Source organism: Pseudomonas taeanensis MS-3 (assembly GCF_000498575.2).
Classification (GTDB): Bacteria; Pseudomonadota; Gammaproteobacteria; order Pseudomonadales; family Pseudomonadaceae; genus Aquipseudomonas; species Aquipseudomonas taeanensis.
The window spans coordinates 283,466-341,136 of the sequence record NZ_AWSQ01000006.1; the positions used below are offsets into that span (position 1 = coordinate 283,466).

A 57,671-nucleotide genomic window follows, 5' to 3' on the forward strand; every position below is an offset into this window, starting at 1 on the left:
GCTGGCCACCGGACGCGGATTGGCACGGGACCAGGCAAGCGCATTCACCCTCTATCAGCGCGCCGCCGACCTGGGGCATGCCAAGTCGATGAACCTGGTTGGGCGTTTTTTCGAGGAGGGTCGCCTTGTACCACGCAACCTGCCACTCGCCCATGACTGGTACCGCCGCTCCGCCGAAGCCGGCGACTTTCGCGGTCAGTTCAGCCATGCCGCCGTGCTCGCCGAACGTAATCACATCGAGCAGGCCCTGGTCTGGCTGCACCGCGCACTAGAGGCCGGCAATCTGAATTTCCTCCGGTTCGCCCGCCACGCGCTGCTGCAATCCAGCCACGAGGCCATACGCATACTGGCCCGCAACTATTTTTCCCGTGCCGCCTTGCTCGGTGATGACGACGATCGTCAAGCGCAACGCGACTTTATCCAAAGCCGCGGCTGACCGGCAGGGACACGAATCACTGACGCTGATGCACGTGGTTGACGAAAAGCTGTGAGTTTCGCGGTCGAGATCGCCCTCATAGAGCCATGCCTGAAATCTGATGATTCCCCCTGAGTCGGGCGCCCGCTGCGCACAGACCTCCACTTCCAAATAAAGTTGCAACGTATTTGCATGCGCTAATGCAAAGCAATATCATTCGCACTCTTTTCATGGGGAGTCGCGCGGTGACCGTCTTACGCTTAAATCCACTCTATCTATCGCTGCTGGGCGCCTTCGCCGTGCAGGCCGTACATGCCGAATCGAACACCGCGCTGGAGATTCCTGCCGCCGTGGTGACCGGGCAACAGCAACAGAGCAGCTACAAGCCCAGCATTAGCAAGAGCGCGCTGAAGATCGATGCGCCTCTGCGCGATATTCCGCAGACAGTCAACGTCATCCCGCAGAGCGTGATCAAGGATCAGGGCGCCCAGTCGATGGAAGACGTGCTGAAGAACGTGCCCGGCGTCGGCCTGTCCAACGGCGATGGCCAGCGCGACCAGGTCACCATCCGCGGCTTCAGCGCTATCGGCGACCAGTACATCGACGGCATTCGCGACGACGCCCTGTACTACCGCGACCTGTCGAATATCGAGCGAGTGGAAGTGATCAAGGGCCCTGCCGCAGTGCTCTACGGCCGCGGCTCATCCGGCGGACTGATCAACAGCGTGAGCAAGCGCCCGACCTTCGCCCCGGTGCAGGAAGTCGGCGTCAGCTTCGACAGCGAAGGCAAGAAACGCACCCAGTTCGATGCCGGCTGGGCCGATCAGGAGCACGGCGACAAGGCTTTTCGGGTCACCGGTGCGCTGGAGGACAGCGACGGCTTCCGCGACGACGCCTTCCTCGAGCGCAAGGCGCTGGCGCCTTCGGCCTATTTCAAGCTGTCCGATGACCTGGAGCTCAACCTGGGCGCCAGCTACCTGTACGACAAGCGCCTGATCGACTTCGGCATTCCTGCGCTGAACGGTCGCCCGGTGGATGTCGACCCAGGCACTCGTTTCGGCTCCGCCGACCCGGATCAGGACTACACCCGCAGCGAGGTGTTCTCCCTCACCGCCGGCCTCGACTACCAGATCAACGACGACTTCAGCCTGTCCAACACCAGCCGTTACTACCACTACGATCTGGATCGCAACAACACCCTGGCGCACACCGATGCCAACCGCTTCGTTACCGCCGCCAATGGCGAACTGCTGGTCAAGCTGCGCCGCGGCAACGTGCAGCGCAAGGAAGATGGCTGGTTCAACCAGACCGAGCTGAAGCAGCAAGTCCAGCTCGCCGGCAAGCAGCACAGCCTGTTGTATGGCGTGGAGCTGGGCCGGCAGTACAAGCACCAGTCGGTATTCAGCCAGAGCGATGTGGCGCGGGTACCGGTGTTCCGCGACGGTCTGGTCGAGGTGCCGTTCACGGCGGCGCAACAGACCTCCAAGGGACTCAACACCCAGGACACCGCCGGCTTCTATGTACAGGACCTGATCGAACTGGCGCCGCAATGGAAGGCCTTGCTTGGGGTGCGCTACGACGTGTTCGACCAAGCCTTCGATGACGACCTGAGCGGCAGCGACATCTCGCGCACCGACCGGACCTGGAGCCCGCGTGTCGGCCTGGTCTATCAGCCGGACCAGATCCAGTCCTACTACGTCTCGGTGAGCCGCTCCTATCAGCCGTCAGGCGAGACCTTCCCGCTAAACAATTCGATCAAAGACCTGGAGCCGGAGCAGACCACCAACTACGAGCTGGGCGGCAAATGGGACCTGCTCGATCAGCGCCTGTCGCTCACCGCCTCGCTGTTTCGCCTGGAACGCACCAACATGAAGACCAGCGACCCGGCCAATCCCGGCCAGCTGATCCTCGCCGGCGAGCAGCGTACCGATGGCTTCGAGACTACCCTGACCGGCCAGCTCAGCGACAAATGGCAGGTGTATGCCGGCTACGCCTACCTGGATGCGCAGATCACCAAGTCCACCAGTTTCACCAACGGCGTGGCCAATGAGGGCCAGACTCCGACCCTGACCCCGGAGCACAGCGCCAACCTGTGGCTGGTGCGTTCGCTGACCCAGCAATGGCGAGTCGGCATGGGCGCCAACTACGTCGGCGAGCGCTTCACCGCCCTGGACAACGCCACGGTCATGCCCGGCTACACCACCTTCGATGCCGCGCTGCTGTACAACCAGCCGCAATGGGACGCGGCCCTGCGCCTGCGCAACGTGTTCGACAAGGAGTACTTCGCCTCGGCCCACGGCTCGGTGGACCTGATCACCCCCGGCGCGCCGCGCAGCCTGGAGCTGAGCGCCAACTATCGGTTCTAGACAGTCCGCCTTCGAGCGCCCGAGTCGGTCCGCACAGACCGGGTCGGGTCACCTCGGCGCATTGACCAACCTGCTCAGCACTGCCGCCTGAGCAGCCGCGCCATCATGTCCCAATCCCTCTCCCTGCACATGAAGGTCACGCGCCGCAGTGTTGACTGCGCCAGGCAGGCTCAGGCCTGCGGTAACGGATACAGCCGCTCGTCGAACTGCTGCAGACGTGGAAATGCCAAGGGTTGATCCCCCTCGAGCCCGCTCAAGCGCTGCTGGTAGGCGACGAGGAACTCCTCACGCGCCGCATGGCTGATGTAGGGCACATGCCAGGCGACGAAGGGCGGCAGCACGTCCATGCCGACATAGGCCAGGGTGCCGCGCAACAGCGGCCGCAGCATGTCCTCCAGCGGACCATGGATGGCGCCCTCACCGAACATATGCTCGCGGCCGCCCAGGGTCAGGCTGACCAGCACCCGCTTGCCGGCCAGGCCGCCCTGGTCGTAGAAGCGCTTGCCGCCGTAGCAGACCCCGCTGACCAGTACCCGGTCGATCCAGCCCTTGAGAATGGCCGGCACCGAGAACCAATACAGCGGGAAGTTGAGGATCAGCGTGTCGGCCCACAGCAGCTTGTCCAGTTCGCTCTGGATATCCGCGGCCAGGCCGCCGTTCTTCGCCCCCAGACGCTGCTCCAGGGCATACACCAGATAATCCGGGTCCTGCCGTTCCGTGAAGTCGGCGGCGCTGGCCACCGGGTTCCAGTTCATCGCATACAGATCGGAGACCTGCACCTGATGGCCCTGGCCCTGCAGGGTCTCCACCGCCAGATCGCGCAGGGCCGTGGTAAAGGATTGCGGCTCGGGGTGGGCGTGGACTATCAGTACCTTCATAAGGCTTCCTTGGGAGTCTAAAGCTGGGATTCCAGGCGCCTGGTCTCGCCGCGCTGGATGAGGAGGCGGTCCAGCCAGTCGGGGTCCATTTCCGGTTCGGATGAAAAGAGCAGCCCGGTGTAATCCTGGTGCGGCGGAGTGAAAATGGCGTCACGCAAGCCTGCATCGACTACCCTCCCTCGCTGCATCACCAGCACCTCGTCGGCGATGGCCCTTACTGTGGCGACATCGTGGGTAATAAACAGGTACGAGACCCCTAGCTGCCTCTGAACTCGATCCAGCAGTTTAAGGATCCCCTCAGCCACCAATTGGTCCAGGGCCGAAGTCACCTCGTCGCAGATAATCAGTTGCGGTTCAGCAGCCAAGGCACGGGCGATGCAGATACGTTGTTTCTGCCCGCCGGACAGTTCGGTAGGCCGGCGCTGCATGTACACATCAGGATCAAGCTCGATCATCTCCAGCAACTCGGCCACCCGTTGCCGCAGTGCCTTGCCCTTGAGACCAAGGTAGAACGCTAGCGGCCGACCAATGATGTCGACGATGCGCTGTTTCGGGTTCAGCGCCGTATCGGGGATCTGGTAGATCATTTGGATGCTGCGCAGTTGCTCCTTGCTGCGCTGGCGGAAGCTTCGAGGTAGCTCCTCACCGCTAAGCAACACTTTGCCCGAGGTGGGAGACAACAGTCCGGTGATCAACCGCGCTGTCGTGCTCTTGCCACTCCCCGACTCGCCAATCACTGCTAGCGTCTGACCGCGATACAGGCTGAGTGAAACATCCTCCAGCACCGGTTGGCTGCCATAACTGGCAGAAGCACTGCGCACTTCCAGCAACGGCGTCTGGTCCTGCGGCTGCGGCTTTGGCTCGGTGCGGAAACAACGTACGGCCCACAGCGACCTTGTGTAATCTTGCTGGGGCTCGGCAAGCATATGCCGTGTCGCGCCCTCCTCCACCAGTTTGCCGTGGCGCAACACCATGATGCGGTCGGCCATTTGCGCGACTACCGCCAGGTCGTGAGTGATATAGATAGCCGCGGTGCCAAAACGCGCCACAGCATCGCGGATCGCCGCCAGTACCTCGATTTGCGTGGTGACATCGAGCGCCGTGGTCGGCTCATCGAAAATGATCAAGTCCGGACGGCACGCCATCGCCATGGCGGTCATCGCCCGCTGCAGCTGCCCCCCGGAGACTTGGTGCGGATAACTGCGGGCAATCCGCTGCGGGTCTGGCAGACCCAGCACACGGTACAACTCCAGCGCCTCGACTTCGGCTTGAGCAGGTTTGATCCCGCCGTTTTTCACCGCCGTTTCAATATGTTGATCAATCAGCCGCTGCGCTGGATTAAACGAGGCCGCAGCACTCTGCGCGACGTAGGCGATGCGCAAACCGCGCAACTTGCGCAACTGCTCAGCCGAGCAATGCACCAGATCCTGGCCGTCGAAACGGATCGAGCCACGACTGATCCGGCAACCATCACGGGTGTAACCCATCGCCGCCAGCCCAAGAGTCGACTTACCAGCACCCGACTCACCAATAAGCCCCAGCACCTCGCCCCTGCGCAGGCTTAGGTCGATACCCTGCACCAAGGGCAGCCAGCCTTCATCGCACTGCGCTTCGATGTGCAGGTCATGTATTTCCAGCAACAATTCGCCGTCATGTTTATTAGCGCTCATGTCTATCACTCCTTGAGCCCGCTGGACTTGTGCAGCATCCAGTCGACAACGAAATTGACTCCGACTGTCAGCACTGCGACCGCCAGGGCCGGCAGCAGTGGGGTGACATTGCCAAAGGTGATGAGCACCGCGTTATCGCGGACCATGCTGCCCCAGTCGGCCGTCGGCGGTTGAATGCCCAGGCCGAGGAAGGACAAGGCGCTGATAAACAGGAAGACGAAGCAAAAGCGCAAACCGAACTCGGCAATCAGCGGCGCCGCGGTATTGGGCAAGACCTCCCGGGTCGCCAACCACCACAGCCCCTCGCCACGCAGCCGCGCGGCTTCGACGAAATCCTGAACCACCACGTTCATCGCCACCGCCCGGGTCAAGCGGAACACCCGGGTTGAATCCAGCAAGGCAATGACCAGGATCAACGAGGTCGCAGTGGTGCCCACCACACTGAGAATCAGCAGGGCGAAGATTAGCTGTGGAATGGCCATGAGAATGTCCACCAGGCGCGACAGGCCCTGGTCCACCCAACCGCTCTTGAGCGCCGCCACCAGCCCCGCCAGACCGCCAATCAAGAAGGCCAGCAGTGTGGCCGTGAAGGCGATGCCCACGGTGTTGCGCGCACCGTAGATCAGGCGGCTAAACATATCCCGACCGAGGTTATCGGTACCCAGGAGAAACTGTCCGTCCCAGGGAGCGAAGCCATCGCCGACTATCTCGGTTTCACCGAACGGCGCCAGCACCGGCGCCAGAACAGCCAGCAGCACGTAGAGGGCTATTACAATAAATCCGAATTGCGCACTCAGTGGCGCGCGGAGCAACTCTTTGAACAAACGCGTCATGTCCTACCCCTTTGGATGCATCAGGCGAGGGTTGCTCGCGATGGCAAGCACATCGGCCAGCGTATTGAGCACTACGTAGGTCGCCGCAAAAATCAGACTGCAGGCCTGCACCACGGGGATATCGCGCTTGGCGACCGAGTCCACCAGCAACTGGCCGAGCCCTGGGTAGACGAAGACCACCTCCACCACCACCACGCCCACCACCAGATACGCCAGGTTCAGAGCTACCACGTTGACTATCGGCGCAAGGGCGTTGGGCAAGGCGTGGCGAAAGATGATCCGCGCCTGGCTGATACCCTTGAGCCGAGCCATCTCGATGTAAGGACTGGCCAGCAAATTGATCAGCGCCGCACGGGTCATGCGCATCATCTGTGCGATCACCACCAGACTCAGGGTCGCCACCGGCAGCACCGAACGCTCAAACACCTCGCCGAAGGACGCATCGGGTGCCAGGTTGGAGATACTCGGGAACCAGTTGAGCTTCACCGAAAAAAGCATAATCAGGATGTAAGCGACGAAGAACTCGGGGAAGGAGACCGCACTCAAAGCTGAGGTATTCAGCGCACGATCGAACCAGGAGTTGCGGTACAACGCCGCGAGCATGCCCAGCAGCAGCGCCAGCGGCACCGAAACGAGCGCGGCCATAGCGGCGAGAGTCAGGGTATTACCCAGTCGTGCACCGACCAGTTCGGAGATCTGCCGCTGGTTGGCCAGGGATACACCCAAGTCCCCTTGCAGGAAGTTTCCGATCCAATGCATAAAACGCATCAATGGCGGCTGATCCAACCCCAGTTGCGCCCGGAAGGCCGCTACAGTTTCATCCGTGGCCGCCTGGCCGAGCATGGCCTGGGCAATATCACCAGGGAGCAACCCGACCGCCAGAAAGATAATCACCGACACTGCAAACAGCGACAGCAAACCCAAAGCCAGGCGCTGCACTAGCAGCAATAAAATACTTTTCACCACATCAACCCTCTGCAAACGTTGTGGCTGCAAGCGGCCTGCGTAGCGAGTGTGATGAATCATTTTCGAGGGCACTGATAGCGCACTACCGCTTCTCGGCATCCCAAAACGAGTGAATCACCAACCCCACAGGCCACTAGATGCAGCAGGCGTACGGCATTTAGGCCTGCCACCAACGCTCGATCAGCCGCAGCCCGTCCAGCTCACCGTAGGGTGCGGTTTCAGGACCGTGAGCAACTCGCTTGGAACGCGCCGCCACCGAGTTGGCGAACAATGGGATCAAGGCGCCGCCCTCATCCCTGCACAGCTGCTGCATCTCGTTGTACATCTCACTGCGCAGCGGCTCGTTGAGCTCGCCCCGGGCGCTATTCAACAATTCATTGAAGCGCTGGTGTTCCCAGTGGGTTTCATTCCAGCTGGCGCCCTTGGCATAGCCGATGCTGAACATACGGTCGGCAGTCAGGCTGCTGTACCAAAAGGACGTGGTGAAGGGTTGCTTGTTCCACACGTTGGAGAAGAAGCCGTCGGCCGGTTCGCGCACCACATCGATGTTGATGCCGGCTACCCTGGCCTGTTCCTTGAATAGCACGGAAGCGTCCACTGCACCGGAATAGGCCGCATCAGAAGCCTGCAAGCGCACGTTGAGAGACTCCAGGCCGGCCTTGCGCAGATAGAAGCGCGCTTTTTCTGGATCGTAGATGCGCTGCTCCAACGCAGTATTCAGGAACCGATGGCCGGGCTGGAGCGGATGGTCATTACCGACCGTGCCGTAGCCACGCAGCACCGAGCCCAGCATGGCTTCCCTGTCGATAGCGTGCTTCATCGCCATGCGAACATTGTTGTCGGCGAACTCCTTGCTGTCGCACAGCATCGGGAAGGTGTAATGCTGGGCACCCTTGGTTTCCTCGATCACCATATTTGGGTTGAGCTTGAGCAAGTTGATGGTCTTCAGATCGACCTTGTTGATCACATCGACTTCGCCGGTAATCAGCGCATTGATCCGCGCGGCGCCATCGGAAATGCTGATCAGCTCGGCACTGTCGAAATGCGCGCGGCCCGATTTCCAGTAGCCAGGGTTACGCTCCAGGGCCATGCGCACCCCCGGTTCAAACGACTTGATTCGATAGCCGCCGGTGCCGCTACCAGCACGCCAGTCGGCGACGCCGTCTTTGCTCGGCATGATGACCAAGTGATAGTCCGCCATCACGAAAGGGAAGTCGGCGTTGCCCGAACGCAACTCGAACACCACGCTGTTACCGTCTTTAGCCTTGACCGTGGCCACATCACCGAGCACGGTTTTTGCCGCGGAAGTCGACTTTTCACCCAGGTGGTGCTCAACCGACGCCACTACGTCCTCGGCAGTCAGGGTCTGGCCATTATGAAACTGCACATCCTGGCGCAGCTTGAACGTCCACACGCGCGCATCCGGGGACGCCTCCCAGCTCTCTGCCAGCTCAGGGATCGCCGTGCCGTCCACCGCGATCTCCACCAGGCTGTTGTACACCGCGGAGAAGCCGACAAAGGTAAAGGTGTCACTCCATGAGCCCGGATCCAGGGAGTCCGAGGTGCTGCCCCCGGCCAACCCCAGTCTCAGCACACCACCTGGCTTAGGCGTTCCCTCCTGCGCCCAAGCGTTCAGCGGCAGACCTAGGGAAAAAGCCGCGCCAGCCATGCCGGCCATGGCGCCCAACTTGAGGAAGTCGCGTCGCTGCAGCTGGCCATCAAACATGGTCTGAATGCTGTTATTTTTCTTATCGCTCATGGCATTGCCCCTATTAACTATCGAAGAAATCGCTCGGCTTGCTCACAACGGTTTAACCGGGATGTCACACACTCAGAATTGTTACCATCACCACAACAATAACAATTTTATAGCGCAAAACCCACGTGCATACCAATGGTTTTTCAGAGATCGAAAATCTTCCCCGGATTGAGTATTCCGCGGGGGTCCAAGGTGCGCTTGAGCAGGCGCATCAGATCGAGTTCGGCCGGCTGTCGGCTAATGGGCAACCAAGCCTTTTTCTCCAGGCCGATGCCATGTTCAGCGGACACCGCACCCGCGAACGCCTGCACGCAGCCATACACGACCTGCTCCACTTGCTCATGGCTCGGCCATGGTTCATGCATCCCCACCGTCAGGTGCAAATTGCCATCCGCCAGATGACCGAACACCAGAAGTCGAGCATGAGCATCCAGCTCGGCCAGGTCGCTTTGCAGTCGACCGACGAAGGCATCCATATCACGAATGGCCAAGCTCACATCGAAGCCCTGGGTCTTGCCGAAATAGCGCTCCTCCGGCTCAGTCGCCTCACGGATCGCCCAGAGCGCCTCGCGCTCATTCAGCGACTGAGCGATCACTGCATCGGCCAGTAGATCCTCCTCGAACGCAGCTCCCAATGCCTGCTCGAAGCGCTGCCGTAAATCGGCCTCGTCACTGCCTTGCCACTCCACCAACACGTAGAAGGGCCAGGCCTCGGCAAAGGGAGAACTGTGCTCTGAGTGCGCTCCGGTATTGAGCAAGAAGAACTCGTTCCACATCACCTCAAACGCACAGAGTGCACCATTGGCCGTGCGATCCAGATGCTTGAGTAGCGCCGTCATCTGGTCAAAGCTGCGCACCGCGATCATGGCGGTGGTTCGCGCAGTCGGTAGCTCCTCCAGTCGTAGCACCGCACGACTGATCACCCCCAGGGTGCCTTCGCTCCCGACGAATAGCTGCTTGAGGTCATAGCCCGTATTGTTCTTCAAATAGCCGGCAAGGGAGGAGATCACCGTGCCGTCTGCCAACACCGCTTCCAGGCCAAGCACCCGCTCGCGCATCATGCCGTAGCGCATAACGCTGAAACCACCGGCATTGGTTGCCAGCATTCCGCCGATGGTACAACTGCCGCGCGCCCCCAGATCCACGGGAAACAACAAGCCTGCCTCGGCGGCCCGCTCCTGAACCGTCTGCAAGATGGCGCCCGCCTCCACCGTCATGGTTCGCCCCACCTCATCTACTGCCTCGATTCGCTGCATTCGCTCCAGCGACAGCATCATATGTTCGGCCGTGCTGGCGGTCGCCTCAGCCAGGCCTGTATTACCACCCAAGGGTATGACCGCCTGACCGGCCGCATGGCACAGGCGCAGACAAGCTGAAAGCTCAAGCGAATTTGCCGGTCGTAGTATTGCTTGAGCCTGCATAGGCTGACGATGCCAGTAGCTGCTCTGTCTGCTGCGCACCGCCTCCCCCTCTAGAACCCCCTTCTCACCCAGCGTCTCTCTCAGCGCAATCAGCAATTCAGTCATCACTAGAACCTCGTCAAATACTCGGCATGACCTTTGTGAGCGTTACTCTTACAAAGCATTTACTAATTGTTACTTGGATATTAACCTTTTTTCTGTTCAGCTTGCCCGATCATGCGGCATGACCAGCTCGCTAGCTTATGAGCTGTGAGTCACACCGCACCGCCCCTAACTCTCGGAGCCCACCAACCCCATGAGCCAGTCGACCCGACTGATCACCGCCTCCTACATTCTTTCTTTCGTCGCGGCCAACGCGCCGCAGAAGCTGCGCACCGAAACCATCGCAAAATGGGTCAAGACCCATCCGACCCGGGTACGTAACTTGGTCGCACTGATGGTCAAGGCCAACATTCTCAAGTCCTACCGTGGCGCCCGAGGAGGCCTGACTCTGGCCCGACCACCGCAGGAAATCACCCTGAGCGACGTGTACGACGCGGTACAGGAAAGCTCGCTGATCGCCGAAAAGATCGATAACCCCTTTTCCGGGATGGAAGATCACTGCAAGGTCCATGAAGTCTTCCTCAGTCTTTTTGCCCTGATGGAAAACAACATCCGCCAGGATCTGCAGAAGATCACCGCCGATCAGCTCTTTGTCGCGTTCGACACCCCCCGCGAGGCCAGAGGCTGACCCCTGCTCAGCGGAAGGCAACAGCGGGAACAATGTGAGCCAGCTGATTGGCAGCCCCCTTCCCCGATAGCCTCCGCTCAAGCCCGCTGCAAGGGATAAAGCCGCTCGTCGAACTGCTGCAGGCGCGGAAACGCCAGGGGTTGATCACGCTCGAGCCCGCTCAAGCGCTGCTGGTAGGCGACGAGGAACTCCTCACGCGCCGCATGGCTGATGTAGGGCACATGCCAGGCGACGAAGGGCGGCAGCACATCCATGCCGACATAGGCCAGGGTGCCGCGCAACAGCGGCCGCAGCATGTCCTCCAGCGGACCATGGATGGCGCCCTCGCCGAACATATGCTCGCGGCCGCCCAGGGTCAGACTGACCAGCACCCGCTTGCCGGCCAGGCCGCCCTGATCGTAGAAGCGCTTGCCGCCGTAGCAGACCCCGCTGACCAGTACCCGGTCGATCCAACCCTTGAGAATGGCCGGCACCGAGAACCAGTACAGCGGGAAGTTGAGGATCAGCGTGTCGGCCCACAGCAGCTTGTCCAGCTCGCTCTGGATATCCGCGGCCAGGCCGCCGTTCTTCGCCCCCAGACGCTGCTCCAGGGCATACACCAGGTAATCCGGGTCCTGCCGTTCGCTGAAGTCGGCGGCGCTGGCCACCGGGTTCCAGTTCATCGCATACAGATCGGAGACCTGCACCTGATGGCCCTGGCCCTGCAGGGTCTCCACGGCCAGATCGCGCAGGGCCGTGGTAAAGGATTGCGGCTCGGGGTGGGCGTGGACTATCAGTACCTTCATAAAAATTTCCTTTGAACTTACAGGGCCTTTGCAGGGTGGGTCAGCCGCAGGCGTAACCCACCAAGCGGGTATCAGGCCAATCAGGCCGACACCGCGGGGCGTCCATGGTGGGTTACGCCGCTGCGCGGCCCACCCTAGGTTTAGGATTACCGACTCATACATTTCAAGATCTCGCGAGCTAGAGCGAGACAAGGCAAAAACAGTCGTGGAAGCGGAGTTTACGAGCAGTAAATGAGCATTCCGCGGCTGTTTTTAACGCCGTATCGCCGACGCGCAGCAGATCGTTGACATAGCTCTCAGCACTGCACGGCCTTGATTTCGACAAATTCGGCCAACCCCTCCTCGCCCCACTCGCGGCCATTGCCCGACTGCTTGTAGCCGCCGAACGGCGCGCGGTAGTTGAAGGCCGCGCCGTTGATGAAACACTGCCCGGCGCGCAGCTGCCGCGCCAGACCCAAAGCGCGCTCTGGCGTGCCGGCCCAGACGCCACTGGACAGACCGAACGGCGAGTCGTTGGCCAGTTGCACGGCCTGCACTTCGTCGGCGTAGGGAATCAGGCAGAGCACCGGGCCGAAGATTTCTTCCTGGGCGATGCGCATGCGGTTATCCACGTCGGCGAACAGGGTCGGTAGCTGGTAGAAACCACGCTCCAGCCCGCTGGGTACTGCGACGCCGCCACACAGCAGGCGCGCGCCTTCTTCCTCACCGATGCGGATGTAGTCGCGTACCGTGCGCAGCTGCCCGGCCGAGCACATCGGGCCGAGAAAACTCTCGGGGTCCAGCGGGTCACCCAGACGCAGGCTAGCGGTCTCGGCCACGGCCAGTTCCAGGGCTTCGGCATAACGGCTTGCCGGCAGCAGCATGCGGGTCAGCGCGGTGCAGGTCTGCCCCGAGTTGAGCATCACGTCCTGCACGCCATAGCGCACCGCGGCGGCCAGGTCGGCGTCTTCCGCGATCAGCAGCGCCGACTTGCCACCCAGTTCCAGGCACACGCGCTTGACCGACGGCGCGGCGGCCTGAGCCACGCGCACCCCGGCACCGGTGGAGCCGGTAAAGGAGACCATGTCCACCAACGGATGCTTGGCCAGCGCCTCGCCGACCTTGGCGCCCGGCCCGCTGACCAAGTTGAACACCCCGGCCGGCAGGCCAATGGCCTCGATCATCTGCGCCAGCAGGAAGGCATGCAGCGGAGTCTCCTGGCTCGGCTTGACCACCACCGTGCAACCGGCGGCCAGGGCCGGGGCGAGCTTGCCGAGCAACTGATGCAGCGGGTAGTTCCACGGATTGATAAAGGCGCACACCCCCACCGGCTCGCGAATAACCAGGGAGTTGCCGACCTCGCGCACCTCATCCATCAGGGCGGCGAGCTCGGCATAGTGGCGCAAGCCTTCGAGCGGCCCGTCCACCTGAATCGAGCGGCACCACTGCACCGGCATCCCCAGCTCGGCAGTGATCAGCGCGGCCATCTCATCGCCACGAGCTTCGAGCTGCGCGGCCAGGGCCTGGATATAGCCGGCGCGCACGCTGGCCGGAGTCGCGGCCCAGGCCGGAAAGGCCCCGCGCGCGGCCTGTACCGCACGCTCGACGTCGCGTTCGTCGCCCAAGGGCACCTGGCCGATGGCCTGTTCGGTCGCCGGATTGAGCACCTCGGCCAGGCCGCTGCCCGCGGGCGCGACCCAGGTTCCATCGATATACAGCTGGGTGTGCTTATGCATGGCAGGTTTCCTCGAGCCGTTCCTCGATCAGCTCGGCGGCGCAGCGGGCGATGCGCCGGCAGGCGTCTTCCAGCGGCCCGCTGCCGAGCACCAGGCCCAGGCGGATATGCCCGGCGGCACTGGGGCCGAAGGCTTCGCCGGCCAGCACCGAAACGCCATGCCGGTCGAGCAGGCGGTCGGCGAACGCCTGGGCGGACAGCCCGGTGGCGCGGATATCGACCATCACGAACATTCCGCCGTCGGGCTTCAGGGCGCGCAGCCCAGGTCTGTCGGCGAGACAGGCGCAGACCAGATCGCGGCGCTGCCGATAGGCTTCACGCATCGCCTCCAGCTCCGGCATTTTCGCCTCCAGGGCGACACAGGCGGCGTCCTGGATGAAGTCCGGCGAGCCGTACAGCATGCACAGCGCCAGGTTACCCAGGTGTTCGGCCAGCGCCGGCGGCGCCACCACCCAGCCGACCCGCCAGCCGGTCATGGCGTGGGACTTCGACAGACTGTTGAGGGTTGCGGTGCGCTCGGCCATGCCCGGCAGGCTGGCCGGGCTGACGTGCTCGCCCTCGTACAGCAACTCGCTGTAGACCTCATCGGAGATCAGCCACAGATCATGGCCGATACACAGTTCGGCCAGGGCCTCCCAGGTGGAACGCGGCAAGCTGGCGCCGGACGGGTTGTGCGGACTGTTCAGCACCAGGGCGCGGGTGCGCGGGGTGATGGCCGCGGCGACATCCTCGGCCTGCACCCGGAAGCCGTGCTCGGGGCGCACCGGCAAGGGAATCACCTTGGCCCCGCAGGCGCCGAACACCGCCTCGTAGGTCACGTACATGGGCTCGGCGACTATCACTTCATCGCCGGGTTCGAGCACGCACTGGGCCACGCAGAACAGCGCGCACTGGCCGCCGGCCAACACCACCACCTGATCGGCCGCGACCGTTTGACCGCTGCGCATACGATGGCGCTTGGCGATGCTCTCGCGCAGCGCACGCTTGCCGGTGACCTCGGTGTAGTGGGTATTACCGGACAACAGGCTGTCGATGGCGGCCTGTACGATCGGCTGCGGGGTGTCGAAATCCGGGTCACCTACCGACAGCAGCAGCACGTCCTCGCCGCGCTCCTGGCGGGCCAGGGCGCGGTAGTGAATGTCCCAGGCGGCGGCGCCGTCACCGGCGATACGTTGGGTCAGGGTGGAAAAACGCATGGACATCTCCTTGCCCGCCTTATTGGGCGTAGGCGTGCTTGAGTTCGATCAGGGTCACGCCGGGATGGCTGAAGCCCGCTGCCAGCTGCTCTTGCAGCTGATCCAGGCTCTGCGGCTGCAGTACCCGACAACCGAAGGCACTGGCCAGGGCGGCGAAATCCGGGTTGCGCGGCAGCACGCCAATCGGCTCGATGTCCAGGTCGAGCATATCGTCGCGGATCTGCCCCAGGGCATCGTTGTTCCACAACAGCACCACCAGCGGGCTGTCCAGTTCTTCCACGGCGGTAGCAAGTTCCTGCACGGTGTAGAGGAAGCCGCCATCGCCGACCAGCACCAGGCCGGGCCGTTCGGGCGCGCCCAGCTTGGCGCCGATGCCGGCCGGCAGGCCGTAGCCGAGGGTGCCGTAACCGGTGGGGTGCAACCAGCTACGCGGGGCGCGGCTAGGGAACAGGTAGTTACCGCTGTAGGCCAGCTGGGTCATGTCGGTGCTGATAAAGGCGTTGTCCGGCAGCACCGCGGCGATGCGCGCCAGGATCGCCTGGTGAATACGCTGCAACGGTCCCTGGCCGTCCTCGACCGCGGCGCGCAAAGCGGCCACCGCCTGAACGGCAAGCGCCGGATCGCGCACCTGCTGCGGCAAGCGCGCCAGCAGCGCCTCGAGGGTCTGCCGGGCATCGCCCTTGAGCGCCACGGCGCAGGGATAGAAGTCGTTGAACTTGCGCGGGTCGATATCCACCCGCAGCAGCTCGCCGGTCAGCGGCAGGCGCTCGCGCCAGAAATCGGTGTCGGCCATTTCGCTGCCGACCGCGAGGACCACGTCGGCCTGCTCGATCAGCTGCCAGCCGGGTTCGACGCACAGGGTGGCGCCGGCATGCAGCGGCGCCTGGGTTGGCAGCAAGCCCTTGCCGGCGACGCTGGTGAACAGCGGCGCGGCCAGCCGTTCGCTGAGCGCCGCCAGTGCCGCGCCGGCCTCCAGGGCGCCGCCACCGGCGATGATCATCGGCCGCTTGGCGCCGGCCAACTTGTCCGCCGCCTGCTGCAGCGCCTCGGCGCTCGGCAGGCCACGGCCCGGCCGACGCACCACCTCGGCGCTCCAGTCCCGCGCGATGGGCGCGGCCAGTACGTCCAGCGGCACCGAGATATGCACCGGGCGCGGCCGTTCGCTGTCGAACACCGCAAAGGCGCGGGCGATCAGCTGCGGCAGATCCTCGGCGCTGGTGGCCACCGCCGAGAACGCGGTGATCGGCGCGGTCATCGCGCGCTGGTCCTGGGTTTCGTGCAGACAACCCCAGCCCTTGCCGAGGCTGGCGCTGTGGTTGACGCTGGAGATCACCAGCATGGGGATCGAGTCGGCATGGGCCTGGCCGATCGCCGTGGCGGCATTGGTCACCCCGGGGCCGCTGATGACGAAGCACACGCCCGGCTTGCCGGTCACCCGCGCATAGCCGTCGGCCATAAAGCCGGCGCCCTGCTCGTGGCGGGTCAGTACGTGGCGAATGCCACTGCCGGGTAGGCCGCGATAGAGCTCCAGGGTGTGTACACCGGGAATGCCGAACACGGTGTCGACGCCGTAGTTGCCCAGCAGGCGCACCAAGGCTTGGCCGCCGGTAAGGTTGTGGTTCTCTTGCATGATCATTTCCTCAGTCCTGGGCCAGGCGAATCAAGGCATCCACCGCGACGGCGCCCTGGGCATCGAGCAACAGCGGATTAACGTCCAGCTCCAGCAGCTGTTCGGCGTGCTCGCCGGCGTAGTCGGCCACCGCGCGAATCGCCTGCACCAGGGCGTCCAGATCAACCGCCGGACGGCCACGAAAGCCTTGCAACAGGGGCGCGCTGCGCAGGCTCAGCAGCGCCTCGCGGATCGCCGCATTGTTGGTCGGCAACAGCAGGCTGCGGCTGTCCTTGAGCAACTCGACGAGAATCCCGCCGGCGCCTAGCACCAGCGCCAGGCCGAAGCCGTTCTCGCGCTTGACGCCGACAATCAGCTCGGCCAGCGGCGGTGGCGCCATGCGCTCCAGCAGCACCTGCTCGAAGGGCAACTCGGGGGCATGCCGGGCCAGGCTGGCGCGCATGTCCTCGAGGGCGGCCTGCAGCGCCTGGTCGTCGCCCAGATTGAGCGCCACGCCACCGGCTTCGGTCTTGTGCGGCAGCGCGCTGCTGACCACCTTGAGCACCAGCGGATAACCCAGCGCCTGCGCCGCTTGCAGCGCCTGGCCCGGGGTGCTCAACAGGCCCTGCGGCAACGGCAGGCCGAAGGCGCTCAGAGCCTGCTTGGCCTGCCACTCATCGAGCAGCCGGCCTTGGCCCGTCAGGGCTTGCGGGCAGATCGGCAGCAACGCCGATTCACCGCGCGCCAGCAGTGCCGCGCGGCGCTGCTGGTAGTGGGCGACGCGGCCCCAGGCCGCCAGGCCATCTTCGACCCCTTGCAGGGCCGCCACGCCATGGGCGTGCAGGCGCTCGCGAGCACTGGCCGGGAGCAGCTCGGGGAAGGCCGAGGCGACGAAACCCAGCTTGCCGTGGCGCGCCAGCGCGGCGCAGTACAGCTCCAGCAGCAGGTCGCACTGCGGGCGCTCGCCCGAGGCTTGATCGGGATAGTCGAGCACCAGCAGGGCGGCATCGGCCGGGCTGCGCAGGACGCTGTCGAGCATGCTGTCGAGGGCGTCGCGATCGCCCCAAATGGCCGTGGTGAAGTCCAGCGGGTTGACGATATTGGCGTAGCCCGGCAGCACCGCGGCCAGCTCGCTGCGCTGGCTGTCATCCAGTTTCGGCAAGCTCAGGCCGTTGCGCTCGGCGTAGTCGGCGATCAGTCCGGCATCGCCGCCGGAACAGGCCAGCGCGGCCAGGCTCGGCCCCGCCGGCAGCTGGCCGCAGGCGGCCGCCTTGAGGGTTTCGACGAAGCTCACCGGGCCGCTGACGCGGATCACTCCGAGGCGCTCGAACAACGCGTCATACAGCGCATCTGAGCCGGCCAGGGAACTGGTGTGGCTGAGCGCCAGCTCGGCGCCGATCTGCGAGACGCCGGTCTTCAGGGCGATGATCGGGATGCCCTTCTGCAGCGCCTTGTGCGCAGCGCGAGCAAAACCTGGGACGTTGTTCAGCCCCTCCAGGTGCAGGCCGATGGCGGTGACGCGCGGCTCATCGAGCAACACGTCCATCAATTCGGCGACGCCAATTTGCGCCTGATTACCCACCGAGGCCATATAGGCCACCGGCAGCGAGCGGTCGCTCATCGACAGGTTGTAGGCGAAGTTGCCGCTCTGGGTCAGCACCGCCACGCCCTGCTCGACTACCTTGCCGCCATGAGCCACCGGCCACAGCGCGGCGCCGTGCAGGTAGTCGAGCAGGCCGTAACAGTTCGGCCCGAGCAGCGCCATGTCGCCGGCTGCGGCGAGCAAGCGGGCCTGCAGCGCCTGGCCCTCTGCGCCGGTTTCGGCGAAGCCGGAGGCGTAGCAGATGGCGCCGCCCGCGCCCTTGGCGGCCAGTTCGGCCACTGCCTGCACGGTCAACTCCTTGTTGGTGGCGATGAACACCGCATCCGGCCCGCAAGGCAGCTCGGCGACGCTGGCGACGCAGGGCACGCCTTCCAGCTCGGCGTGCTGCGGATTGACCAGCCACAGCTGGCCTTGGTAACCGCCCTCGACGCAGCGCTTGAGCGCGCGGGCCATGCTGCGGCCACCGATAAAGGCCAGATGGCGCGGCGCCAGCAAGCGCTTGAGGTTGTCTCTTTGGCTCATGACGATCCCCTCAGCGCAGCAACGGGCGCAGCAGTTCGCGGGAAATGATGTGACGCTGGATCTCCGAAGTGCCTTCCCAGATCCGCTCGATCCGCGCGTTGCGCCAGATGCGTTCCACCGGGCCTTCGTCCATCAGGCCCATGCCGCCGAAGATCTGCACCGTCTCGTCGGCCACCTTGCCGAGCACTTCGCTGGCCAGCAGCTTGGCCATGCCGGCGTCGCCGTCGGTCATGCTGCCCTGGTCCATCTTCCAGGCGGTGTGCAGGCACAGCAGCTCGGCGGCGCGGATCTGCGTGGCCATGTCGGCGAGCTTGAACGACACCCCTTGGTAGCTGCCGATCGGCTGACCGAACTGCTTGCGGTCGGCAGACCATTGCAGGGCCAGATCCAGTGCCCGTTGCGCCTGGCCAACACAGTTGGCGGCGACCATCACGCGGCCAGCGGTGAGCCAGGCATTGGCCACCTCCCAGCCCTTGTCCACTTCGCCGAGGACCTTGCTCGCGGGTACCCGGCAGTCATCGAAAAACAGCTCGTAGGTGTGATAGCCACGGTTGCTCACGCACTTGGGCCCGCGGCGTATGGTCATTCCGGGGGTATCGCGATCGACCAGGAAAGAGGTCACGGCGTTGCGCTTCTTGCCGTTCTTCTCATAGCTGTCGGTGACCGCAAAGACGATGGCGAAATCGGCATGCCCGGCGTGGCTGATGAAGTGCTTGCTGCCATTCAGCAGGAAGTCATCGCCGTCGCGCACCGCACGGGTCTTGATCGAGTTGGCGTCGGAGCCGGCGCCCGGCTCGGTGAGGGCGAAGCAGTCGATCTTCTCGCCCTGGATGCAGGGCAGCAGGTAGTCCTGAATCTGCTCGCCAGTGCAGGCCATGAGGATCTTTGACGGCCGCGCGACGAACACCTGCAAGGCCCAGGAGACCTTGGACAGCTCACGTTCGATCAGCGCCTGGGACAGGTAATCGAGGCCGCCGCCACCCACCTCCTCCGGCATGTTGAAGGCATAGAAGCCGGCGGCGATGGCCTTGCCACGAATCTGCGCGGCCAGCTCCGGGGATACCGCATCGGCGCGGTCGACGGCCTCTTCATGGGGCAGCAGTTCCTTCTCGACGAAGCTACGTACCGCATCGACCAGCATTTCTTGTTCTTGGCTCAGTTGAAAGTTCATCGCTATGTCCTGTGGCAAGGGGGCGGCAGTTCAGCGGCCGATAAAGAGGGGGGCGCGTTTTTCCATGGCGGCGCGCAACGCTTCGCCACCATCTTCGCTGCGACCGCAGAGCAACCCGGCGCGGCGCTCGGCTTCGAGCTGCTCGGCCAGGCTGCGCTGGGCTCCGTCTTCGATCAGGGTCTTGGTCTGGGCGAAGGCGAAGGTCGGACCGCTGGCCAGTCGCGTAGCCAGTTCGCCGGCGACTGCCAGCAACTGCTCATCGGCGCAGATTTCACCGACCAGGCCGGTAGTCAGGGCACGCTCGGCGCCCCACAGCTCGTCGAGGAACAACAGACGCTTGGCCTGCTCGCTGCCGATCAAGCGCGGCAGGTGCCAGCTGGCGCCGGCATCCGGTGAGTAGGCCATGCTGGTGTAGCCGGCCTTGAAGCGCGCCGACTGCGCGGCCAGACGAAAATCACAGCACAGCGTCAGGTCCATCCCGGCGCCCACTGCGGTGCCGTTGATGGCGGCGATGGTCGGTTTGGCAAAGCCATGCAGGCGGGTCATCAGGGCATGCGCGGCCTCGGTCCAGCCGTAGCTTTCCAGCGCGCCACGGGCCTCGGCCGCAGCCCACTCGGCAAGGTCAGCGCCGGCGCAGAAGCTCTTGCCGCTGCCGGTCAGCACCAGCACACGCACAGCAGGATCGGCACTGAGCTCGTCGAGCAGCGCATGCAAGGCCTTGATCGTGGGGATGTCCAGCGCGTTGCGTTGCTCGGGGCGATTCAGGGTGATCCAGGCGGCGCCGCCGGCAACCCGCGTCAACAGATTCGATGCAGTGTTCATGGCAATCCTCGACTTCTTATTCTGCTAACAAGGACGGCATAGGCGTCCTCTCTGGGGAGCAATACTAAACACTTGTTCAGTAACATGGCAATCGTCGAGAGCCTTTGAATAAATAATCTATCCATCTGTATTTATTAGACTTTTTGTTAATTCACGACTACGTGTTACAACTTCGCACAACTGCTTACGGCGCAGAAACACAAAGGCCCGACCGTTGCCGGCCAGGCCTTTGTCTTGCACTCGGCGAGGTCGGGACTTAACTGGTGGCGCCTACCAGCGGCTTAGCCGTGGGGGACTGCGCTTGCGGCGCGTCGTCCTGGCTGGCCAGCGGCAGGATCTTGATGCAGAAGATGCCGTAGATCAGCGCGATGATCGGGTTGATCCAGTTGAAGAAGGCGAAGGGTGCGTAAGACAGGGTGGCGACGCCCAGGGTCGCGGCCATGTAGACGCCGCAGGCGTTCCAGGGGATCAGCGAGGAAGTCACGGTGCCGCCATCCTCGATGGTGCGCGACAGGTTGACCGCCGCCAGACCGCGCAAACGGTACTCTTCCTTCCACATCTGCCCCGGCAGCACCAGGGACAGGTACTGGTCACCGGTCAGCACGTTGACGCCGATACTGGTGGCCAGGGTCGCGCCAATCAGGGCGCCGACCGAGTGCACGCCGCGCACGATCAGGCCGAGCAGGAAGCGGATGAAGCCGATGCGTTCGAGCACTGCGGTCATCATCATCGAGCAGAACACCAGGAACGCCATGAACACCATGCCGGCCATGCCGCCACGGCTGAGCAGGCTGTCCACCACCTCATTACCGCTGTGCGAAACGAAACCGGTCGCCATCACCGTCCACAGGGCCTTGACCACCATGAGCGCGCCGCTTTGCTCGCTATCGGCCATGAAACGCTCGATCACCGGTGCCTGGAACAACACGGCAAACACACAGGCCAGCGCACTGCACAGCATGATTGCCGGGAACGCCGGCGCCTTGCGCACCGACAGCCCGAGCAGGGCCAGCAGCGGAATCAGGTTGTACCAGGCGATGTTGAACGAACCGGCCAGCTGCGCCTTGAGTTCACCGACATTGGACACCGCCTCGCCCTGAGCATCGGCATTCAGCGCCAGGATGCTGAACAGCACCAGGGCAATCAGGAAGCTGGGCAGCGACACCCAGGCCATGTGGCGGATATGGGCGAACAGCTCGGAACCTGCGACGGCCGGGGCCAGGTTGGTGGTTTCCGACAGCGGCGACATCTTGTCGCCGAAATAGGCGCCAGCCACCACCGCACCCGCGGTGATTTCCGCCGACAAGCCGAAACCGTGGGCGGTGCCCATCAGGCCCACGCCGATGGTCGCGGCGGTAGTCCAGGACGAGCCGATGCACATCGAGACGATGGCGCAGATCAGACAGGCCAGCGGGTAGAAGAAGGCCGGCGACAGCAGGCTGAGCCCGGCATACAGCAGGGTCGGCACGGTGCCGGCGATGATAAAGGCACCGATCAGCACACCAATCGACAGAAAGATGAAAATCGGCGCGACCGTCTTGGCGTTGGTGGCGGTGATCTCGCTTTCCAGTTCGGCCCAGGTGACGCCGTTCTTCATGCCGATCAGGGCGGCGAAGCAGCCGACCATGATCAACGCGAGTTGCAGCGGACCGGACATCGGATCGTCGAACAGACTCAGCGAGCCGGCGATCAGCGCCAGCAGGACGGCGCCGACCAGCAGCGCGTCCAGGGCGGACAGTTTGCGGAGCTTCATTGTTGTTATCTCCCAAAGACCAAGGTTTTACCGGGACCAGTGCCCGGTTCCGCCCTGATTATTGGCAAGCGATGTAAGCCCCCGTTGAACACCGGGAAAGAAGATGTAAGAAGTGGTAACGGCGTTGTTACAACTGCGTCAGCGCCTGATTCAACGCCTGCTGTGTGGCGTCGAGCAGCTGGCGCAGCGGCTCGGCCAGTTCCGCACACTGGGCCTCGGCCTGTTCTTCGCCAGCAGCTTCGAGACGCCGCAGCATTGCCGCCAGTGGCCGCCCGCCGAGTGACTCGCTGGCGCTGGCCAGGCGGTGCGCCGCACTGGCGATCTCCGGGTAGTCCCGCGCCTGCAGGGCGGTCAGCAAGAGCTCGCCCTGTTGCTGCAGGTTGTCTTGCAACAGGCGCAACAGTTGGGCGAGCTTGCCGGCCCCCAGCGCCTCGCGATGGGTGTGCAATACGTGCGGATCGAGCAGCGCCTCGCTCGCCACTGGCGCGCCGCGCAGCATGCCAGCCAGAGCCTGACGCAAGGCCGATAGCTGGATCGGCTTGGCGATCACCCCCTGCATGCCGGCATCCAGGTAGCGCTGGACCATGGCCGGCTGCAAGCTGGCAGTGAAGGCGAAGATCGGCGTCTGCCGATTGACCCCCAACGGGTCCTGGCGAATTTGCCGACACAGTTCCACGCCGCTCAACCCGGGCAGCTGCACATCGAGCAGGATCAAGTCGAAACGGCGGGTCTGGCACTGGCGCAGGGCCGGTTCGGCATCCTCGGCCAGGCTCACCCGGTGCCCCTCGCGCTCCAGCAGCCCCTGGGCCACCTCGCGGTTCAGCTCGACGTCTTCCACCACCAGCACATGGCGTGGCTCAGGCGCGGTTTCCAGCGCCGCAGAGGCCGCGAGTTGTAGCGGGGGCTGCGCCTGCTGCAGCCAAATATCGAACCAGAAGCGGCTGCCCTGGCCTTCGCGGCTGTGCAGGTGGATCTCGCCGCCCATGGCCTGCACCAGGCGCTTGCAGATCGCCAGGCCGAGCCCGGCGCCGCCATAGCGCCTGGCCACCTGTTCGTCGGCCTGCACGAAGCGCTCGAAGATCCGCGCCTGCACCGCCTCGGGTATGCCGATGCCGTCGTCCTCCACCTGGATGCGCAGGCGCTGGCGCCCGGCAGCCTGCTGCAACAACTCGACGCGCAGCTGGACCCGCCCGTTCTGGGTGAACTTGATGGCATTGGCCAGCAGGTTGGTCAGGACCTGCCGCAGGAATTGCTCGGGGCCGCGAAAGTAGCCGCCCAGGCCTGGATCGAGATGACTCAGGAGCTGACTGGCATTGGCCTGCGCGCGGGGCTCGAGCAGGGTGAGCACCTCATCCAGCAACTGTTGCAGGGAAAAGTCCACCGGCTCGATGCGCGCCTCGCCCTCCTCCAGTTTGGCGAAATCCAGCAGGTCGTTGAGAAGTGCCAGCAAGCCCTCGCCCGCCTTGTGCAAGGCCTGCAGGCGTCGCCGGCCGAGTGCGTCGCGCGGCGCATCGCGCAACAGTTCGGCCATGCCGAGCATGCCATTCAGCGGGGTGCGCAGCTCGTGGCTCATGGTCGCGAGGAAACGTGACTTGGCCAGGTTGGCCGCTTCGGCCTCCTCCTTGGCGCTGTGCAGACTGGCGGTGCGCCGCTCGACCATTTTCTGCAATTCGTCCTTCTTGTCTTGCAGGGCCAGGCGATCGACCTCGCGCTGGCGCATATCCTCGACAATCGCCTGGCGCATCTCGTCCAGGGCATGAGCCACCGCATCGATCTCGTCTTCTGCCGCGCCGCGGCCCTTGTCCAGGCGCAAGGGCGCCTGCCACTCACCACCGGCGAGCTGCCTCGAGAAGGCCGCCATGGCCAACAGGTGGCGAGTCACCAGGCGATGGAATAGCCAGGACAGGGTGATTGCCAGGCCGCAGATGAACAGCCCCATCCACAACAGGTTGGTCAAACCGCTGGCATACAAACGGCGGTGCACCGCCTGCAGATCGACGCCCACCTCCAGGGAGCCGAGCGCGCGCAGCTCGCCATCGACCATGCGATAGCTCAGGTCGAAGCGCTCGGTGCGCGCCGCGTCGGCGGGCAGCCGATGGCCTTGCAACAGGTCGAAATCGGCGCTGCGCAGGTGCACCCAGGCGATATCGGGAAAGTCCACCAGGCCGCGCAGTTGTACGTCCAACTGCGCCTGGTTGAGGTCCCACAGGTTGCGCTCGATGCTGGCCAGGTAACCACTGTGGATCAACTCGAGGCGCGAGGCGATGCCCTGCATCTCGCGGCGATACTCGAAGTACAGTTGCAAGGCGCTGGCCAGCAGGGTGAAACACAGGCTGAACAGCAGAATGAAACGCAACAGGCGGCGCGACAACTCGCCGGACGGCGATACGGCCCAGGACTTCACGGTTGCCCATCCGCCTGCGACTGCAGCGCCCGATAAGCCTGCTCGCTTTCCCGCAGCCAGTGCTCGACCCGTTCACCGCTCAGCAGACGCTGCAGTTCCCGGTCGATATCGGTCATCCGCGCAGCCAGCGGCGAGCGTTTCGACACCGCGAAATACAGGTGGTCCACGGCCAGGGTCAGCGGCAGCACCTCGATCTGGTCGGCGCCCGGCAGGTATTCGAGAAACAGCTTGCCGGTGCGTCGCTCATGGGCGATGAAGTCGATCCGCCCGCGGATCAACTTGCCAAAGTTCTGTCGATTGCTGGCCACCCACTCGACATTGCCATGGGTGGCGACGAAGCGGTCGAAGGCCTGGCCATAGCTCTCGCCGAACAGCAGGCCGCCGCGATAGCGCGCCAGGTCCTCGAGCCGGGTCACCGCCAAGGGCTTGCGCCGGTTGTAGAACACCGACACCTCCTCGCGCAGCAGCGGCACCTGGCTGAATAGCAGGCTGTGCTCACGCTCGGCCGAGCGATAGGCGATTACCAGATCGACCCGGCCCTCGGCCGCATCGGTCAGGCAACGCTTCCAGTTGCCCAGTACCACCACCTCCAGCGGCAAGCCGAGGCGGCCGATCACCTCGCGCACCGCGCGTGGCGCCAGGCCCTGCACCTCGCCGTTGGCATCGCTCCAGGAAATCGGCGGATACACCGGGTAATCGCAGTAGCGCACAGGCGCAGGCGCCGCCAAGCTGGCCGCGCTCAGGCACAGTCCAGCCAGCAACAGCGTCAGGCGCAGGGCAAGAGTCATTGCCGGCTGCTGACCGCGGCGCTGAACAGGTAACCGGCTCCGTGGATGGTGATGATCAACTGCGGGTCGGCCGGGTCGTCGTTCAACTTGCGCCGCAGACGGCCGACCAGCACGTCGATTGAGCGGTCATTCGGCAGCCATTCGCGGTTGCGGATCTGATCCATCAGCTGATCGCGGCTCAGGGTGTGCCCGGCGTTGCGCAGTAGCACGCTGAGCAGCTGGAACTCGCCCTGGGTCAGCAGGCCTTCGCTGCCGTCGGCTGCCACCAGGCGGCGTCGATCAACATCCAGGGTCCAGTCACCGAAACACTTCAGCTGACGCGCCTCCGCCGGCGCCTGCGGCTGCAACGCCTGAGCGTGGCGCACGCGGCGCACCAGGTTCTTCGCCTTCGACACCAGCTCGCGTGGGTTGAACGGCTTGACCACGTAATCGTCGGCGCCGCATTCCAGGCCGACAATGCGATCGATCTCGTCATCCCGGCCGGTGATCAGGATGATCCCCACCTCCGAACGCACGCGCAACTCGCGCGTCAGGGTCAGGCCATCCTTGCCCGGCAGGCGAATGTCCAGCATCACCAGGTCCACCGGATTATCCAGCAGGCAAGTCTCAGCCTGCTCTGCCGTGTCGGCGCAATGCACCTGATAATCCTCTCGCAGCAGATAGGACGCGAGCAGTTCGCGGATCACTGGATCGTCATCAACGATCAGCACACGGGGTGTTACCGTCATCACTGTGCCCCCGCCGCGTCATGGGCGCGGCCAATTCTTGGATTTATTCTGGGTCAAGCAGGCTACTTACTTTCCCGGCCAATGTAGCCAGTACTGAACAGATGATCAACAGCACCGGCGACTGGCTACTCGACACGACGAAAGCCGCTCACCTGCAGGCCATCGACCCAGGCCTCGCATATCTGCACGCCCTGCTCCGGGGTGAAGGTCGTGGGGTTGAGCCCGTACTCCAGCCACAGGCCATCCAGCAGAGCGCTGAGACCGATGGCGGCGAGCGGCGCATCGAAGTCTGTCCAGCCCTCACCCTCGGCTAGCCTGCTCAAGGCCTGGCCGAGGATGGTTCGGTATTCGCCATAGGACTGATCGTGGGCCAGGTTGATCGCCTCGGCGGTTTTCACCGCGCCCCAGAAGGCCAGCCAGGCGTCTAGCAGTTGCGGATCAAGCACCTCGGGGGAAAACGACGCCCGAAAAAACGCCGACAGCCGCGCCCTGGGACTCGGCGCTGCGGCGTCGATGGCCTCGCGCAGCAGGCTCATCACCCGTCCGGTGACAGCCAGGTAGGCCTCCGCTACCAGTTCATCCTTACCCGCATAGTGATGATTGATCAGCCCGACCGACACGCCTGCCTCGGCGCAGATCTTGCGGATCGAGGCGCCCTGAAAGCCATGGCGCTTGAGGCACACCAGCGTGGCCTCGATCAGATGCGCCTTGCGCAACTCTGGTTCCAGCCGGGAAAACCGCGTTTCCTGGTGCATGCCGACAACTCCTGTGATGACCCAGTATATTTGAACGAATGTACAGCAAGACACCAGTACCACCTAGCTCCTGCCAAACCGCAGCCTCGATGCAGCCTTAGCGCCCGACTGTTTAGTGATGCAGTTGCCAGGTTCAGCGGTATGACCCACGCACATAAAAAAACCCTGCCGGCTGGCAGGGTTTTTTATGTGCGTTTGGTACTCAACCCTACAGGTAGAAGGCCTTCAGCGGCGGGAAGCCGTTGAACTCCACCGCGCTGTAGCTGGTGGTGTAAGCCCCAGTGGACAGCCAGTAGAGGCGGTCGCCGCTCGCCAGGTTGAGCGGCAGGCCGTACTTGTAGTGCTCATACATGATGTCGGCACTGTCACAGGTCGGCCCGGCGATGACCACTTCCTCCATCTCACCCTTCTTCTCGGTGTAGATGGGGAACTTAATCGCCTCGCCCATGGTTTCGATCAAGCCGCTGAACAAGCCAACGTCGGTATACACCCAACGCTCGACAGCAGTACGCGACTTGCGCGCGACCAGCACCACTTCGCTGACCAGCACGCCGGCGTTGGCGATCAACGAGCGGCCTGGCTCGAGGATGATTTCCGGCAGATCGTCGCCGAAATCGTCCTTGAGAAAGCGGATGATCTCCTCGGCGTAGGTTTCCAGGCTGTTGGTGCGGGTGATGTAGTTGGCCGGGAAGCCGCCACCCATGTTGATCATCTTCAGCTCGATGCCGTCTTCTTCCTTGAGCCGCTCGAAGATCACCTTGACCTTGGCAATGGCCGCGTCCCATACGGAAATATCGCGCTGCTGCGAGCCGACGTGGAAGGATACGCCGTAGGGCACCAGGCCCAGTTGGCGGGCGAGGATCAGCAGGTCCATGGCCATGTCGGTCTGGCAGCCGAATTTGCGCGACAGCGGCCAGTCGGCCGAGGTCGAGCCTTCGGTGAGGATACGCACATAGACTTTCGAGCCCGGCGCGGCCTTGGCGATGTTGCGCAGGTCTGCTTCCGAGTCGGTGGCGAACATGCGCACCCCCTTCTCGAAGAAGTAGCGGATGTCCTTGGCTTTCTTGATGGTGTTGCCGTAGCTGATGCGCTCCGGGCCGACGCCACAGCCCATGACCTTGTCCAGCTCGTAGATCGAGGCAATATCGAAGCTCGAGCCTTTATCCCTGAGCAGGTTGATGATCTCGACTGCCGGGTTGGCCTTCACCGCGTAGTAGACCTTGGCGAACTCGAAACCGGCGCGCAGGTCATCGTAGGCCTGGTCGATGATCTTGGTATCGATCACCACAAACGGGGTTTCCTGCTGGTCGGCGAAGTCCTTCATTTTCTGGAAGGTTTCACGCGGGTAGTAGTCTTCGATCTGAATCGGCATGCGGGAGCTCCAATGGCAAAACACACAAAGGTAGTAAGGGGTGCTTCACTAAGTAATAGCAAAGCGCGAACGCCTGATCAGTTTCCCCACTTTGGTTCGCCTACTTCCCAAGGCATGTCGCCGAGTATCGAATCGATCTCTCGTCGTCAGTACTTGAGCCGAATGGATCGTTGCCAGCATGGACGTTCGGCGCGAACTTTAGGACCATGGGGAGCTTAGATCAATGAAAAGTTGCCGCCATTACGACCTCCTTCGTCGCCTCGTCGGCCGATCGTTTTAGATTCAAAACAAGGCGTTATGGAATGCTGCACGCAAGGCGAAAAAACATCCGTTGCCCAGCCAGATTACAGGTCGCCGCGCGAGGCGGCGTTTACCGTTATAATCGCCGCCTTTTTTGACAGACCGACTACGAGTCGACGGGTTCCCTCTCCATGACCACTCAGGCCGCCGAAGTCGCCAAGCGCCGTACTTTCGCCATCATTTCCCACCCCGATGCGGGTAAAACCACCATCACCGAGAAGCTCCTGCTGATGGGCAAGGCGATCGCCATCGCCGGTACGGTGAAGTCGCGCAAGTCCGACCGCCATGCCACCAGCGACTGGATGGAGATGGAAAAGCAGCGCGGCATCTCCATCACCACCTCGGTGATGCAGTTCCCCTACCGCGAGCACATGATCAATCTGCTCGACACCCCCGGCCACGAGGACTTCTCGGAAGACACCTACCGCACCCTGACCGCGGTAGACAGCGCACTGATGGTGCTCGACGGCGGTAAGGGTGTGGAACCGCGCACCATCGCCCTGATGGACGTCTGCCGCCTACGCGATACGCCAATCGTCAGCTTCGTCAACAAGCTCGACCGCGACATCCGCGACCCGATCGACCTGCTCGACGAAATCGAGGCGGTGTTGAAGATCAAGGCCGCGCCGATCACCTGGCCAATTGGCTGCTACCGCGACTTCAAGGGCGTGTATCACCTGGCCGACGACTACATCATCGTCTACACCCCGGGCCACGGCCACGAACGCACCGAAACCAAGATCATCCAGCACCTCGACTCCGACGAGGCCCGCGCCCACCTGGGCGACGAGTATGAGCGTTTCCTCGAGCAGCTGGAGCTGGTGCAAGGCGCCTGCCACGAGTTCAATCAACAGGAATTCCTCGACGGCCAAATGACCCCGGTATTCTTCGGCACCGCGCTGGGCAACTTCGGCGTCGACCACGTGCTCGACGCCGTGGTCGACTGGGCGCCCAAGCCTCTGGCACGCGTCGCCCATGAGCGCAGTGTGGAGCCGGTCGAGGAGGCCTTCAGCGGCTTCGTGTTCAAGATCCAGGCAAACATGGACCCCAAGCACCGCGACCGCATCGCCTTCATGCGTATCTGCTCGGGCAAGTACAGCCAAGGCATGAAGATGCGCCATGTGCGCACCGGCAAGGACGTGCGTATCGGCGACGCCCTGACCTTTTTCTCCAGCGAGCGCGAAATGCTTGCGGAGGCCTACGCCGGCGACATCATCGGCCTGCACAACCACGGCACCATCCAGATCGGCGACACCTTCAGCGAAGGCGAGAACCTGGGCTTCACCGGTATCCCGCACTTCGCCCCGGAACTGTTCCGCCGCGTACGCCTGAAAGACCCACTGAAATCCAAGCAACTGCGCCAGGGCCTGCAACAGCTGGCCGAGGAAGGCGCCACCCAGGTGTTCTTCCCCGAGCGCAGCAACGACATCATCCTCGGTGCGGTCGGCGTGCTGCAGTTCGACGTGGTTGCCAGCCGCCTGAAGGGCGAATACAAGGTGGAATGCGGCTACGAGCCGATCAACGTCTGGTCGGCGCGCTGGATCGAGTGCGCGGACAAGAAGAAGCTCGAGGAATTCAAGACCAAGGCGGTGGAGAACCTCTCGGTCGACGGCGGCGGTCACCTCACCTACCTGGCCCCGACCCGGGTCAACCTGGCGCTGATGGAAGAGCGCTGGCCCGACGTGAAGTTCCGCGCCACGCGCGAGCATCATTGATCGGCTGTACGGTCATGACCCTCACCCCAGCCCTCTCCCTAAAAAGGAGAGGGGGTTGGTCAGTGGCGGCAGTAGGATCGCGGCAAGCTGGCTCTACGCGGTCGACGCCCTCATCCCTTCGCTGATGGGACCTGGCTAAGAGCCAACAGACAGACTGCAATTATCGGCCTCACACGGTCAACTCCCTCTACCCTCCGGGGAGAGGGCTGGGGTGAGGGGCAGCGATATCGGCCTGACGCAGGATCTCCGCCAACACCTCCGCTATCTGCAACAACACCTCCCGATTACTGAAACGCAGCACCCGCACCCCGTGCCGTTCTAGATAACGGCTGCGTTCGGCGTCCTTGCGCAATGCTTCATCGGCAAAATGCTGCCCACCATCCAACTCGACCGCCAAGCACAGCGCTGCGCAATAGAAATCCAGCACATAGGGTGGTAGCGGATACTGGCGCCTGAATTTCAGGTCGCCGAGTTGACGGTTTCTCAGGCGTTGCCAGAGTAGTCGCTCGCAGTCAGTCGACTCATGACGCAGCTGCCTGGCAAATTCGCGCTGTTCGGCGGTAGGCCGTTGGGTGCTTTTGGGCATGCTTCACCTCCCTGTGAAGTCATGTGCCGATCTCTTCTCTCCCGAGGGTAGCGGAGGACAGTAACCACGAGCATGGAACCTAGCCGCCAGAACAATGCCCCTGCTAGGCCTTAGTCCCTGCCACCACCAACTCCACCGCCTCGCCGCGCTTGATCAGCGCATAGACCACCCCGGTCAGCAGACTGCCGGCGACGATGGCCAGCAGGTACAGCGCCGCATGGTTGATCGCATTGGGGATCAGCAGCACGAACAGGCCGCCGTGCGGTGCCATCAGCTTGCAGCCGAAATACATCGACAGCGCACCGGTCAGCGCGCCGCCGGCGATGCTGGCCGGGATCACCCGGAACGGGTCCTTGGCGGCAAAGGGGATGGCGCCCTCGGAGATGAAACACAGCCCCAGCACACCGGCGGCCTTGCCGGCCTCGCGCTCGCTCTGGGCGAACTTGTGCCGGGCCAGCAGGCTGGCTATGGCCATGCCGAGTGGCGGCACCATGCCGGCGGCCATGGTCGCCGCCATCGGTGCGTAGCTCTGTGAAGCCAGCAGGCCGACCGAGAAGGCATAGGCGGCCTTGTTGATCGGCCCGCCGAGGTCGACGCACATCATGCCGCCGAGCAGCAGGCCGAGGAGGATGGCGTTGGTGCTGCCCATGCTGTCGAGGAAAGCGGTCAGCCCTGCGAGCATGCCCGCCACCGGCTTGCCGACCAGGTAGATCATCACCAGGCCGGTAAACAGGCTGGCCAGCAGCGGAATGATCAGGATCGGCTTGAGCGCCTCGACGCTGGCCGGCAGTTGCAGCCAGCGATTCAACCCGCGCGCGGCATAGCCGGCGAGAAACCCGGCGATGATGCCGCCGATAAACCCCGCGCCCAGGGTGCTGGCCAGCAGCCCGCCGATCATCCCCGGCGCCAGACCGGGGCGGTCGGCAATCGAGTAGGCGATATAACCCGCCAGCACCGGCACCATCAACTTGAACGCGGCATCGCCGCCGATCTGCATCAGCACCGCGGCCAGGCTGCCCTCCTCCTTGAACGCCTCGATACCGAAGACGAACGACAGGGCGATCAACAAGCCACCGGCCACCACCATCGGCAGCATGTAAGACACCCCGGTGAGCAAATGCCTGTAGGGGCCGCCCTGCGCGGCGGGCTTGCTTGCCTGTGACGCCTCGGCCTGAGCATCGGCGGGCAACAGCTGCGCTTCGGCCAAGGCACGCTTGAGGCACTGTTCAGGTTGTTTGAGCGCCACACCTGTGCCGCAACGCAGCACCTTCTTGCCGGCGAAGCGCGCGGTATCGACCTCGATATCCACGGCCAGCAGTACCGCATCGGCGGCGGCGATCACCGCGTCATCCAGCAGATTGCGTGCGCCCACCGAGCCGCGAGTTTCCACCTGTAGCTCATAGCCGAGCTTTGCCGCGGCCTGCTGCAAGGCCTCGGCGGCCATAAAGGTGTGCGCCACCCCAGTCGGACAAGCGGTCACCGCCACCAGACGCGGCCGAGCAGCGGGTGCAGCGAGCGGTTCGGCCTGCTGCAGCACGGTGGCGTGCTCGTTGGCTTCACGCAGGAAGCGCTGCGGGTCCTGCAACGCCTCGGCGGGGGTCGACTGCAGCAGGCGTTTGCCGACGAAGCGTTGCAACGGCAGGTCGCCGGTCTTGACCACCACCACCAGCTCGGCGGCGGCGATGTCGGCCTCGCTCAACGGCGAGCCGATGGCCTTGGGATCATGCACCTCGACGCGGGTGGACCAGCCCAGGCGTTGCGCGGCGCCCTCCAACAGGCGCGAACAGAGCACGCTGGTAACCATGCCATTGGGGCAGGCGGTAACGATCAGCAGATTCATGGGAAACGACCTCTTATTGTTTTAAGCCAGGGATGCGACCGTGACAGCGGCTTGCAGACGCGTCAGTTGCTCCCTGTCATGAATACCAAAACCGAGCTGGGTCACCGCTTGGGCGGCGATCGCGGTGGCCAGGCGCAGGCAGCGCTCGGCCGGCCAGCCACTGAGCAGACCGTGCAGGGTGGCGGCGAGCAGCGAGTCGCCGGCGCCCACCGTACTGACCACCGCGACCCGCGGCGGCTGCGCCTGCAGTGCGATATCCGGACCGAACCAGCAGACACCCGCCGCACCGCGCGACAGCAGGACGTGCTCGACGCCCTCGGCGCGCAGGCGCAACGCGGCCGCCTGTAAATCATCCAGCGCAGCGGCCGAAACTCCGCAGAGTTCGGCCAGCTCGTCCTCGTTCGGCTTGATCAGCCAGGGTTTGACGGCCAGGCCGGCGCGCAACGCTGCGCCGCTGCTGTCGAGCGCCAGCGGCAGGCCGAACGCCTTGAGCCGACGCAGCAACGCGGCGAACCACTCGGGGCTGACGCCCTGTGGCAGGCTGCCGGCGACCACCACGGCGTCATGGCCGACGGCGATCTGTTCGAGCCGCTCGAGCAGCTCGGCCTGCTGGCATGCCTCGACGCGCGGCCCCGGACCGTTGAGGTCGGTGATGCGCCCGTCGTCCTCGGCCAGCTTGATATTGCTGCGGGTCTCTCCCGGCACCCGGACGAAGGCATCGACGAAGCCCCGGCGGTCGAACAGCGCCTCGAATGCCTGCGGGTTGGCCGCGCCGAGAAAGCCGCTGACCGTGACCTTGTGCCCGAGGTCGGCCAGCACCTGGGCCACATTCAGGCCCTTGCCGGCGGCGTGGCTGCTCAGGCTCTGGCTGCGGTTGACCGCACCCGGCTGCAAGCGCTCGAGGCGCACGGTCAGGTCCAGCGCCGGATTCAGGGTCAGCGTGAGGATGCGAGCCATCAGCGCGTCTCCTCGACCAGGGCGCGCACCGCCGCGCCGCTTTCCAGGCCCAGGGCCTGCTGCGCCAGGGCCTGGCTGTGGCGGAAGTCGAGCTCGCGCACGCGCGCCTTGACCAGCGCAATGGCCCGCGCCGAGACACTCAACTCGTCCACGCCGAGCCCGACCAGCAGCGGTACGGCGAGCATGTCGCAGGCCAGCTCGCCGCACACGCCGACCCACTTGCCGTGCGCATGCGCCGCCTCGACGGTCATGCCGATCAGGCGCAGCACTGCCGGGTGCAGACCGTCGGCCTGGGCCGACAGGGTCGGATGCCCGCGGTCGATGGCCAGGGTGTATTGGGTCAGGTCATTGGTGCCGATACTGAAGAAGTCCACCTCGCGCGCCAGCACCGGCGCCAGCAAGGCTGCCGACGGCACCTCGACCATGATGCCCAGCTGCAGGTCGGCGACCGGGATCTCCTCGCGCAGGCGCAGCGCCATGTCACGCGCCGCCCGCCACTCTTCGACGCCGCCGACCATCGGGAACATGATCCGCAGCGGTCGGCCCTCGGCCGAGGTCAACAAGGCCCGCAGCTGAGTCTCGAGAACTTCCGGGCGTTGCAGGCTCAGGCGAATGCCACGTACGCCGAGAAAAGGATTCTCCTCCGCCGGCATCGGCCAGTACGGCAAGGGTTTGTCACCGCCGACATCCAGGGTGCGCACCACCAGCGGCCGGCCGTCGAGGGCAGCGAGCACGCGGCGGTACTCGACTTCCTGGGCCGCCTGATCCGGCGCCTGCGCGTGCGCCATGAACACCAGCTCGGTGCGCAGCAGGCCGATGCCTTCGGCGCCCAATTCGACGGCCTCGGCGGTTTTCTCGCTGGCACCAATATTCGCCGCGACCTCGACCGCGTGGCCGTCGCTGGTGATCGCCGGGCGCAGGCGTTCGGCATGCGCGCGCTGTTGACGCTGTTGCCTGACTTCGCGCTCGCGCTCGGCCTGCTCCAGGGTCTGTCGATCGGGTGCGACGCGCACCAGGCCGTGATCGCCATCGAGCAATAATTCAGTGCGCTGCGCCAGGGCCAGCACCGCCTCACCGGCGCCCACTACCGCCGGAATGCCCAGCGCGCGGGCGATGATTGCACTGTGTGCGGTGGCCCCGCCGCGCGCGGTGAGAATCCCGGCCACGCGCCGACGGTTGAGGCTGGCGACATCCGAGGGTGCCACCTCATCCATCACCAGGATGTAGGGCTCCTCCGGTTCGCTCAGGCTGTCGGCGCCGCAGAGGTGCGCCAGCACGCGGCGGCCGATGTCACGCAAGTCGGCGGCACGCTCGGCCAGCAGCGCATCATGCAAGGCCTCCTGCTGTCGCGCGGCGGCTTCGGTCTCGGCCAGCCAGGCGGCTTCGGCGCCCAGGCCCTCGGCCAGATGCGCTTCGACGTCCTCGCGCAAGGCAGGATCGCGCAGCATCGCCTGATGGGTGATGAAGATATCGCGCACGTTGACGTCGTCGCAGGACTCGACCAGCCGCTGGATATCCGCGTCCACCTGCTCCAGCGCCGTGGCCAGACGCTGGCGCTCGACGACCAGGCCCTGGCCATGCTGCGCATACTCGAAGGTCTGCGGCACCCGTACCAGGGCCGGACCTATGGCAATACCCGGCGCCGCGGCGACCGCCTGCAGCCGCGCCCCCGCGGCCGGCGCTTGCAGCTTGGCCGGCGTACTCGGCACCGCACTGAGTGTTGCAGCGACGCTGAGCGCTGGCGGTTCGGCGGACGCCGGCAAAGGTTCCAGGGTTTCCCCCAGCCCCGCTCGCACGGCGGCTTCCAGTGCCGCCAAGGCGTCGGCGGCGATGGCCGGTTCGGCGCTGAACTCCAGCTCCTGGCCGCGTTGGGCGCCCAGGGCGAGCAATTTGCTCAGGCTCTTGGCCGACACCCCGCGTCCGGGTTCGCCGGCCAGGCGCACGCGCACCTCGCCGACGAACGCCTGGGCAATCTCGGTCAGCGCCTTGGCCGGGCGCGCATGCAAGCCATGGGTGTTGGCCAGGGTTACCCGCCGCGTCGGCCAGTCGGCAGGTACATCGCCGCCCAGCGCCTCGAGCACGGTGCGGCTGCTGGTGGCCTGGCTGAATGCCGCGCCGCGCCCTTCGATGAGCAGGTCGCAGAGGCGCTCGAGCAACTGCCGGTGCGCCTCGCCGAGACTGGCCAGGCAGAACAGACCGTGCACCGTCTGGCCATTCAGGCGCAGCGGCTCGGCCGGGGTAACGAAGGCCAACCCAGGTCGCAGCACGGCCTGTTCGCTGTGCACCCACCAGAGCCCATCCCCCAGCGGCAATGGCTCACCCTGCAGCAGGCCGTTGGCCAGGCCGGCGCTGGCACAGCCAGCCTTCTTCAACAGACGCGCACCTTGCCAGAGCAACTCGTCGAAATCTTCGGCCGCTACGCCCAGGCCGATCAACTGGCTGTCCAGTGCCAGCTCCTGAGGTGCGCCCTGCAGCAAGGCGACTATCGCCTCGGCATCCTGCGCCTCACGCAGCGCCTGGCTGAGATCGCCCTCGCCCAAGGCCCGGGTCAGCAGTTGCAGCAGACGCAGGTGTTCGTCCGAGTGCGCGGCAATCGCAATCGCCAGGTACACCCGCTGCCCGTCGCCCCAGTCGACCCCTTCGGGAAACTGCATCAGTCGCACCCCGGTGTGAAACACCTGATCGCGGGTTTCCGGCGTGCCGTGGGGAATCGCAATGCCCTGCCCCAGGTAGGTCGAGCCTTGCGCTTCGCGCGTCAGCATGCCGCCCAGATAGCCGGGCGCCACCAGACCCTCGCTGACCAGGCCGTCGGCGAGCAGCGCCAACGCCGCCAGTTTGTCTGTGGCGCTGCGGCCCATCTGGATCTGTTCGGCATTCAATTCGAGCATGACGTTCTCCTCTGGCAGGTGAGGCGGGCTAACGCAGGCGGCCTGAACCACCCCACAAGGATAGTCAACAAAGTCGCTTGCTGAATCGTTTCATCAAGAACTGGCACGTTACTCCATAATCGGCGATCCTTGAAGCCCGATCGTCAGTCGCCCCGCTCAGGATCATCACCTTGAAGCTTTCCGATATCGCTCGCTTGGCAGGCGTCTCCGTCACCACCGCGAGTTACGTGATCAACGGCCAGGCCGTGCAACGGCGGATCAGCCCAGCCACCGTGGAACGGGTGCAGGCGGTGGTCGAAGCCCACGGCTATCGCCCCGACCCTCAGGCCGCCGGACTGCGCCGTGGGCAGAGTCGCAGCCTCGGCTTTATCCTGCCGGACCTGGAAAACCCCAGCTATGCACGCCTGGCCAAGTTGCTCGAACAGCGCGCGCGCGCGGCCGGCTACCAACTGCTGATCGCCAGCTCCGACGATGATCCGGACAGCGAACGCCAGCTGCTCGAGCTGTTCCGCTCGCGGCGCTGCGATGCCTTGATCGTCGCCAGCTGCCTGCCGCAGAGTGACCCCGCTTACCCGCAGCTGGTCGAGAGCGGCGTGCCGGTGATCGCAGTCGACCGCGCCCTCGACCCCGCACGCATCCGCTCGGTGGTCAGCGACGACCGCCAAGCCGGCGCGCTGCTGACGCGCAGCCTGCTCACGCCCGCCCCTCGGCATATCGCGCTGATTGGCGCCCGCGCGGAGCTGCCAATCAGTCAGGCCCGCGAGCAAGGATTTCGTGAAGCTTTGGTCGGCTATCAGGGCAACGTCAGCGTCAGGCATGCCGAGCAGTTCAGCCGTGAGAGCGGCTACCGGCAGATGCACGCCCTGCTGCACGGCGAAGCGCCCCTGCCCGACGCCCTGATCACTACGGCCTATGTACTGCTGCAGGGCGTTTTCGATGCCCTTCAGCAATATGCCCCGGAGGGTTTAGCCGAGCTGCGCCTGGCCACGTTCGGCGATACCCAGCTGCTGGATTTCATGCCGCTGCGGGTCAATGCTATCTCCCAACAACACGAGCAGATTGCCGAGCGGGTGTTGCAGTGGGTCCTGCGCGCCATCGAGCAGGACGACTACCAGCCCGGTGTGGAAGCCATCCCGCGCATCCTCAAGAATCGCCGCGACGCCCAACCACGGTAAATCTGCCGGCCATCGCCGGCACGCGGTTCCTGCACAACAAGCGGTCGGCGTATCATCCGAACATGCGCCTGATCGACACCCACACGCACCTCGACTTCCCCGACTTCGACGCCGACCGCGACGAGCTGCTGCAGCGCAGTCGTGGCCTGGGGGTCGAGCGTATGGTGGTGCTCGGCGTCTACCAGGGTAATTGGCAGCGCCTGTGGGATTTGGTGCAGAGCGATCCCTGCCTGCATGCCGCCTTCGGCCTGCACCCGGTCTATCTGCAGCAGCATCAGCCCGAACACCTGAGCGAGCTGCGCGACTGGCTGCAACGCCTGGCCGGCCACCCTCAACTGTGCGCGGTGGGCGAATTTGGTCTCGACTATTACCTGGATAACCTCGATCACCAGCGCCAGCAGGCCCTGTTCGAGACCCAGCTCAAGCTGGCCGCCGAGTTCGAACTACCAGCCCTGCTGCACGTGCGTCGCGCTCACGCCGCCAGCATTGCCACGCTGAAGCGTTACAAGCTCAAACGCGCCGGCATCATCCATGCTTTCGCCGGTAGCCTTGAGGAGGCCCGCGAGTACCTCAAGCTGGGTTTCAAGCTCGGTCTAGGTGGTGCGCCGACCTGGCCTCAGGCGCTACGTCTGCGCAAGGTGGTGGCGCAACTGCCGCTGGACGCCGTGGTGCTGGAAACCGACGCCCCGGACATGGCCCCGGCCATGCATCCGCAGCAGCGCAACAGCCCGGAGCACCTGCCGGACATCTGCGCCGCCCTGGCCCAGTTGATGGGTCTCGAAGCCGATGAACTGGCCGCGGCCAGCAGTCGCAACGCCGCCGAGCTGTTTGGCTGGCGCCTCGAGACACCGCCGTAGCCCGGCTGCAATCCGGGAGTACCCGATGAGTTGAAGCAACAGTCCCGGATTGCATCCGGGCTACGCGTTGAGGCCCGAATCGCCAGCCGCAGCACAGCTTCGCGGCCAAGGCCGCTCCCACATCGTCGCCCCTGGAAACCAGCAGGCCCGCCATATGGCGGGCCTTGTGGGCATGCACAACCGACCTCAGACGCGGAACGCGCCAATCAGCTGTTTCAAGCGCGACACCAACTCGGAGAGCTCGCGGCTGGCCTGCTCGGTTTGGCTGGCACCCTCGGCGGTGCGTTCGCCGGCGTGGTTGATCTCGACGATATTCTGGTCGATGTCGTGCGCCACCGCCGTTTGCTGCTCGGCCGCCGCGGCGATTTGCTGGCTCTGGTCGACGATCATGCCCACCGCGCCGAGGATATTCTCCAGCGCCTGCTGCACCTTGCTCGACTCGCTAACCGTACCATCGGCCATCTGGTGGCTAACACTCATGGTTTTCACCGCCGCACCGACACCACCTTGCAACTTGTCGATCATCGCCTCGATCTGCTCGGTGGACTGCTGAGTACGCTTGGCCAGGTTGCGCACCTCATCGGCTACCACGGCAAAGCCGCGGCCCTGCTCGCCGGCCCGCGCCGCCTCGATGGCGGCATTCAGCGCCAACAGGTTGGTCTGCTCGGCGATGCCCTTGATCACGTCCAGCACCTGACTGATCGAAGCGCTATCGCTGGCCAGTTGATTGATCACCTCCACCGACTGGTCGATCTCGCCAGCCAGCCGCTGAATGCTGCCAACCTGAGACTCGACCAGGGCACGCCCATTGACGGTTTCCTGATTGACGCTCTGCGCACTGTTGACGGCCGCGGCGGCGCTGCGCGCCACCTCCTGGGCGGTGGCGGACATCTGATTCATCGCCGTCGCCACCTGCTCGATCTGGCTGCGCTGACTGGCGACCGCCTGATTGCTCTCGCCTGAGACCACTTCGACGCGATCGGCCTGGCGCTCGACCTCGGTGACGGTCTGGCCAACGCGCTCGATCAGGTCGTGAATCTTCACCACGGTTTCATTGAATACCAAGCCCAGCTCGCCCAGCTCATCCTGACTCTGCGGCTTGAAACTCACGGTCATGTCGCCGGCCGCCACTTTATTCATGACCTGGCCCAGGCTCTTCAGGGTGGTGCGGGTCGACACGTAGAAACCGCTATAGAGGTAGACGATCAGCAGGAACACCACCACCAGCGCTACCACCAGCAGCAGCATCTGCTCGCGGTTTTCCTGCAGTCGCGCCTGCAATTGCTGATCGAGGAACACCAGCACCGCGTCGTTGAACTGGTAGGTCTTGCCCATCACCACAGTGACTTGGTCGTAGAACTGATTCCACGGCATGTCCAGGGTATCGGCGATCACCACCTTGTCTTCGAACAGCGCAGCGCTGTCCTTCAAGGTGGCCTGACTGGCAGTGGCCAGGCTTTCCAGAGCCGCGCGAGCCGCCGGACTGCTGTTCAGTGCTTCCTGCAGGTTCAAGCCGTATTCGGCATGCAGCTTTTCCAGCTCCAGCAGCAGCTCATCGAACTGGGTACTGGCTGCCGAATTGAGAAAGCCCTGGGCCAGCGAGTAAGCGCCTATCGCCCGCCCCTCACTCAATGGAGCGGTAATGATCGGGGTAACGCCGGTGATCAGTTCGGTCATCTGCCGCACTTCACGCTGGCGATCCTGACTCAGGCCCGCCTGGCTGGCGACCAGTTTGATAAAGACCTGGGAGCTGCCCAACAGCTTCTCGGCTATTGCGGACTTGCCCTGCAACGATGTTTCGCTCTGCACCGCCTGCAGCTTGCCGATCATTTCGTCGCGTTTGCTGGTGAACTCTTCAACCTGCTCGGCTTCATGCGCGACCGGCTGCAGGCCTTTCAGGGTCTAACCCAGGGAGCGCTGCAGCTGCTCCACGCGGCTTTCCAGATCGCCCGCCTGCCCCGACTGACCAATCACCGCGTTGATCTGGACCAGGTCGGCGTAGCTTTCCAGGTCACGACGCAGGGAGAGCGTCTCACCCAGCAGGTCTAGGCTTTCCAGTGCGGCCTGGGTACTGACGAACTGACGATAGGAGTCGCGCACCAGGTAAAAGTTGGTGACCAGCATCGGCAGGAAAAACAAGACGCTGATCAAGCTGAACTTCATGCCGAAGCTGAGACGGTTCATTAACGCGATAGCCGGATACAACACGCTCTTCACAAGACGTCTCCCGTCCTAATAATTATTGTGGTGTAGCGTTTCGAGGTCGGCCATTGAGCATCTCAGGCTACGGCCTGGACGTCCCTTAGCACTTGACCAAAGGCGCTCGAATCAGCATGAAAAATACTGGCAAATCAGCGTAGGCAATACGCATAGAGCATTTGTCGAACGCGACGTGCTTATATACCCGCTATCGGCACGAATCTCTGTAACTAAAGGTTAAGCATGCACGGACCTTTACGCCTCGGCATCGACCTCGGCGGCAGCAAAATAGAGCTGATCGCCCTGGACAACGGCCAGCAACGCCTGCGCCAACGCGTCGCCACGCCGCAGGGCGATTACCGGCAAACCCTGGCGCACATTGTTGGCCTGGTTGAGCACGCCGAACGCGAACTCGGCATGGGCGGTAGCGTCGGCATTGGCATTCCCGGCAACCGCTCACCGGATCATGGACGGATCAAGAACGCCAACTCCACCTGCCTGATCGGCCACGATCTGCAAGGCGACCTGGAGCAGCTGCTGCACCGCCCAGTACGACTGGCCAACGACGCCGACTGCCTCGCCCTGTCCGAGGCCAGTGATGGCGCCGGGGCTGGGGCAAATAGTGTATTCGGGGTCATTCTCGGCACCGGCGTCGGTGGCGGCCTGGTCATCCATGGTCGGCTGCTCGGCGGGCCCAATGCGATTGCCGGTGAATGGGGGCACAACCCGCTGCCCTGGCGGCGACATGCGGATGGAGCGAGCCGACGTTGCTACTGCGGGCAGGACGACTGCATCGAGACCTTTTTGTCGGGCCCCGGCTGGGCCGCACGCAGTGGCTTGCAGCTGGACGCCGGCGGCATAGTAGCCGCAGCCGACACCGGCAACCCGGCGGCCCAGCAGGCCGTGGCGCTATATTGCGACCAACTGGCCCGCGGCCTGGCATCGGTTATCAACCTGTTCGACCCGCACGTCATCGTGCTCGGCGGCGGCCTGTCGAATATTGCCGCACTCTATGCACAAGTGCCGCCATTACTGCAGCGCTACGTGTTTTCCGATCAGGTCAACACCCGCCTGCTACCGGCCAAGTACGGCGACTCCAGCGGCGTGCGCGGAGCCGCCTGGCTGTGGAACTGAACCACATGCCGCCGGAGACCGAGTTGATCACCCTGCAACAGGGCTAGAAAAACAGCGTCCACAGCGCAAACACCGTGTACCAGAGCACCGCGGCGCGCACCATCAACTGCCATAGACCATCCAGGCTGCTGACTCCAGCCTCGCCGATCACCGGCTCAGGGGTATCGCTGGCCGCACGTCCGACATTGATCACCAACTGCGCCGCAGAAATGTCCCAGCTCAACAACTCATGCAGCAAGGCGCGGCTGACCGCGACGAAGTTGCCGACCAACGCAAAACTCGCCGCGAGCATGCGCACCGGCAGCCAGTCAAAAGCATGTCGCAGCTGCACCGCACGCTCGCGAACGACCTCCTGCCCGGCATGCTCGGCCATCAGGGCCAGCAGCCGATACGCCAAGGCAGCCAGAGGCCCCAGCAGCGCATACCAGAAAATAACGGCGAACAAACCCTGGTAGGCCTGCCACAGCAAATAGCCCTGCACGCTCTTCAGCAACGCGCCCTCTTCCTCGGCTTCGACGGCCAGGTCACGGCGCGCCACGATGTACGCCGCTTCGCCATCGCCACGGCGCCAGCTGTCGCGGAACGGCCCGAGCGACGCCAGCAGGTCACCACGACCCAGACTGTAAATCAGCACCAGCAAATGCACCGGCAACGCCAGCCAGCCATAAGCCAAAGGCTCAAGCAGGGCCAGCACCAGTGCCAGGGCCAGCAGCGGCAGGCCTACCATCAGCACAATGACCAGCCACGGACTCTCGATAAAGTCTGCCTGCCGCTCGGCCTTTGCCAGCAGACGCAGCCAGGGACCGTCCTGCTGGATGGCGCCGCGCCATGCCGAAAACTTCTCCACCCAGAGCACCAGCAGTAACACCAGAAAACTCATAACCCCTCCTTAGTATTCAGCAACGCGGTGCGCAAGCGCGGCCAATCGAACGCCGGACCAGGATCCGTCTTGCGCGTCGGCGCAATGTCGCTGTGCCCGCAGATACGCTCTTGGGTGATTGCCGGATACACGCGCTGCAACTCGCCGACCAGCTCAGCCAGCGCGGCGTATTGCGCGTCGCTGAACGGCAGCTCATCGGTACCTTCCAATTCGATGCCGAGGGAGAAGTCGTTGCAATTTTCCCGCCCGGCGAAACACGACTGTCCGGCATGCCAGGCGCGCTCGTTGCAAGAGACGAACTGGGTGATGGCGCCATCGCGCTCGATCAGAAAATGCGCCGACACCTGCAGGGTCGCGATTTCGGCAAAATAAGGGTGCTCATCTGCTGGCAGGCAATTCTGGAAGAACTGCTGAACCTTGCCGGTGCCGAACTGGCCCGGTGGCAGACTGATGTTATGGATCACCAACAGAGAGACTTCCCCCTCCGGGCGTGCATTGAAGTTAGGCGAAGGGCAATGGCGAACGCCCTGACACCAACCACCGGTGACATCCAGCTGCATAAAGGCTCCTTGAACGAGCCTCCACTCTAGAGTAGCCGAGCAAATGGGCCAAGCGTTGCCTGCCGGCTCGTGCCTGCGAACCCAGCCTTACCCACCAGCCTTCCTCTTGGGAGTCTTTCAGTCAGGGATATGCTGGTCGTTGCAGGAAACTCCGGAGCACAGAAACCTACAGGCACGGGCTTGCTCGTATGTCGTATCAGAAATATCCATCAGAGTCGCAGGCCGGGTGAGACGCCTGCGCGGTGGGCCGGTCAGCAGCCTAATTTGGCGCGACGTAACCCAGCATTGGCTGGTGAAAGCGATGATGCCTTGCTGGGTTACGCGGCGCTCGAAGCATTCAGTCGCCGACACGCCGCTGACATGCGCCGCTAACCCAGCCTTGGCTGCTGCGCTTGCCTGCCAACCGCGGCTCTGTCTCGAAGAGACTTTAATTTAGCGACCGCTCACTCGCGAGTTTTTATGTTGCCGAGATTTGCGTTGTTGCAGCCGTGTCAGACGCCCTTCAGTCGACGCAGGTTGCCAATCACCGACTCCAAGGCGCGATCGAACAGCAGTGCATCGTCGAGCAGGCGGATGGCATTGCGGCGAAACTCCACAGCCAGGCCCATCCGGGTTTTCTCCAGGACCTTCATGCCGGTCCGGTTGACGAAAATAAACTTGCCGGTCGGCTTGATCACCGCGGCCAGCTTGCAGCGCAACTTGTGCTCTTCGTCTTCCTGAAACTCGACCCAACTGCCGACCCGCAGGTTGTCCACACGCAGCAGGGCTTCGTCGTCATCCGCCAGACAGACTTCGGCCTCGCGGCTTTCGCCCGGCGCCAAGAGGACGATTTCCTCGACCACCTCTACCATGGCAGGTGCTTCCGGCTCTTCGGCGGGGGGCAGCTCCAGTATCGGCAACTCGATTTCCGCTTCAGCCAAGGCGGCATACTGTTGAGCCTCAGTATCACTCGCTGCCGGCTTTTCAGCGTCGGCCATGTCCCGTTTGAAGCGCTGGAAGGCTTGCACATGCAAGGCCTCCAACTGATTGAAGAAGGTACTGCTGACGAACGGATCGAACGCCGCGCCGGCCATGCCTTCGCGTAGCGCCTTGAGCAATCCCGGCACCAGCTCCAGCAAGCGCACGCGCGCTTGCGGATCATCGTGCGGTGCCACGCTCCAGATCAAGTCATCCATGGTGGCCAGCGCCGCCTGCCACTGCACCGACTCCGCCCCATGCTTCAAGCAACTGAGCATCAGCACCTTGCTCCAGCCTTCTTGCAACAGACGCACTACCACCTCAGGCAGCTTCTTGCCCAGCAAGCGCTCATTCAGTGCCTGCTCGACCTGACGTCGGGCCAGCTCGGCTTTGGCACTGCCCTCCTCGGCATCGCGCGTGCGCTGCTCGAGTAGTTCGCTGCGGCGCCGCTCATCCCCGCTGAAGGCGAGAAACTCAGCCAGTAACTCGGAGAAAATCAGCGGGTCATCGACAAAGTCGTTGAGCAATCGCTGCACCACGCTGTCGATCTTCTGATACAGGCTGTCGCGCTGGGTGTCGTCCTGCTCACCCCAGCCCAGAGCGGCCGAAGCGATTTCATTGAGCAAACGGCGCGCCGGGTGGCTGCCGCGACTAAAGAAGGTCTTGTCGAGCACCGCCACCTTGAGCATCGGAATCTGCAAGCGCCCGATCAAGGCTTTCAGCGAATCCGGCAGGGTGCGGTCATCGAGGATGAACTCGAACAGCATCGACACCAGGTTGATGACATCCTCATCCACCTCACCAACTACCCGCGCCTTGCCGCTCTTGGCACTGGCGCGACTGAGCAGCTGCTCAAGCTGTTCGCGCAGGTCGAAATCATCGCTCACCTGGGCAGGTGCACGCTGCTGCATATGCGAGAGCAGGCGCATTAGATCGCCACTGGAGATTGGTCGCGCATCGGCCGACGGTGCACTACGTCGCGGCGCAACACTGCCGCGCGCCTGCGAGAGCAACTCCTGCAGGGCGCCGAACACTTCCTGTACACCCTCGTCCATCAACTCGCCGTCATCCAGTTGCTGCGACGACTCCGCGCCGCCAGCTCGAGCCCGGGCAGCGGAGCGCCCAGGGTTACGCGGCAGCGGCGCCGACTTCAACTCCGGAAGCACGCCAGCGGCGATCAGGGCCTGATTAGCCTCGGCGTACAGTTGATCGAGGTCAGCCAGTACATATTTTTCAAACAACTTAAGGATGATCAGCTTGACCCTGATCTCCACACCCAGACTGCTGCAGGCCTCCAGGAACTGCTCACAGAGTACGGCCGGCCCCAGGGGATTGGACTTGTCATCGAGCTTCTTGCTGACCATCGCATTCAGTCGCGTGGTCAGATGCCCCAAGGCCATGCTGGCACGGTTCATCACCTTGGCGACCATGACTTCAATTGCCACGGACTCTTCCAGCTCATCGTTCTGTACCAGCGACAGACTGTCGAACGACAACGCCTCCAGCGGCCGTGTCTTGCCGATCTCATATTGATTGAGGGCGGCGAAGGACGCCAAGACGTTACGCAGGAAACCCTGCTCGATATTTTTACGCTTCAAGCGCAAATCGCGCATGGCTTCGAAAAAGGCATTCTGCTCGCCATTGCTGGTCGCCCGGTCTGCCATATCGAACAGCGTGTCGTCGGCATTATCGAACAGCGCCTGCAGCGCCAGCTTGAGCCGCTGCGCAGCATTATCACGCACTTGAATGAGCGCCACGGGCAGTCTTCCTACCGGCGAAGTGGGCGAGAGCTCAGCGGTCGCCTTATTCAGGCGCACCACGTTCGCATCAGTCTTCATTGCGAGTCTCCTGCAGGTAGCCCCTCCAGGGCGAACCGAACTGCATAGCGGTCAACTGAGCGTCATCCGTAACGTCAAAGGCCTGGCGTCAACTTATAAAGATCCATTATAGGGAGGCACCGGCCCACACCCAGTGGAGATTTTCTCCAGACATGACCCAGGTCACAGATGCAGCACCGCAGCCGGCTCAACGGTCGGTGACCTAGCTCGAACGCGCACGATGCGGACCAGCAGTAAAGACGCCACGCAAGAGCGACTGGCCAACAACGAATATCACCGGTAAAGCCGCAGCATCCGCTCTTACTTAAAGTGTCGACGCCAATCCCGCTGCATCAGTTGCCAGCAATCCCTATAATCGCCCGACTCAGACAGTGGAGCCCATCATGCCCAACCTCATCCTCGCCAACCTGACCGCCGAAATCGAAGCCAATGTGCGTCGCGCTCTGGCCGAGGACATGGGCAGCGGTGACATCACCGCCCAGCTGATCCCCGCCGAGCGCCTGGCCCAGGCCAGCGTGATCACCCGCGAAGCGGCAGTCACCTGCGGCACGGCCTGGGTCGATGCGGTGTTTCGTCAGCTCGACTCACGCGTGACGGTACACTGGCAAGTCCGCGACGGCGAACGCGTGGCGCCCAATCAAACCTTGTTCCACCTGGAAGGCCCGGCGCGCGCGCTGCTCAGCGGCGAACGCAGTGCGCTGAACTTTCTGCAGACACTGTCCGCCGTCGCCACCCGCTGCCAGCATTACGCCGACCTGGTGCAGGACACTGCGGTCAAGCTGCTCGACACCCGCAAGACCCTGCCTGGCCTGCGCCTGGCGCAGAAGTACGCAGTCACCTGCGGCGGCTGCCACAACCACCGCATCGGCCTGTACGACGCCTTCCTGATCAAGGAAAACCATATCGCCGCCTGCGGTGGTATTGCCCAAGCGGTAAAAGCCGCTCACAACATCGCCCCCGGCAAGCCGGTGGAAGTCGAAGTGGAAAGCCTGGAGGAGTTGCAACAAGCCCTGGAGGCCGGCGCCGACATCGTCATGCTGGATGAACTGTCACTCGACGACATGCGCCGCGCCGTAGCCCTAACCCAAGGCCGCGCCAAACTGGAGGCCTCGGGCGGGGTCAACGAAAGCACGTTACGAGCGATTGCCGAGACCGGCGTGGATTACATCTCGATCGGTACGCTGACCAAGGACGTGAAAGCGGTGGATTTGTCGATGCGTTTGAGTTTGTGAATTAGGCAGAGTCATGCGGCATGAGAGTAAGATCTACGACGAATATCCGTAATAACACCAAAACACTAATCATGGATTTTCTTCAAGCAAAATTGTCAGTTGCGGATATTGTTTCTGCAAAACCTGCGATCCTTCCACATACGCTTTTTCTCCGTGCAGACTACGCAAGACTAACAACTGCTCGCGGGCGGCTACAGGTTGACTATTTAGCCCCAGCGCCAGAGCATATCGAAACAAGCTCCAAGGATAAGGATTACGCTGTGATATCTTACGCATCCATTCAAGTTGATCTGTGCTCATATGCTCAGTCGCTGGGGTACGGGCAAAACGGATAAATTCGCGCAACTGACTAAGTACAATCACGTCTGGAGCTGGCTGTTCTGCCTTGAGATAACCAACTCGCGCATTTTCAAAGCGCATCAACTGATAATCTTCTTCAATGACGCGATATTCCTTCCAAGTCCAGAAGAACAGTCCAACACCTAGAAGAAACACAGCACTCAACAGCCAACGCGAAAACTCTATCTCGATCTCAGGGCGAAGTTCAGCGGAAATCACTCCCAACCACAAACCTAACGGAAATAAAAAGAAAGCATATTCCAGCGGAAATTCCAACATCCCATGTATTAGAACGACCCCAACAGCAAGGAGTACAAACAAACTTTCTGTACTGCGCGCACACCATCCCAAGCGTAAGAGCCATACAGCAACACCCAAGATAATCCCTCCTCCAAGCAGAGGGCCATTCCACAACAACAGATCAAGAAGAATATTGTGGCTATGCTGGGACACGATAGACACTGGGTAAGCGAGTGCAACACTTACTTGAGCGATACTGACTTGATTCCAGCCATATCCCCACAAAGGCCCTTGCCAAATCGCATGAAAAAACTGCCCCCATAGACCCAAGCGCTCCATAGACTGCGCTCGCGCCAATGGATGACTACTAGTCAACAACAAAACGTCAGCAATTACCGGCAGCACTAATACGAACAGGACGTATATCCCGACCCAGCCAAGCAAGACGCTTAGCGTCAGGCGAAGCTTACAACTTGCAGACTTCCACCACCAAAACCCCGCAACTGCCACTGCTGCAACCCAGGGCGTGCGCGACTGCGTCAGAGCAACACCAAACAATAAAAATACCGCAAGCAGCCCACTTGATATGCCGCCGAGCCTTCGTTTTTCATAAAAGTACAACACACCCACGACCCCAAGACACAACAAGGTCGCCAAGTGGTTGGCTTGTGCCAGATTAGCATAAGGCCGCGCACCAAGAGCCAGGTCAGCCTCCCAAAGACTGGTAGATATATGTAACCATTGCCGCAACGCAATCCATAATGACAAAACCGCACCGACTACATGAGCCCCAGCCAACAACCGCACAACAAAATAACGTCGTGCCGACTGTAAACTTAAATTATAACCAACCAACAACATCATGGCGAAACCGCCCAAATACAAAGCAGCTACCCAAGCATCACCGGCAAAGTAAATGACCCCAGCAAACTGCTGCAACAAGGGAATGAGGGGCAGAAAAAAAACACTTACCAATGCGGGCGAAAATTTCAGCTTAGACGTAAACAAAACAACAAACATCAACAACAAACAAGCGAAGAAACTGGCGAACTCTTGGTAAGCCGTTGACCACGGATAAGCATGATTTGGCAGCAACCAAGCCAAAACAAAAAAACTTACCGAAACAAACAACGGCAGTCGCTGCAGCTTATAGTCAGAGAGCATTTTATAGCACTGCAAGATGAGAAGTTAGCCCATACAAAAACGCCCCGCAATTGCGGGGCGCCAAACACAAAATCACGACAGGTTTAGCGTACATTAACGCCAAATCTCTTAGCCCTTAGCCCTGGCAGCTTGCTGGACGGTATTTTGCAGCGACAGTTCCACCGCAAACCCACGTCACCTGTCCATTCGCAGCCTTGGTACCAGTCATGGTAATAGTACCTGTAACATCACCTTTACCAGTTGCAGTAATAACACCTGCAGCATACGCAACACTAGCTACATACTTGGACACTTGCGAATCAATGGTGACAGTACTCGCTGTCGGCATGGTGGTACCTGTCTCAATAGATGCAGCCTCAGCAACTGCCGTGCGCGCAGACGAAGCAGCCAATATCACCTCAGAGACTTTAGCCCGGGTTGTGTAATCTTGATAAGCAGGCAGCGCGACTGCAGCCAAAATACCGATGATCGCCACTACGATCATCAATTCGATCAGGGTAAAACCTTTTTGAGCTTTCATGGAATCTCTCCTAAGTGTGGGTAGGTCCAGCGACCTTCTCAGCACAATGCAGCCACCGTGCCAACGTTGTAACCCACGATCACCAAGGCTCTTCAGAGTCACACAAACGACAGCCATCAATAGACAGGCACTAACTGCCATTTTTTGTCACTCGCGTGCGTTACGTTTGGCAGCCAGGATCAACTACGTTATAAGGCAGGCATTGTATAGGGAGCCTGTAATGAACGAGAGCGTGTCCCTCACCGGCTTGGCCAAGCAGATGGTGCTGGCTGAGTTGCTGGATGAAAAAGCAGCCCAGCAGGCCCAACAGCAAGCGCTGCGCAATAAATTATCGCTGGTGACTTACCTGGTACAGAACAGGCTGGTAAAAAGCCGCGCACTGGCCGAACTGGCCAGCGAACAATTTGGCGTGGCCTTTCTCGACCTCAGTTCGATAGACAAGGACGGCCAACCGCGTGACCTGGTCAGCGAGAAGCTGGTTCGCCAGCACCGCGTACTGCCCCTTTCGCGAAGGGGCAACAAGCTGTTTATAGGAGTGTCCGACCCTACGAACCACCAAGCAGTCACTGACATCCAGTTCAGCACCGGGCTGAATACCGAGGCGATCCTGGTCGAGGACGACAAGCTCGGCGATGCCATCGACAAATTCTTCGACTCCGCCACCAGCGGAATGGAAGATCTGGCCGATGTCGACCTCGACGGACTGGATGTCCAGGCTGTCGATGAGAACAAACCAGATAACGATGGGGGCGTCGACGCCGATGACGCGCCTGTGGTGCGCTTCGTCAACAAGATGCTACTGGACGCCATCAAGGGCGGCTCATCCGACCTGCACTTCGAGCCCTATGAAAAGGTCTATCGCGTGCGCCTGCGCACCGACGGCATTCTGCATGAGGTGGCGCGACCACCCGTGCAATTGGCGCCCCGCATCTCGGCACGCCTCAAGGTCATGGCGGCGCTGGATATCTCCGAGCGGCGTAAACCGCAGGATGGCCGGATCAAGATGAAAATCTCCAAGAACAAGGCCATCGACTTTCGCGTCAACACCCTGCCTACTCTGTGGGGCGAGAAAATAGTGATGCGGATTCTCGACCCGACCAGCGCGCAGATGGGCATCGACGCCCTGGGCTATGAGCCCGAGCAAAAAGACCTGTACATGACTGCCCTCCAGCAGCCACAGGGCATGATTCTGGTCACCGGCCCTACCGGCTCTGGCAAGACGGTGTCCCTGTATACTGGACTGAACATCCTCAATACCCCTGATGTGAACATCTCCACCGCCGAAGACCCGGTGGAAATCAACCTGGAAGGCATCAACCAGGTCAACGTCAACCCCAAGCAGGGCATGGATTTCTCCCAAGCCCTGCGCGCCTTCCTGCGCCAGGATCCGGACATCATCATGGTCGGCGAGATCCGCGACCTGGAGACCGCTGAAATCGCCATCAAGGCCGCACAAACTGGGCATATGGTGATGTCCACCCTGCACACCAACAGTGCTGCGGAAACCCTGACCCGCTTGCGCAATATGGGTGTGCCCTCTTTTAACATTGCCACATCGATCAACCTGATCATTGCTCAGCGCCTGGCGCGCAAGCTGTGCGCTAGCTGCAAGAAGGCCGTGGACTTGCCGCGCGAAGCCTTGCTGGAAGAGGGTTTCAACGAACAGCAGATTGGCACCTTCAAGATTTTTGCGCCGATTGGTTGCGAAAATTGCAAGGGAGGTTACAAAGGCCGTGTCGGTATTTATGAAGTGGTTAAAAACACGCCTGCCCTGCAGCGGATTATCATGGAGGAAGGCAACTCCATCGACATTGCCACGCAAATGCGCAAAGACGGCTTTAATGACCTACGCACCTCAGCCCTGTTGAAAGCCATGCAAGGCGTCACCAGCCTTGAGGAAGTCAACCGCGTGACCAAGGATTAACCATGGCGGCAAAAGCACTCAAGACCAGTGTATTCAGCTGGGAAGGCAAAGATAAGAAAGGCGTCGTAGTCAAGGGCGAACTGAACGGGCAAAATCCCGCTCTGGTTAAGGCGCAACTGCGCAAGCAGGGCATCAACCCGACCAAGGTGCGCAAAAAGTCGACCTCGCTGTTCAGTGCCGGCAAAAAAATCAAACCCATGGACATCGCCCTGTTTACCCGGCAGATGGCGACCATGATGAAGGCTGGTGTGCCGCTGCTGCAGTCGTTCGACATCATCGGCGAAGGTTTCGACAACCCCAATATGCGCAAGCTGGTCGATGAAGTGAAGCAGGAGGTCGCCGCCGGTAACAGCTTCGCCGCCTCGCTACGCAAGAAACCCCAGTACTTCGATGAACTCTATTGCAACCTGGTCGACTCGGGCGAACAGGCCGGCGCCTTGGAAAGCCTGCTGGACCGCATTGCTACCTACAAGGAAAAAACCGAGTCCTTGAAGGCGAAAATCAAAAAAGCAATGAACTACCCGATCGCAGTAGTGGTGGTCGCCATCATTGTTTCCGCAATCCTATTGATCAAGGTAGTGCCACAATTCGAGTCAGTATTTGCCAATTTCGGCGCAGAGCTACCCGCCTTTACACAAATGGTCATAGGTATTTCCCAGGCGCTACAAAAATGGTGGCTTGTAATTATAATCGGCTTGTTTGCCGCTGCATTTGTACTTAAAGAAGCACACAGGCGCTCACAAAAATTTCGCGACTGGGGCGACCGCACCATCCTAAAAATGCCAATCATGGGCGACATACTCTACAAGTCTGCAGTCGCGCGCTTCGCTCGCACCCTGGCCACCACCTTTGCCGCCGGCGTACCGCTGGTAGATGCTCTCGATTCGGTGGCCGGCGCCACCGGTAATGTGGTATTTAAAAACGCCACCAACAAAGTCAAGGCCGATGTTTCAACTGGCATGCAGCTGAATTTTTCCATGCGCACCACCGGCACCTTCCCGTCGATGGCAATTCAAATGACCGCTATCGGCGAAGAATCCGGCTCGCTGGACGAAATGCTCGACAAGGTAGCTAGTTATTACGAAGAGGAAGTCGACAACATGGTCGACGGTCTGACCAGTCTGATGGAGCCCCTTATCATGTCGGTACTGGGCGTACTGGTTGGCGGCCTGATCATTGCCATGTACCTGCCGATCTTCCAACTGGGTGCCGTAGTTTAATCTATGCAAGTGCTCGATTTTTTGGCCAGCCACGTGCTGGCCTTCGCTTTATTCGCCCTGCTGATTGGTTTGTTGATTGGCAGTTTTCTCAACGTAGTGGTTTATCGCCTGCCGCTGATGCTGGAGCGCGACTGGAAGACCCAGGCGCGTGAGATTCTTGCGCTGCCCAGCGAACCCCAGCAAGCCACCTTCAACCTGGTTCTGCCCAACTCGCAATGCCCGCAGTGCGGCCATGAGATTCGCCCCTGGGAAAACATCCCGCTGCTGAGTTTTCTGGCGCTGCGCGGCAAATGCTCCAGCTGCAAGACCCCCATCAGCAAACGCTACCCCTTGGTGGAGCTGGCCTGCGGGCTGCTGTCGGCCTATGTCGCCTGGCACTTCGGCTTTACCTGGGAAACGGCTGGCATGCTGCTGCTGACCTGGGGTTTGCTGGCAATGAGCCTGATCGACGCCGATCACCAGTTGCTGCCGGATGCACTGGTTCTGCCACTGTTGTGGCTCGGGCTGATCGCCAATTACTTCGGGCTGTACGCCAACCTGGGGGATGCTGTTTGGGGCGCAGTGGCCGGTTACCTGAGCCTGTGGTCGGTGTACTGGTTGTTCAAACTGGTAACCGGCAAGGAAGGTATGGGCTACGGCGACTTCAAGCTACTGGCCATGCTCGGCGCCTGGGGCGGCTGGCAGGTGCTGCCGCTGACCATTCTCTTGTCGTCACTGGTTGGCGCCATTCTCGGACTGATCATGCTGCGCCTGCGCAACGCAGAAACCAGCACTCCGATCCCCTTTGGTCCCTATCTGGCGATAGCCGGCTGGATTGCTTTGCTCTGGGGTGATCAAATAACCGGGACTTACCTGCAGATTGCAGGTTTCAGATAAACCCGGACTAGCACACACTCACAGAGAGCGGCGTTCCGGGCTTTAGAATTGCCCAAGGAAACCAATCGTTGTGACTAAACCCTGGATTCTTGGCCTGACGGGCGGCATTGGCAGCGGCAAGAGCGCCGTCGCTCAATACTTCGTCGAACAGGGCGTACACCTGGTGGACGCCGACCACGCCGCCCGCTGGGTGGTCGAGCCCGGGCAACCGGCGCTGGCGAAAATCGTCGAACATTTTGGCGGTGAGGTACTGCAAGCCAATGGCCAACTCGACCGCGCGGCGCTGCGGGCGCGAGTATTTGCCGAGGCCGACGAGCGCCGCTGGCTGGAGGCCCTGCTGCACCCCCTGATCGGCCAGGAAATCATGCAGTATCTGGCGCGCGCCGAGTCGCCCTACGCCATTCTAGTGTCGCCGTTGCTGATCGAGTCCGGCCAACACAAGCTGACCCAGCGCGTGCTGGTGGTCGACGCCCCCGAACAGCTGCAGATACAACGCACCATGCAGCGCGACCAAACCTCTGCCGAACAGGTACAGGCCATCCTCAAGGCGCAAGCCAGCCGCGAGGAGCGCTTGCGCCATGCCGACGATGTATTGGTCAATGACCGTGACCTGCCCTGGCTGCAGGCCGAGGTCGAGCGCCTGCATCACTTCTACCTGACCCTACGTGGAGGCCAACCATGAGCACCCCGACTACCGTAGTAGCCTGCCCAACGTGCGGCGCACCTGTTGAATGGGGCCCACAAAGCCCAAACCGGCCCTTCTGTTCGGAGCGCTGCAAGTTGATAGACCTGGGCGCCTGGGCGTCTGAAGAGCACGCTATCCCCGGCGACAACCTGGAAGACGATCTGTTCTCCGGGGAACTGCCGCCCCGCGAACACTAACCACGCATCAAGGGCGCATAAAGCTGTAATCGCGCTGGTCATCCAGATTGTCGGCGAGAAACTGCAGCTCCGCGGCCAGATCTTCGGCGTCACGCTCAACCTGGCTGCGCTGCACCACTGCGCCGAGCAACGCGCGCAAACCGAGCAGAGGCTCGAAGCCCTGCTCGTGCGCTCGCTGCAGACTGTGCTCGATTTCATGCCTGGCCCACTCATGTACGCCCATGCGTTACCTCCACTGATTCAACCTATGTGTCGTTAGCAGCAGAGCCTGGCTGGCTGACGGTAGGCCTGAGCTGACCTGGATCAACCCGGCAGCACCTATCACGCTGCTGAAGCCTGCCTCATCAGCGTGGCGCGTTGTCATCTTTCCAGGGCGCCGACAGGTAGCGCGAGCGGTTGAAGGTTTCCAGCCAGTCGGGATAGAACACCACCAATGCGGTGATCACCACGCCGTTGATAAACGCCTCGGGGAAGATCACCAACCAGAGGAAGCCGACAAAATCCCCGAGCCAGGGCGGCATCGGAAATAGTCCATCGAGCCACAGCACGCCCAGCCCTGCCAGAATGCTCAACAAAACGGCCAATGCCGCCGGAAAAAAACCGCAGAAGAAGATGTACACGAACAGGTTGCGTGGCTGTGCGCGCTCGACTCGCAGGGCGCACACTTCGGTAACGCTGACCGGAATCAGCACCAGCAACAGTCCGTTCACCCCCAACGCAGCCAGGTCTTGCAGCCCCAAGGCCAACATTCCCAACTGCGCGATAAAGCCGACCAGGACGGCCAGCGGCCAGTCGAGCAACAAGGTCACCGCCGACATGCCCAGCAAGTGGTAAGACAATCCGGAGTCGAAATCACGGCGCACCAGCCACAGCAGTGTTAGCGCAAACGCCGCACCGAACAGCAGATGCTGACGACGCTGATCGCTGAACAGCTCCAGCCACGGCGCTCGCCCGACCGCCCACAACAACACCGGAAGATACAGCAGCCAACCGGCAACCTGAGTGGTGGGTGAAAGCAGTTCGGCGGCGATCATAGAACGATGTCCAACAGCCCAAAGATGACCCGGCCAGTCTACACCGCCCCCGCGCAAGAACATGCGCCACCGCCGCACGCCGCACGAACAGCCAAACGCGCACGGACCAGCCCTGAACAAGGCGGTACCCCATCCATGCACAAGACGGCAATCCCGTAGCCCGGATGAAATCCGGGGATTCGACGCGCCCCTTAACGCGACTCCCGGATTTCATCCGGGCTACACCCCCCCACTCAAAGAGCCCCAGGGACTACCAAGCTCCCGCGCCTGCGAGCTAAGCTGAAGCTATGGATGACTCCGACTATCTACGCCTGCTCACGCACCAGGCCGAACAAGCCAATGCCTTTCTCTCCAACGCTCGCAAGTGGGAGCGCGAGCGCTGGGTATGCCAACGCCTGCTGCAAGCCCTGAATATCGAGCACCGGCTCGATGAGTTCAGCGCCGCCGAACAAGAACCGCCCGATGTACTGTTTCGCGAGGCGAGCTTCGAAGTGTTTTTCGTGCTGGATGAAGGACGCCGTCTGAACGATGAATGGCGCGCCGAACTGGAGCGCCGCCGCAAGGCATTCTCGCTCAGCCAACTGGTACGCCGTGAGGCCAAGCCCCGGCGTATCGCCACCGCCGAACTGCAAGCGCGGCTGGCACCAACCCTGCGCAAGAAAGCCCACAACTACAGCGAGCGCGGTCTCGATCTCGGAGAACTGGACCTGCTGGCCTACGTCAACCTGAAACGCTTCGTGCCCGACTTCAACAGCCACTTCCCCCCGCCCACCGAATACCTGCGCCAGGGCTGGCGTTCGCTGTCGCTGGTCGGGCCGACCTTCGCGCGCGTGTTGTTCGCCCACCCGGATGCCCCCGACTTCCTGCGCGGCAATCTCGGGCGCAGCGTGCTGTTCGATGTCGGCATCAGTCTATGAGCCCGCTGCAAGCGTTGCTGGCTGCAGTGCCGCAGCAGGGCCAGGTGCGCTGGATCGGCGTACGCCCGACCTCGCGTGGCGCCATGCTGGAGCTGGACGCCGTAGAAGCACGCCGTGACGCCGGCCTGACCGGTGACCACAGTCGGCCCGGGCCACGCAATGCACGTCAGGTCACGCTGATCCAGTGGGAACACCTGGCAGTAGTCAGCGCCCTGCTCGGTCGACCGCCAGAGTTAGCGATTCAACCCGAGGATCTGCGCCGCAATCTCGCCATCAGTGGCATCAACCTGTTCAGCCTCAAGGGACGGCGCTTTCGCATTGGCCAGGCCATATTGGAAACCACAGGTTGGTGCCAACCCTGTGCGCGTCTCGAAGAACGCCTGGGACTGGGTACCTTTCAAGCCATGCGCGGCCACGGCGGTATCACCGCACGTGTACTGCATGGCGGAATTATTCGCCTGAATGACGACGTGTGCGTTGAGCCCCTGACAAACCCAAGGCTAGAATAGCCACCATCTGCAGGCCCAAGAAAACGACTGCGCTTGGTTATACGGCGTTAAAACAGACAAAAGTGCCACACCGTCTGTGTTTGCCTGACCTGGCCTTCGCTCGCTTCGTTTTCACTTGGCCCGCTCTATCGAGGCCCCTATGTCCAGCCGTCTGAGTCCCGACGATCAAAAACGCGTCGACCAGTACCTGAGTGCGCCCCAGCATCAAGTCGCACGCCAGCCGTTCAAGGTGTGGCGTTTGCTGTTGATTGTGCTCGTTTCGGTGATTGGTCTGGGTATCCTCAGCCGCCTTCTGAGTCGACTGGTGCTATGAGCTGCTTAGCGCTCGCCCTGGCGAACTCCCCGCGCTTTTTTCAAAGCCTTGTGAGAGTGTCCCATGTCCCATCAAATAGTCATCGTCGGCGGCGGCGCCGGCGGTCTGGAGCTTGCCACCCGCCTGGGTAGAACCCTGGGCAAGCGCGGCAAAGCCAAGATCACCCTGGTTGACGCCAACCTGACGCATATCTGGAAGCCGCTGCTGCATGAAGTCGCCGCAGGGTCGCTCAACTCTTCCGAGGACGAGCTGAACTACGTGGCCCAAGCCAAGTGGAACCACTTCGAATTCCAACTGGGACGCATGTCCGGGCTTAACCGAGCCGAACGCCGCATCACCCTGAGCCCGACTCTCG

At 62.5% G+C, this 57,671-nt stretch carries 47 protein-coding genes and 1 pseudogene (2 of these 48 running past the window's edge); 17 read left to right on the forward strand and 31 right to left on the reverse strand.

Annotated elements, in window-relative coordinates:
* Both TMS3_RS19215 and TMS3_RS19220 read left to right on the forward strand, forming a co-directional pair.
* Positions 1–436, forward strand: the 3' portion of a protein-coding gene (locus TMS3_RS19215) for a tetratricopeptide repeat protein (RefSeq protein ID WP_025166922.1). Its footprint begins 362 nt before the window's first position; 436 of the gene's 798 nt are visible here — the last part of the coding sequence; its start codon lies off the left edge, out of view; it ends in the stop codon at positions 434–436.
* Positions 437–645: 209 nt separating this feature from the next.
* Positions 646–2,781, forward strand: coding sequence for a TonB-dependent receptor (locus tag TMS3_RS19220; RefSeq protein ID WP_029866486.1), 2,136 nt, complete (start codon positions 646–648; stop codon positions 2,779–2,781).
* Between the two features lie 170 nt (positions 2,782–2,951).
* On the opposite strand, the gene TMS3_RS19225 is transcribed toward TMS3_RS19220, so the two are convergent.
* From TMS3_RS19225 to TMS3_RS19250, 6 genes are all read right to left on the reverse strand, one after another.
* Positions 2,952–3,659, reverse strand: a complete 708-nt coding sequence (locus tag TMS3_RS19225) for an NAD(P)H-dependent oxidoreductase (protein WP_025166924.1) — start codon at positions 3,657–3,659, stop codon at positions 2,952–2,954.
* A gap of 17 nt (positions 3,660–3,676) precedes the next feature.
* A complete protein-coding gene (locus tag TMS3_RS19230; RefSeq protein ID WP_025166925.1) occupies positions 3,677–5,329 on the reverse strand; it encodes an ABC transporter ATP-binding protein in 1,653 nt (550 codons plus the stop codon).
* 5 nt (positions 5,330–5,334) lie between these two features.
* Positions 5,335–6,162: an ABC transporter permease gene (locus TMS3_RS19235; RefSeq protein ID WP_025166926.1), complete on the reverse strand. Its 828-nt coding sequence runs from the start codon at positions 6,160–6,162 to the stop codon at positions 5,335–5,337.
* A 3-nt stretch (positions 6,163–6,165) separates the two neighbouring features.
* A complete protein-coding gene (locus TMS3_RS19240) occupies positions 6,166–7,125 on the reverse strand; it encodes an ABC transporter permease (RefSeq protein WP_025166927.1) in 960 nt (319 codons plus the stop codon).
* 160 nt (positions 7,126–7,285) lie between these two features.
* Positions 7,286–8,887 carry an ABC transporter substrate-binding protein gene (locus tag TMS3_RS19245; RefSeq protein WP_025166928.1) on the reverse strand — a complete coding sequence of 534 codons (1,602 nt, stop codon included), beginning with the start codon at positions 8,885–8,887 and terminating at the stop codon, positions 7,286–7,288.
* A 143-nt stretch (positions 8,888–9,030) separates the two neighbouring features.
* Entirely contained in the window at positions 9,031–10,413 is a 1,383-nt protein-coding gene (locus TMS3_RS19250) for an FAD-binding oxidoreductase (RefSeq protein ID WP_025166929.1), read from the reverse strand.
* 190 nt (positions 10,414–10,603) lie between these two features.
* Here TMS3_RS19250 and TMS3_RS19255 point away from each other — a divergent pair, with 190 nt between their 5' ends.
* Positions 10,604–11,038 (forward strand): RrF2 family transcriptional regulator, encoded by a 435-nt coding sequence (locus tag TMS3_RS19255; RefSeq protein WP_025166930.1) that lies wholly within the window; start codon positions 10,604–10,606, stop codon positions 11,036–11,038.
* Between the two features lie 77 nt (positions 11,039–11,115).
* Here the strand turns inward: TMS3_RS19255 and TMS3_RS19260 are convergent, their stop codons facing one another.
* The 13 genes from TMS3_RS19260 to TMS3_RS19320 all read right to left on the reverse strand — a co-directional run bounded on the left by TMS3_RS19260 (position 11,116) and on the right by TMS3_RS19320 (position 28,260).
* Positions 11,116–11,823 (reverse strand): NAD(P)H-dependent oxidoreductase, encoded by a 708-nt coding sequence (locus TMS3_RS19260; RefSeq protein ID WP_025166931.1) that lies wholly within the window; start codon positions 11,821–11,823, stop codon positions 11,116–11,118.
* A 296-nt stretch (positions 11,824–12,119) separates the two neighbouring features.
* Positions 12,120–13,538, reverse strand: coding sequence for an aldehyde dehydrogenase family protein (locus TMS3_RS19265; RefSeq protein ID WP_025166932.1), 1,419 nt, complete (start codon positions 13,536–13,538; stop codon positions 12,120–12,122).
* On the reverse strand, positions 13,531–14,733 hold the full coding sequence (locus TMS3_RS19270) for a pyridoxal phosphate-dependent aminotransferase (protein WP_025166933.1): 1,203 nt from the start codon (positions 14,731–14,733) through the stop codon (positions 13,531–13,533). Before TMS3_RS19270 ends, TMS3_RS19265 begins: the two co-directional genes overlap by 8 nt.
* A 19-nt stretch (positions 14,734–14,752) precedes the next feature.
* Positions 14,753–16,363 (reverse strand): 5-guanidino-2-oxopentanoate decarboxylase, encoded by a 1,611-nt coding sequence (locus TMS3_RS19275; protein ID WP_025166934.1) that lies wholly within the window; start codon positions 16,361–16,363, stop codon positions 14,753–14,755.
* 10 nt (positions 16,364–16,373) lie between these two features.
* The gene (locus TMS3_RS19280; RefSeq protein WP_025166935.1) at positions 16,374–18,467 is read right to left on the reverse strand and encodes an acetate--CoA ligase family protein; all 2,094 of its coding nucleotides are present in this window, start codon (positions 18,465–18,467) and stop codon (positions 16,374–16,376) included.
* Positions 18,468–18,477: 10 nt separating this feature from the next.
* Positions 18,478–19,638, reverse strand: a complete 1,161-nt coding sequence (locus TMS3_RS19285; protein ID WP_025166936.1) for an acyl-CoA dehydrogenase family protein — start codon at positions 19,636–19,638, stop codon at positions 18,478–18,480.
* Positions 19,639–19,668: 30 nt separating this feature from the next.
* Positions 19,669–20,460, reverse strand: coding sequence for an enoyl-CoA hydratase/isomerase family protein (locus TMS3_RS19290; protein ID WP_025166937.1), 792 nt, complete (start codon positions 20,458–20,460; stop codon positions 19,669–19,671).
* Positions 20,461–20,716: 256 nt separating this feature from the next.
* Positions 20,717–22,213, reverse strand: a complete 1,497-nt coding sequence (gene nhaC, locus TMS3_RS19295) for a Na+/H+ antiporter NhaC (protein WP_029866487.1) — start codon at positions 22,211–22,213, stop codon at positions 20,717–20,719.
* Positions 22,214–22,340: 127 nt separating this feature from the next.
* A complete protein-coding gene (locus tag TMS3_RS19300) occupies positions 22,341–24,617 on the reverse strand; it encodes an ATP-binding protein (RefSeq protein ID WP_025166939.1) in 2,277 nt (758 codons plus the stop codon).
* On the reverse strand, positions 24,614–25,405 hold the full coding sequence (locus tag TMS3_RS19305) for a substrate-binding periplasmic protein (RefSeq protein WP_029866488.1): 792 nt from the start codon (positions 25,403–25,405) through the stop codon (positions 24,614–24,616). The genes TMS3_RS19300 and TMS3_RS19305 overlap by 4 nt, the downstream gene beginning before the upstream one ends.
* Positions 25,402–26,133: a response regulator gene (locus TMS3_RS19310; protein WP_025166941.1), complete on the reverse strand. Its 732-nt coding sequence runs from the start codon at positions 26,131–26,133 to the stop codon at positions 25,402–25,404. The genes TMS3_RS19305 and TMS3_RS19310 overlap by 4 nt, the downstream gene beginning before the upstream one ends.
* 125 nt (positions 26,134–26,258) lie before the next feature.
* A complete protein-coding gene (locus TMS3_RS19315; protein ID WP_025166942.1) occupies positions 26,259–26,888 on the reverse strand; it encodes a TetR family transcriptional regulator C-terminal domain-containing protein in 630 nt (209 codons plus the stop codon).
* Between the two features lie 208 nt (positions 26,889–27,096).
* The gene (locus TMS3_RS19320; protein ID WP_025166943.1) at positions 27,097–28,260 is read right to left on the reverse strand and encodes a type III PLP-dependent enzyme; all 1,164 of its coding nucleotides are present in this window, start codon (positions 28,258–28,260) and stop codon (positions 27,097–27,099) included.
* A gap of 431 nt (positions 28,261–28,691) precedes the next feature.
* Between TMS3_RS19320 and TMS3_RS19325 the strand changes: the two genes are divergently transcribed.
* The gene (locus tag TMS3_RS19325; RefSeq protein WP_025166944.1) at positions 28,692–30,275 is read left to right on the forward strand and encodes a peptide chain release factor 3; all 1,584 of its coding nucleotides are present in this window, start codon (positions 28,692–28,694) and stop codon (positions 30,273–30,275) included.
* Positions 30,276–30,462: 187 nt separating this feature from the next.
* Here TMS3_RS19325 and TMS3_RS19330 read toward each other — a convergent pair whose 3' ends face one another.
* The 4 genes from TMS3_RS19330 to ptsP form a co-directional block, all read right to left on the reverse strand.
* A complete protein-coding gene (locus TMS3_RS19330) occupies positions 30,463–30,861 on the reverse strand; it encodes an endonuclease domain-containing protein (RefSeq protein WP_025166945.1) in 399 nt (132 codons plus the stop codon).
* A 103-nt stretch (positions 30,862–30,964) separates the two neighbouring features.
* Positions 30,965–32,701 carry a fructose-specific PTS transporter subunit EIIC gene (locus TMS3_RS19335; RefSeq protein WP_025166946.1) on the reverse strand — a complete coding sequence of 579 codons (1,737 nt, stop codon included), beginning with the start codon at positions 32,699–32,701 and terminating at the stop codon, positions 30,965–30,967.
* A 21-nt stretch (positions 32,702–32,722) separates the two neighbouring features.
* On the reverse strand, positions 32,723–33,658 hold the full coding sequence (gene pfkB, locus TMS3_RS19340; RefSeq protein ID WP_025166947.1) for a 1-phosphofructokinase: 936 nt from the start codon (positions 33,656–33,658) through the stop codon (positions 32,723–32,725).
* The gene (gene ptsP, locus TMS3_RS19345) at positions 33,658–36,546 is read right to left on the reverse strand and encodes a phosphoenolpyruvate--protein phosphotransferase (RefSeq protein ID WP_025166948.1); all 2,889 of its coding nucleotides are present in this window, start codon (positions 36,544–36,546) and stop codon (positions 33,658–33,660) included. Before ptsP ends, pfkB begins: the two co-directional genes overlap by 1 nt.
* A gap of 170 nt (positions 36,547–36,716) precedes the next feature.
* Here ptsP and cra point away from each other — a divergent pair, with 170 nt between their 5' ends.
* Entirely contained in the window at positions 36,717–37,721 is a 1,005-nt protein-coding gene (cra, locus tag TMS3_RS19350; RefSeq protein WP_025166949.1) for a catabolite repressor/activator, read from the forward strand.
* 62 nt (positions 37,722–37,783) lie between these two features.
* On the forward strand, positions 37,784–38,578 hold the full coding sequence (locus tag TMS3_RS19355) for a TatD family hydrolase (RefSeq protein ID WP_025166950.1): 795 nt from the start codon (positions 37,784–37,786) through the stop codon (positions 38,576–38,578).
* A gap of 186 nt (positions 38,579–38,764) precedes the next feature.
* Here the strand turns inward: TMS3_RS19355 and TMS3_RS19360 are convergent.
* Positions 38,765–40,795, reverse strand: a pseudogene (locus TMS3_RS19360) (methyl-accepting chemotaxis protein).
* Positions 40,796–41,020: 225 nt separating this feature from the next.
* Between TMS3_RS19360 and TMS3_RS19365 the strand changes: the two are divergent.
* Entirely contained in the window at positions 41,021–41,911 is an 891-nt protein-coding gene (locus tag TMS3_RS19365) for an ROK family protein (RefSeq protein WP_025166951.1), read from the forward strand.
* A 43-nt stretch (positions 41,912–41,954) separates the two neighbouring features.
* Here the strand turns inward: TMS3_RS19365 and ampE are convergent, their stop codons facing one another.
* The 3 genes from ampE to TMS3_RS19380 all read right to left on the reverse strand — a co-directional run bounded on the left by ampE (position 41,955) and on the right by TMS3_RS19380 (position 46,146).
* Positions 41,955–42,791 carry a regulatory signaling modulator protein AmpE gene (ampE, locus tag TMS3_RS19370; protein WP_025166952.1) on the reverse strand — a complete coding sequence of 279 codons (837 nt, stop codon included), beginning with the start codon at positions 42,789–42,791 and terminating at the stop codon, positions 41,955–41,957.
* On the reverse strand, positions 42,788–43,351 hold the full coding sequence (ampD, locus tag TMS3_RS19375) for a 1,6-anhydro-N-acetylmuramyl-L-alanine amidase AmpD (protein ID WP_025166953.1): 564 nt from the start codon (positions 43,349–43,351) through the stop codon (positions 42,788–42,790). The genes ampE and ampD overlap by 4 nt, the downstream gene beginning before the upstream one ends.
* 491 nt (positions 43,352–43,842) lie before the next feature.
* Entirely contained in the window at positions 43,843–46,146 is a 2,304-nt protein-coding gene (locus TMS3_RS19380; protein ID WP_025166954.1) for a DUF1631 domain-containing protein, read from the reverse strand.
* 383 nt (positions 46,147–46,529) lie between these two features.
* On the opposite strand from TMS3_RS19380, the gene nadC reads away from it, so the two are divergent.
* On the forward strand, positions 46,530–47,378 hold the full coding sequence (gene nadC / locus TMS3_RS19385) for a carboxylating nicotinate-nucleotide diphosphorylase (protein WP_025166955.1): 849 nt from the start codon (positions 46,530–46,532) through the stop codon (positions 47,376–47,378).
* A 69-nt stretch (positions 47,379–47,447) separates the two neighbouring features.
* Here the strand turns inward: nadC and TMS3_RS19390 are convergent, their stop codons facing one another.
* Positions 47,448–49,121 (reverse strand): PglL family O-oligosaccharyltransferase, encoded by a 1,674-nt coding sequence (locus TMS3_RS19390; protein ID WP_025166956.1) that lies wholly within the window; start codon positions 49,119–49,121, stop codon positions 47,448–47,450.
* A gap of 115 nt (positions 49,122–49,236) precedes the next feature.
* A complete protein-coding gene (locus TMS3_RS19395) occupies positions 49,237–49,641 on the reverse strand; it encodes a pilin (protein WP_025166957.1) in 405 nt (134 codons plus the stop codon).
* A gap of 220 nt (positions 49,642–49,861) precedes the next feature.
* Between TMS3_RS19395 and pilB the strand changes: the two genes are divergently transcribed.
* The 5 genes from pilB (at position 49,862) to yacG (ending at position 54,543) form a co-directional block, all read left to right on the forward strand.
* Entirely contained in the window at positions 49,862–51,565 is a 1,704-nt protein-coding gene (gene pilB / locus TMS3_RS19400) for a type IV-A pilus assembly ATPase PilB (protein WP_025166958.1), read from the forward strand.
* A gap of 2 nt (positions 51,566–51,567) precedes the next feature.
* On the forward strand, positions 51,568–52,785 hold the full coding sequence (locus tag TMS3_RS19405) for a type II secretion system F family protein (RefSeq protein WP_025166959.1): 1,218 nt from the start codon (positions 51,568–51,570) through the stop codon (positions 52,783–52,785).
* 3 nt (positions 52,786–52,788) lie between these two features.
* A complete protein-coding gene (locus tag TMS3_RS19410) occupies positions 52,789–53,661 on the forward strand; it encodes a prepilin peptidase (protein ID WP_025166960.1) in 873 nt (290 codons plus the stop codon).
* 70 nt (positions 53,662–53,731) lie between these two features.
* A complete protein-coding gene (coaE, locus tag TMS3_RS19415) occupies positions 53,732–54,343 on the forward strand; it encodes a dephospho-CoA kinase (protein ID WP_025166961.1) in 612 nt (203 codons plus the stop codon).
* Positions 54,340–54,543 carry a DNA gyrase inhibitor YacG gene (yacG, locus tag TMS3_RS24745; RefSeq protein WP_083491794.1) on the forward strand — a complete coding sequence of 68 codons (204 nt, stop codon included), beginning with the start codon at positions 54,340–54,342 and terminating at the stop codon, positions 54,541–54,543. Before coaE ends, yacG begins: the two co-directional genes overlap by 4 nt.
* A gap of 7 nt (positions 54,544–54,550) precedes the next feature.
* Here the strand turns inward: yacG and TMS3_RS19420 are convergent, their stop codons facing one another.
* Entirely contained in the window at positions 54,551–54,766 is a 216-nt protein-coding gene (locus tag TMS3_RS19420) for a hypothetical protein (protein WP_025166962.1), read from the reverse strand.
* A 121-nt stretch (positions 54,767–54,887) separates the two neighbouring features.
* Complete coding sequence (locus tag TMS3_RS19425; protein ID WP_025166963.1) at positions 54,888–55,577, reverse strand: energy-coupling factor ABC transporter permease; 690 nt, start codon at positions 55,575–55,577, stop codon at positions 54,888–54,890.
* A gap of 287 nt (positions 55,578–55,864) precedes the next feature.
* Here TMS3_RS19425 and TMS3_RS19430 point away from each other — a divergent pair, with 287 nt between their 5' ends.
* The 4 genes from TMS3_RS19430 to TMS3_RS19445 form a co-directional block, all read left to right on the forward strand.
* Positions 55,865–56,494 (forward strand): DUF1780 domain-containing protein, encoded by a 630-nt coding sequence (locus TMS3_RS19430; protein WP_025166964.1) that lies wholly within the window; start codon positions 55,865–55,867, stop codon positions 56,492–56,494.
* Positions 56,491–57,003, forward strand: coding sequence for an MOSC domain-containing protein (locus tag TMS3_RS19435; RefSeq protein WP_025166965.1), 513 nt, complete (start codon positions 56,491–56,493; stop codon positions 57,001–57,003). The genes TMS3_RS19430 and TMS3_RS19435 overlap by 4 nt, the downstream gene beginning before the upstream one ends.
* A 139-nt stretch (positions 57,004–57,142) precedes the next feature.
* Complete coding sequence (locus TMS3_RS19440; protein WP_043301956.1) at positions 57,143–57,316, forward strand: DUF3094 family protein; 174 nt, start codon at positions 57,143–57,145, stop codon at positions 57,314–57,316.
* A gap of 63 nt (positions 57,317–57,379) precedes the next feature.
* Positions 57,380–57,671, forward strand: the 5' portion of a protein-coding gene (locus TMS3_RS19445; RefSeq protein WP_025166966.1) for an NAD(P)/FAD-dependent oxidoreductase. It continues 1,010 nt past the right edge of the window; only the first 292 of its 1,302 coding nucleotides appear in the window; its start codon is at positions 57,380–57,382; its stop codon lies off the right edge, out of view.

Bases quoted from the DNA above. Each gene is read 5' to 3' on its own strand.
- TMS3_RS19220 (WP_029866486.1), top strand. From the start codon at position 646: ATGGGGAGTCGCGCGGTGACCGTCTTACGCTTAAATCCACTCTATCTA.
- TMS3_RS19225 (WP_025166924.1), bottom strand. From the start codon at position 3,659: ATGAAGGTACTGATAGTCCACGCCCACCCCGAGCCGCAATCCTTTACC.
- TMS3_RS19230 (WP_025166925.1), bottom strand. From the start codon at position 5,329: ATGAGCGCTAATAAACATGACGGCGAATTGTTGCTGGAAATACATGAC.
- TMS3_RS19235 (WP_025166926.1), bottom strand. From the start codon at position 6,162: ATGACGCGTTTGTTCAAAGAGTTGCTCCGCGCGCCACTGAGTGCGCAA.
- TMS3_RS19245 (WP_025166928.1), bottom strand. From the start codon at position 8,887: ATGAGCGATAAGAAAAATAACAGCATTCAGACCATGTTTGATGGCCAG.
- TMS3_RS19250 (WP_025166929.1), bottom strand. From the start codon at position 10,413: ATGACTGAATTGCTGATTGCGCTGAGAGAGACGCTGGGTGAGAAGGGG.
- TMS3_RS19255 (WP_025166930.1), top strand. From the start codon at position 10,604: ATGAGCCAGTCGACCCGACTGATCACCGCCTCCTACATTCTTTCTTTC.
- TMS3_RS19260 (WP_025166931.1), bottom strand. From the start codon at position 11,823: ATGAAGGTACTGATAGTCCACGCCCACCCCGAGCCGCAATCCTTTACC.
- TMS3_RS19265 (WP_025166932.1), bottom strand. From the start codon at position 13,538: ATGCATAAGCACACCCAGCTGTATATCGATGGAACCTGGGTCGCGCCC.
- TMS3_RS19270 (WP_025166933.1), bottom strand. From the start codon at position 14,733: ATGCGTTTTTCCACCCTGACCCAACGTATCGCCGGTGACGGCGCCGCC.
- TMS3_RS19275 (WP_025166934.1), bottom strand. From the start codon at position 16,363: ATGCAAGAGAACCACAACCTTACCGGCGGCCAAGCCTTGGTGCGCCTG.
- TMS3_RS19280 (WP_025166935.1), bottom strand. From the start codon at position 18,467: ATGAGCCAAAGAGACAACCTCAAGCGCTTGCTGGCGCCGCGCCATCTG.
- TMS3_RS19285 (WP_025166936.1), bottom strand. From the start codon at position 19,638: ATGAACTTTCAACTGAGCCAAGAACAAGAAATGCTGGTCGATGCGGTA.
- TMS3_RS19290 (WP_025166937.1), bottom strand. From the start codon at position 20,460: ATGAACACTGCATCGAATCTGTTGACGCGGGTTGCCGGCGGCGCCGCC.
- nhaC (WP_029866487.1), bottom strand. From the start codon at position 22,213: ATGAAGCTCCGCAAACTGTCCGCCCTGGACGCGCTGCTGGTCGGCGCC.
- TMS3_RS19305 (WP_029866488.1), bottom strand. From the start codon at position 25,405: ATGACTCTTGCCCTGCGCCTGACGCTGTTGCTGGCTGGACTGTGCCTG.
- TMS3_RS19310 (WP_025166941.1), bottom strand. From the start codon at position 26,133: ATGACGGTAACACCCCGTGTGCTGATCGTTGATGACGATCCAGTGATC.
- TMS3_RS19315 (WP_025166942.1), bottom strand. From the start codon at position 26,888: ATGCACCAGGAAACGCGGTTTTCCCGGCTGGAACCAGAGTTGCGCAAG.
- TMS3_RS19320 (WP_025166943.1), bottom strand. From the start codon at position 28,260: ATGCCGATTCAGATCGAAGACTACTACCCGCGTGAAACCTTCCAGAAA.
- TMS3_RS19325 (WP_025166944.1), top strand. From the start codon at position 28,692: ATGACCACTCAGGCCGCCGAAGTCGCCAAGCGCCGTACTTTCGCCATC.
- TMS3_RS19330 (WP_025166945.1), bottom strand. From the start codon at position 30,861: ATGCCCAAAAGCACCCAACGGCCTACCGCCGAACAGCGCGAATTTGCC.
- TMS3_RS19335 (WP_025166946.1), bottom strand. From the start codon at position 32,701: ATGAATCTGCTGATCGTTACCGCCTGCCCCAATGGCATGGTTACCAGC.
- pfkB (WP_025166947.1), bottom strand. From the start codon at position 33,658: ATGGCTCGCATCCTCACGCTGACCCTGAATCCGGCGCTGGACCTGACC.
- ptsP (WP_025166948.1), bottom strand. From the start codon at position 36,546: ATGCTCGAATTGAATGCCGAACAGATCCAGATGGGCCGCAGCGCCACA.
- TMS3_RS19355 (WP_025166950.1), top strand. From the start codon at position 37,784: ATGCGCCTGATCGACACCCACACGCACCTCGACTTCCCCGACTTCGAC.
- TMS3_RS19365 (WP_025166951.1), top strand. From the start codon at position 41,021: ATGCACGGACCTTTACGCCTCGGCATCGACCTCGGCGGCAGCAAAATA.
- ampE (WP_025166952.1), bottom strand. From the start codon at position 42,791: ATGAGTTTTCTGGTGTTACTGCTGGTGCTCTGGGTGGAGAAGTTTTCG.
- ampD (WP_025166953.1), bottom strand. From the start codon at position 43,351: ATGCAGCTGGATGTCACCGGTGGTTGGTGTCAGGGCGTTCGCCATTGC.
- TMS3_RS19380 (WP_025166954.1), bottom strand. From the start codon at position 46,146: ATGAAGACTGATGCGAACGTGGTGCGCCTGAATAAGGCGACCGCTGAG.
- nadC (WP_025166955.1), top strand. From the start codon at position 46,530: ATGCCCAACCTCATCCTCGCCAACCTGACCGCCGAAATCGAAGCCAAT.
- TMS3_RS19390 (WP_025166956.1), bottom strand. From the start codon at position 49,121: ATGCTCTCTGACTATAAGCTGCAGCGACTGCCGTTGTTTGTTTCGGTA.
- TMS3_RS19395 (WP_025166957.1), bottom strand. From the start codon at position 49,641: ATGAAAGCTCAAAAAGGTTTTACCCTGATCGAATTGATGATCGTAGTG.
- pilB (WP_025166958.1), top strand. From the start codon at position 49,862: ATGAACGAGAGCGTGTCCCTCACCGGCTTGGCCAAGCAGATGGTGCTG.
- TMS3_RS19405 (WP_025166959.1), top strand. From the start codon at position 51,568: ATGGCGGCAAAAGCACTCAAGACCAGTGTATTCAGCTGGGAAGGCAAA.
- TMS3_RS19410 (WP_025166960.1), top strand. From the start codon at position 52,789: ATGCAAGTGCTCGATTTTTTGGCCAGCCACGTGCTGGCCTTCGCTTTA.
- yacG (WP_083491794.1), top strand. From the start codon at position 54,340: ATGAGCACCCCGACTACCGTAGTAGCCTGCCCAACGTGCGGCGCACCT.
- TMS3_RS19420 (WP_025166962.1), bottom strand. From the start codon at position 54,766: ATGGGCGTACATGAGTGGGCCAGGCATGAAATCGAGCACAGTCTGCAG.
- TMS3_RS19425 (WP_025166963.1), bottom strand. From the start codon at position 55,577: ATGATCGCCGCCGAACTGCTTTCACCCACCACTCAGGTTGCCGGTTGG.
- TMS3_RS19430 (WP_025166964.1), top strand. From the start codon at position 55,865: ATGGATGACTCCGACTATCTACGCCTGCTCACGCACCAGGCCGAACAA.
- TMS3_RS19435 (WP_025166965.1), top strand. From the start codon at position 56,491: ATGAGCCCGCTGCAAGCGTTGCTGGCTGCAGTGCCGCAGCAGGGCCAG.
- TMS3_RS19440 (WP_043301956.1), top strand. From the start codon at position 57,143: ATGTCCAGCCGTCTGAGTCCCGACGATCAAAAACGCGTCGACCAGTAC.